Below are 56415 nucleotides of genomic sequence, written 5' to 3' on the forward strand. Positions count from 1 at the left end.
GATTTTTCAAGATATTTTTGATGAGATTGTGCTACAAGCCATCAATCACGATATGGTTGGAGGTCGTGTCCTTTTTACCGATTCAACCCATCTAAAAGCGAATGCCAATAAACATAAATATACGAGAAAAACGATCGAACAAGATACCCAGAACTATATGAAAGAATTAGATGAAGCCGTTCAAGAAGATCGAGAGGTACACGGAAAAAAGCCCTTAAAGGAAAAAGAGGAGGTGAAAACGAAAAAAGACATTCGCCAAAGTACGACTGATCCTGAAAGTGGCTATCTTTATCGTGAAAATAAGCCTGAAGGTTTTTTCTATCTAGACCACCGTACAACAGATATGAAATACAATATCATCACTGATGCCCATGTCACGCCCGGCAATGTCCACGATTCTGTACCATATCTTGAACGACTTGAAAACCAAATCGCACGATTTGGTTTTCAAGTAGAAGCTGTTGCCCTTGATTCTGGTTATTTAATAACGCCAATCTGTAAAGGTTTATCTGATCGACATATTTTTGGTGTTATTGCCCATAGACGTTTTCATCCAACAAGAGGATTATTTGAGAAGTGGAAATTTCAGTATGATTCTGAACATGATCATTACATATGTCCAAATGGTGAGAAGCTTTTATATACGACAACTGATCGAAAAGGTTATTGATAATGCTCCTGATTATGAAAGTTTTGTTAGAGAGTTAAATGAATGGGCGAGTAAACGCATGAAAAATGGAGTTCAGGATTTACCGAAAGGGCTAAGGAGGTAATACAATGAAAAATGATGTTTCTTTGTGGTTAGGAAACTTTAGTAATTTTGATGAGGTCGAAAATTACACAAAAATTATGTATAACGATGATGGTGATAGCATTCCATCTGTTTTTGAGAAAGAATTTAAACTGGGTTACTATGATAGGAGTTTAATTGAAAAGGATTGGATTCCAGAAGCTGAAGATGATGTAAAAGAACTTCTGGTTGATTTCTCATATGATGATCAATTGATAAAACAATTTAATGATATCAAATTAAACTCTAAATATAATACCATTATTTTAATTTATAATTATAATTATGAGAAAGACGGTTTGGCTGTTAATTCAGTAGATAAAGATGAATACACACTACAGTTTATTGGTACAGCAGAATATGTAGATTGATCAATTTAAAGCACTTACTTGCTCAGGGACTGACCCCCGTTTTTGAGACAGGGATCAAAACACCTTTATGAAACAGCCAGTTGTCGAAACTCTTTCGGTGACTGGCTGTTTCATTCTTATGGTTCATTTTCATTTCTTTTCGCAGTAGAGCCGTTATTTTTCGATAACCATACGTATATTGGTGTGCCTCACAAAGCGATGAAATGAGGTCGATTAACCCCTGCCGCTTCGGCTGATGACCTTGTTTTTTCCAACGATAAAATGTTGATTTTGCAAGCTCAAACATCTGACAGAATGCACGTATACTCACTTTGTCTTTTACCGTATCATAAATCGACACGAACGCTTCTTTTTTCACTTCCTTTCCCATTCTGTGTACTTTTTTAATATGTCGATTTGTTGTTTTAATTAGCGAATTTCCGTTTTCAATTTCTCATTCTCATCTTGATATTCAGGCCCTTTCCCGTACGAATACTGTTTGCCTACTGGCTGTCTTAAACGATGAATGTCTCCAGATTTATACCATTTCATCCATGTTTTAAGTTGAGTCACATTCCGAATATTTAATTCCTCCAACACTTTTTTAACTGGTACTCCCGCCAATCGCATTTCAATTGCTTTCATCTTCACTTCAATTGGATAACTAACTCTTGAGCCCATAGAAAAACACCTCCAAATTATTTTCAGGTATTCTATACCCGATTTTCAACTTAAAGGTGTTTTTTATTTGTCTCACTTTATGGGGTCAGTCCCCTTTATGATTAGCACCGCTTTATTGATAGGTGCCGTGCGTTCATACAAAGCACCATTCATTTATTCGCCTGGAATGGAGGAAGGCAAGCTGTATAATTCGATAACGGAACAACGCAGTCTCAAAAGTCCTCCGTGTCTCATTTTTCTTCAGTAAAACTCCACTATAAACTCATTCAAAAAATTTCGATAGGAATAGACTGTATGGAATAGAAGAAAAAATTAGAGAAGGAGGCATTATCGTGGGAAATATAACACAGGATTTATCGGCTCTTGGTTTAAACATCTCACAAAGTGTAGGTTTTGGTAATAACCAACCATCAAATCCTACCGCAAGTTCGAAATTTAATGGGCTTTTTGCGGGACTTACACCAGGTACTGATCTTAGCATCGTTGGTGATTCAGGTTTCTTTTATGGCCCAGGTAATTTTGTCACGTTTAATCAGGTGGCGGGCATTGTATTTTTTAATGACTCAGGGTTAGGAGGTACTGGACCTACTTTAATAGATGTGAACAAAATTGAAAGTGTGACGTTCCCTAGTTAAATATTGTCACATTCTTTGGTATGTGAATGAACCTATAGCTGGCATGCGTTCGTATTTAATCAAATAGGTTATTTCCAGGGGAATATTTGAGATCATGAATGAAGTTACTAAAGGATGCTATAGTGTGCTAGATGTTGACACCATCAATCATTTAAAGATGTACAGAAACATGAAAAAACATCATTCAGTCATTTTGCTGGATGGTGTTTTTTCTTATATGAAAGGATTCACGCTACATAATTGAATCAAGGTGCAATACTTACTCTACAGAAAAGTGAGTGAATACTAGGGATTTGTGTGGAAGAGGGGGAAGGAGAGAGGGACAAGAAGGTGACTTCTTCAAGTGTCGATATGAAAATCACTGAAGGGTATAAAATAGTTCGACAATTTCGTGCGACAGCAATGGCTAATCGTCATACTTATTTTAACTTTATGAAGGTTTAGGATCGTTCACTGGCTTATCTAAGCTCTCGATATATCATCTTTGAAGAGGAACAGACTCATACATTCGAGTCTTGAATGTTTTCATGCAACAAGGAATAAACATAATGAATGAGGAAAAATGGATGTATGAGATAAGCAGGGAGGTTATACGAGTGCAAAAGATTTGCAGGGAAGTCTGGATCGAAGTCAATCTTGATGCAATAAAGAGAAATATTCAAGCCATTCAAGCACATATTCCAAGGAAAAGTAAGATCATGGCCGTGGTGAAAGCGAATGCTTATGGACACGGCTCAGTGGAGGTAGCGCGACAGGCACTGGAAAGCGGTGCGACAGAGCTGGCGGTTGCCAGCTTGGAAGAAGGCATTGTATTGCGAAGAGCGAAAATTGAAGCGCCTATTCTAGTCCTTGGATTTACCCCGCTCGACTGTGTAAAAAAAGCTGCGACATGGAGAATTGACCTATCCGGTCTACGTGCAGACTGGATCAATCAAGCAAATGCCATTTTAGCGGAAGAAGAAAGTCAGCGTCGGCTTGGCATTCATGTCAATGTCGACACAGGCATGGGGCGACTAGGCGTTCGAACGAAGGAAGAGCTTTTGGAAGTCGTTGAGGCACTTGAAGAAAGTGAATACCTCAGATGGGATGGAATCTTTACGCATTTCTCAACTGCGGATGAGCCGGACCCTGATTTCACATTGCTTCAGCACAATATTTTTACTGATTTTCTTCGTTTTCTAAAAAAACAAGGAATTACGCTGCCTACCGTACATATGAACAATACGGCCGCTGCCATCGCATTTCCTGAATTTAGTGCCGATATGATTCGGCTTGGCATCGGACTTTATGGACTATATCCATCACAATATATTCAAAGTTTAGACGCTGTTCAGCTGGAACCCGCTCTGAGTTTAAAGGCGAGAATTGCTTTCGTGAAGGAAATGGAGACAGAGCCTAGGACCGTCAGCTATGGTACTACCTATGTGGCAAAGCCTGATGAAGTCATTGCGACTATACCGATTGGTTATGCGGATGGGTACTCGCGTGCCTTATCGAATCGAGGATTTATGCTTTTCAGAGGAAAACGAGTGCCGATTGCGGGGCGAGTCACAATGGATATGACCATGATCAGTTTAGGCGAAATGAAGGCAAAGCAAGGCGAGGAAGTCGTCATTTACGGCCGCCAAAAAGGCGAAGAAATTTCTGTCGATGAAATCGCCGAAATGCTCAATACGATTAACTATGAAGTCATCGCCACCTTAAGCCGCCGTGTTCCGAGGTTTTATCGTCGAGGTGGGAAGATTATTAAAATGTCGACACCGGTGATGTATGTGTGAGGATAAATAACAGGTGCACTTTGGTTATATTCATTCTGGTGTACAATGATAAAAGGTTTATTTTTAGTGCTTTTGAGCATTTTTATGATGGTAACAATTCATCCGTTAAAAGCTCATGCAGCTGAGACAAATGGCTGGACGAAGCGAGCAGACTTACCTGAAGAGAGACTTCATTCTAGTTCCGCAGTAGTAGATGGGAAGATTTTTGTTTTTGGGGGAAGTAGTGAAAAATCATATAGTAATAAAAATACCTACATGTATGATCCTCACAAAAATGAATGGAGCTCAAAAGCTGACATGTCTAGAGAAAGAACAGATAGTACGGCAGTGGCGATAGGTAAAAAAATATACGTCATTGGAGGGGCATATCAAGATAGCACAAATACGATTGATATTTTTGATGCAGAATTAGATACATGGGCAGAAACACCAATTAATATACCATACTTTGCTGTGACAAAAGGCGAGTTTTGTAAATGATAAGATTTATATTCTTGCAACGAATAAAAGTCCTTTTCAAGAACATAATTTTTATAGTTATGATATAAAAACGGATAAATGGCAACAATTAAGAATGTTTCCTCAGCAACTTACTGGTATGTCTATGTCAGAAGTCATTAACAATAAAATTTATGCCACAGGTGGGGAAAGAACAGTTAGTAATCTTCATAATGCCCACGTATATGAATATAACATTGAAACAAATCAATGGGTACAAACGAAATCACAGTTGAATTTTTATCAACTAGGGGCTGCATTTACAACATATCAGGGAAAATTGTTTATGGCTGGCGGTCAGTATGATGACAGATCCAGTCTATTATCATCCTATACACAGTTTTATGATGTTAAAACTAATTCTGTGAAAAGAAGTTCGGTCAATTTACCTGAAGCTAGAGTAGGTTCAAGTGCTGTAACGATTGAGGATACCATATATATTATAGGAGGACGAAATTTCAAACAAGATTATCATTCAAAATCGATTAAAAGTGATTACAAATCAGTGATCTCTATCTCATTAAAAGATTTGCAAATTGCTGAAGGTGAAACAAAGACAGATGATGGTTCAGCAGAAGAACCAAAAGATCAGGATGGAACAAAACCTGGTGATGGCACAACAGAAGAACCGAAAGGCCAAGATGGAACAAAGCCTGGAGAAGAAACTGCGAAAGGTATACTTTCAATTACCATGATAAACGGGCTACAAAAGGATTATTTGCTTTCAATGAAAGAAATCAACGATTTTCTAAACTGGTATAAAGAGAGAAGTTTTGGAATTGGTATGAACTTCTATGAAATCAATGATGAGCACAATAAAGGGCCTTTCACAAGTAAGAAAGATTACGTGGTGTATCCAAATATCTTAATGTTTGATATCAAGCAATATTGATAAACTGTAAAGCTGCTGATAATAGATCAGCAGTTTTTTTGCACAATTGTTAAATTAAGGATTAATGTCATGAAAAAACAAGATATTTTTTTTAAAATCTGCTAAACATCCTATAACCACGTCCGATAATAGAATTGTCAGGGTTGATAAGCCCTAGAATAAAGGACTTTTTTCAGACAAGGACGTCTGTCAGGTCCCACATACATGGAGGTAATAGGAAATGAGAATTAACCACAATATCGCAGCACTTAACACATTGAACCGTTTGTCTGCAAACAACGGTGCTAGCCAAAAGAACATGGAGAAACTTTCTTCTGGTCTTAAAATCAACCGTGCAGGAGATGACGCAGCAGGTCTTGCGATCTCTGAAAAAATGCGTGGACAAATCCGCGGATTAGAAATGGCGTCTAAAAACGCACAAGACGGTATTTCCCTTATTCAAACAGCTGAAGGTGCATTAACTGAAACTCACTCAATCCTTCAACGTGTTCGTGAACTCGTAGTTCAAGCTGGAAATACTGGTACACAGCAAGATGAAGACTTAACTGCAATTAAAGATGAAATGGATGCTTTAATTGAAGAGATTGATGGTGTTTCTGATCGTACAGAGTTCAACGGTAAAAAACTATTAAATGGTGATTATAAAGCTTCTACCCCACCAGCAGCCGCTGACCCATCTTTAGTTTTCCAGATTGGCGCTAATGGGACGCAGCAAATCAAAGTTAACATCCAAGATATGGGTGCAGATGCATTAGGCGTTGATGATGGGGCTGGTGGCATCACTGCAAACCAATCAATTAAAGATTTAGATGTAACAGCCTTTGCAACTAATGCAGCAGATGCAGCAGATGTTGGTTTTGACACTCAACTTAAGATTGTTGATTCAGCTATCAACCAAGTATCGTCACAACGTGCTAAACTTGGTGCGGTTCAAAACCGTCTAGAGCACACAATCAACAACCTTGGTGCTTCTTCTGAAAACTTAACAGCTGCTGAGTCTCGTATCCGTGACGTTGACATGGCGAAAGAAATGAGTGAGTTCACAAAGAACAACATTCTTTCTCAAGCGTCTCAAGCAATGCTTGCACAAGCGAACCAACAGCCACAAAACGTACTTCAATTACTACGTTAATGAAAGGCCCCTTTATGGGGCTTTTTTTTATGCAATTAAATAGTACCTCTATTGAATAATTAGTTCTTCTTATGTTCAACCAATCATTCTCCTATTAAAATAGAAAAATTCGCGTATGTCTCACAATATCCACATCATTTCATCTTATTTACAGAAGCTACTTCCAATTTTTACGAATCTAAATGACTCCTTCTAATCGGAGAATAAAGACTCTTAATTTTTCCACTCCCTAGCGAAATGACCATACATCATAAGTCTTATTTCTTATTTATTCCTTTTTTGTTAAACATATTCCAAGTCAGTTCGATAAATGGATTGTAAGCCTTACAAAAAAATTCTAATTTAGAACTTTTGGACAAGGATGTCTATTAGGTTCAAAACACATGGAGGTAATAAGAAATGAGAATTAACCACAATATCGCAGCACTTAACACATTGAATCGTCTTTCTACTAACAACGGTTCAAGCCAAAAGAACATGGAGAAACTTTCTTCTGGTCTTCGCATCAATCGTGCAGGGGATGACGCAGCAGGTCTTGCGATCTCTGAAAAAATGAGAAGTCAAATCCGTGGTTTAGAAATGGCTACTAAAAACTCTCAAGATGGTATCTCTCTTATTCAAACGGCTGAAGGTGCACTGACTGAATCTCATGCGATACTTCAACGTATTCGTGAGCTTGTTGTTCAAGCAGGGAACACAGGTACACAACAGGAAGAGGATTTAGCATCAATTCAAGATGAAATCTCAAACTTGCAAGATGAGATTACAAGCATTTCTACTCGTACAGAGTTTAACGGGAAGAAATTATTAGACGGGACTTATTCGTCTAAGGGTGCTGAAGAAGGTGGTGAGGCACAAAGCCTTGTATTCCAAATCGGTGCAAACGCAACACAACAAATTACACTTAACATTGAAAACATGGGTGCTTCAGTTTTAGGAACAGATGGGACTGCTGAAGGTGAAGATGGAGCTGGTTCTGTTGCTGGAATTGATGTGACAAAATTCATTAGTGCAAGTGATGAAGATGGCGAGGAATCTGCTGGATTTGATGCACAACTTGGTATTATTGAAACAGCCATTAAGCAAGTGTCTGCTCAGCGATCTAAGCTTGGTGCGGTCCAAAACCGTTTAGAGCACACAATCAACAACCTTAGCGCTTCTGCTGAAAACTTAACAGCTGCTGAGTCTCGTATTCGTGACGTTGACATGGCGAAAGAAATGAGTGAGTTCACAAAGAACAACATTCTTTCTCAAGCTTCTCAAGCGATGCTAGCACAAGCAAACCAGCAGCCGCAAAACGTACTTCAATTGCTACGTTAATCAAAAAGCCCCATTGAGGGGCTTTTTCAGACCGTAGACAAACCCCACCTTTACTTGAAGTAAAAGTGGGGTTTTCACTTATTTTGATAAAATATATCAGTTGGCTTACGCTGGACATGGTCCTTTCCATGTCCAGTTTGCTAGTTTTTGAGATTCATGGCAGCGAAAGTAAGCATCGCCTGCATCGAAACTTTTTTCAGTCCTCAAGGGATTTTCTCCAACATACAAACATACATTACTTGAGAGTAAGGAACATATGATAGGATCATCATTAGAACAAGCTTTACTTGTGACAGAGTTTAGTGAAATTGTGGAGCGATTGACTGTGGTAAGCAAAGAAAGGAAAGACTTTATGCAAAAGGTGATGTAAACGTAAAAAAAACGAATCTAAAGAGGATTCGTTTTTTGATGACTTGTTATTTTCTGTTTCTTTTTTCAAAGCGATAATCGTACGTTTCGCCTTTTACAACATTTAAAAACTCGTGTCCAATTTGAACAAGCTGTGTATTTTTCCATTTGATGAGAGGATCTTTATCAGGGTATTTCCAGTAAATCGTTTTCTTTCGATGGGTCAGTTTGTTTTCAATTTCTGCTCTGACTGCGTTCTCCTTTAGCTTTCCTCCACTATGACGATAGGTGTTGATGATATATGTTCCGTCGGGTGATGACATAGAGCGGATGAATGTTCCGTGAGACACGCCTTGAAGAGAGAAGCATTTCCAATAAATGATACCAGCAAAGCTAATGAATAAGATGACGAGGATGAGGGTGGTTTTCTTTTTTAACATGAATTCCTCCAGATTTAGATCACAATAATGCTAATTTATGAGAGAGAATACAAAAAGATTCATATAGTCTAAAAGTTCTACTTGTTTCAATTATCGGTCATTTTTTCTCAAAATTCAACAGAAAGCCTAAAGATAAGGAAAATTTAAGGATGTCTTCATGTGGATAGACGATTCGAACACACTTTACAAAAGAATTTGAGATCAGTAGACTTATGCTCATATAGAGGAATGGGGCAGATAGAATGACGCAAATCATCGATACGTATCAAAATTATGAAGAGCTTTCCGCTCATGAAAGAAAAGGGATTGACTATCAAATTCTACACAAGCGGGAAGGAGATCAGCTTCTGGTTTTGTCGCCTCATGCCGGAGGAATTGAATCAGGCGTGAGTGAGCTGATCCATGAATTAGCAAGCGATTATTCTATGTATTTATTTGAGGGCCTTAAAGTGAAAGGCAATCATGTTCTGCATATTACAAGCACACGTTTTGATGAGCCGATTTGTCTTTCTCAAGTGCATACACATCATTATACGTTTGCACTCCATGGCTACGGAGAAACAGAGGTGCTTCAAACGTTAGTGGGAGGTACGGACAGAGAAAGAGCGGCAGAAACAGTGAAACGTTTAACGCTCAATGGTTTTCAAGCATTGCTGCTATCTGAATCTGATCGTTTTTCTGGAACACATCCTCATAATATAAATAATCAATGTTTGACAGGAAAAAGTGTACAACTTGAAATTAGTCAGGCGCAAAGAAGAGCATTTTTTCAAGACTTTAGGCGGCGCTACCGGCGTGCTACACAAAATGAACAATTTTATAGATACACAAATGTACTGAAACAAGTACTAAGCCTTTATGAATAAACCTCTTTTGTTATGCGTGCAGGCGTTTACGTTTGATAAGCAGCTTCTTTTTCTGCAACCCTTTCCGCTTTCATTAAATAGGAAGTAAACTCCTTTTGAAAGCGAATGCCTACTCTTCGCTGTTCGAATAAGGCAAGCCGTTTTTCAGCAAAAGCCCAGGTTACGTGAAATGTTTGAGTAATTTGCAAAATCGCTTGCTGCCGTAGATTTGGAAGCTTCATTTGCAGGAGTAAAAAGGTCGGAACACAAAAGTGATACATGAATTGTTTTGCCTGAAACTCTTGCAGTTCTCGAAAGAGCTTGTGCATCTTGAAATGATTGCCTGCGTGTTTCAGCACATGACAGAGCTCGTGGGCAAAATCCTGCCACTGTTCTTCTGGTGATAGGGATCTGTTTAAAATAATACTGTAAAGACCTTGATGTTTGATCATCATGCTGCCGGTATCCTCGTAATGGACCCATACATTAAATTCAGAAGCGATCCTTTGCATGTCTACATATGCAGGACCGCTTATTTGTAGTTGAGCGTATAACCGTTTAATATCTTCTTCTAAATGGGTTAAAAAATAAGTCATTTAAAAACCTCCATGCAAACGTATGTTCTATTTTTGGCGTAAAAGAAAAGTCCGTATAGGACTAAATGGCTAATAAAGCTATCGCTTACTTTTTATATCGGCTTGTTTTCAACAATTTTAACATAAAATCAAAGAAAAATGGAATTATTTCCTGTTTTTTTCTTCATTTTTTCATTCTCCACTATTAAAAAAGGAAGATTGAATTCAAATTTTACCATAGTCTAATCACTAAAACAAACAAAATTTGTCTTACGAATGCCATTGATTGATGAGAAAGAACAAATCAATCTAGCAAAAGGGAGTGCAGAACATGGTACAAATTTATCAAGATTTTATTCCAGTTGGAAATGGAAACCGGCCAGGATACGCCATGACACCGATGTATGTGACTGTTCATAACACTGCAAATACATCTAAGGGAGCTGACGCGAAAAGTCATGCGGCATACGTCAAACGCCCAGCGACAGAGGTGAGCTGGCACTTTACAGTGGATGATCATGAAATCTTTCAGCACCTGCCGTTAAATGAAAATGGCTGGCATGCAGGGGATGGACATGGGAATGGTAACCGGAAGTCGATCGGAATTGAAATTTGTGAGAATGAAGATGGACATTTTCAGCAAGCGGTCAAACATGCACAATGGCTTATTCAAAAGCTATTAAAAGAACATCATATACCGCTAGCAAATGTGGTCACACATCAGCACTGGTCTGGAAAAGCATGTCCACGCCAGCTTCTTTCTACATGGGATCAATTTAAAAAAGGAATTGAAACGGCAGGAGATCCAGAGCCGGTCATCACGTATGTCGTCAAAAGCGGGGATACGTTAACGAGTATTGCTAAAGCTCACGGGGTCACAGTTCAAGATTTACAGAAGTGGAATGATATTAGCGATCCGAATAAGATCAAAATTGGACAGGTTCTCAAAATTTATCGTAACGATGCAAAGAGTATGGATGAGCTGCCAGATGGGGTTTTAAAGGTGACTTCTCCATTGACAAAGGGAGAGCACGTACGCCTCGTCCAAAAAGCGCTTGCTGCTGTTTATTTTTATCCTGATAAAGCAGCTGCAAATAAAGGGATCGACGGAGTTTACGGAGAAAAAACGGCGAACGCCGTAGCGCGTTTTCAGCTGATAAATGGTTTGACAAGTGATGGGGTATACGGCCCTAAAACGAAGGAAAAGCTTCTGGAGCTGTTAAATAAGTGAGTGTTTCTGTTTGTATGATTGGATGACTGCTTCACTTTTTTCGTTTATTCGACGGACATAAGGAGAAGGCTGAAATTCAGCAAACTGAACATATCTCAATTGTTTGATTTTCTTTTTCATTTTTGGCACCTCAATCGCTGCAACGTATAGATTATTGTATGCAATTCTATGTGAAAATGGAATCAGGACGCAGGTTTAGTTCCGCGTCCTTTAGTGTGATCAAGCTTTTTTATTTTTATACTCATCCAGAAGCTGTTCATTCTTTTTGAAAATACGCTCTGTATGGGGGCTTACTTTGTAATCGGCCATACTGATATGGCGCTTTTTCTTTAAAATCTTAAAAGGGTTTTTCTTGCGATTGTTGTTATCCCCTTGAAGTGCGTGGTCCATCTTCATCACCTTCCTCTTCGTCAGGCAAGATTAGATCATAGATTGTTGTAAGTGACGTCATTAATAAATAGTCGAATTCAGTGACAATCTCATCAGAGGTCAGCTTAATGACAAAGTGTGCATCTGCTACCGAAAACGGAATGAGCACCAATTTGCCGAAATCATCGTAATATACTTCCTGCCTGTCAAGCTTTGCCTGAATGAGAGCTCGCTGGTCAAGTGTTCGCAGCAGGTCATCTTTTTGTTCCTGCGTATCATATGGACACAGAACCGCTTGAATATTCATTTTTTCTGCAAAAGAATAAATCAGCCGTTCAATTCCCTCTATATATGCCTCTATACTTCCATAATATACATGGATCGGTTCGTTTTTCAATAGGTATTGGTACGTTTTTAGTTTATTGAGGTAAGAATGAAGTAGATCGTTGTTTTGTTCAAGGAGTTGATGGGTGTCGGTTTCCAGCTCATGATTCCCAAGCTTTTTAATATAGGAGCTGAGAAAAATGAAAGCATCGGTTAATGCGAAAAAAACAGCAATGATTAAGTAGTGCATCCAATCGGTGAAGATTGAAGAGGGGTCATTTGTCCAGTACACAACAGCACCAGCTACATAAATCCAATACCATGTTTTGCGAATGGCAAACATTTTTTCTTTTACTTTTTGTTCAAAGCGCCATACAGCAAATACATACACAGCAAGGGCACCTAGCAATAACCATACGGTCAATTGAAAAAATAATAGCATGTCGTTCTCTCCCATAGACAATTGAATATTGATTTACTTCTATGGGTATGATTGGAAAACCTTCTTCATGAAAAAAACTGCCTGCAAGAACAGGCAGTTTGCATTATTAGAGAATTGCGTTTAACACAAAGTATATGAGAGCACCTAGAGTCCCTGAAATCGGTAATGTGATGACCCAAGTGACAAGCATACGTTTTGCCGTACCCCAGTTCACACCTTTGACTCTGTGCGCAGAACCTACGCCTAGAATAGAAGATGAAATAACGTGTGTGGTACTAACAGGTAAGTGGATAAACGTTGCACCGAAAATAATGGCTGCACCAGTTAAATCGGCAGATACTCCGTTTACTGGACGGATTTTCATGATTTTACCACCGACTGTTTTAATAATCTTCCAGCCGCCAACAGAAGTACCAAGTCCCATTGCAAGTGCACAAGAGAATTGTACCCAGAATGGAATGTCATCAGTTGTATGAAGATTACCTGCAATTAAAGCCATCGTAATAATTCCCATCGCTTTTTGCGCATCGTTCGTTCCATGGGTATACGATTGAAGTGCAGCAGTTAAAATCTGAACACGTCGGAATTGTTTATTTGTTTTTGCTAGATTGTTGTCTCTGAATATAAATTTAATAATGGTATACACGATATATCCCAATATGAAAGCTAGGATAGGTGAAAGCAAAAGTGCTTGAATGATTTTAATGAATCCCGAATAGTTTAAAGCGCCAAAACCGGCAGAGGCAATAACAGCCCCTGCAATTGATCCAATCAGTGCATGTGAAGAACTACTCGGAATCCCGTAATACCAAGTAAGCAAGTTCCAAGTAATGGCCGCAATTAAAGCAGCTAAAATGACAACAGAACCGTTTTGAAGTGTAAATGGATCTGCGATGTCTTTTGTAATGGATTTTGCCACACCTGTAAATGTCATTGCTCCTAAGAAGTTCATGAACGCTGCCATAATAATAGCATGTCTTGGTTTTAACGCTTTTGTTGAAACTGAAGTAGCAATGGCATTTGCTGTATCGTGGAATCCGTTAATGAAATCAAAAGCAAGTGCACAAATGACAATGAATATGGTAAGGATGAGTAATATGTCCATGTTTAACTAACCCCGTTACGCATTCTTCATAATGATTGTTTCTAGATTGTTGGCAACACTTTGACAGGAATCAGCAATTTCTTCAAGTGTTTCGTAAATTTCTTTGTATTGTATCACCTTAATTGGATCTGTTTCTTTTCCAAACAAATTCTTTAGTGATTTTCGATAAAGATTGTCACAATTATGCTCAATCTCTTTGATCTTGATTGCGTGCGGTTGAATATCTTTCAAGCGATTTTCAGCCAGTAAATCAATCGTGATTAAAATTTCTTTCGCACATTCTCTGATGTAGTGACTGAATTTGTCGATATGTTCGTCTGAGCTTGTCATTGAATAAATTTCCATTGTCGCTGAAAAATGCTCAATTCCATCTAAAACATCGTCGAGGCTATTCGTCAATTGAAGAATGTCTTCACGCTCAATCGGTGTAATAAAGGCTTTGTTCAGCTCTTTAATCATGGTATGAACATGATGATCACCTTTTGTCTCATATTCCTTCAATGTGTCAGAAAATTCTTTCAGAGTGGTTTGATTTGTTACTTTATAGCTAACAAAATACTCAGCAGTTTCATCTAAATTTTTAGCAATTTCCGTTAACAAGACGGAAAACTTGTCTTTTTTCCTTTTTAACATGTAAAAACCCTCCATTGTATAAATGAGACAATGCACACATCAAATAATTATATATTCTTTTGTCGAAAAAAAACAGGTGTAGTCGAAAATTTCTTCAGTTTTTCTATTTGATCTTATTCTGACCTAAAGATGAAATCTCAACACACCTTTTTCAGAAAGGGAAAAAGAAACGGAAAAAGCGGCCCGTTTTTGGCGCCGCTTAAAGGTTAAGAAGCTGAATGAATCAGTTTAAAACGTTCACAAACAAGAAGCATGTCTTCTTTAAAGTCTAATCCGTATGGCTTGAGTGCTTCTGTGAAGAATTCTTTATGGACTCTATACCAATAGTCATATGATAGATCGCCTTCACCTTCTGCTTGTGCAAATGATTCAGGGACTTCATTCATTGGCATCACATCTACATGCATAATCTCGATGATGGCTTTAGGTTCATCCTGGCTGTCCAAAATGATCGCATATTGCCCAGCCTTCGGAAGCGGCTCCTGTTCCTTTTCATAAAAAATATGTCCAGAACAAGTGGCTGTTTTTTTCCCTTGCTGTACAAGGTCAAGTAAGTGATCTGGATCTGCACCAAATGCCCAAGCTGAAACAAACGTGTTAGCTGGTGCTTTTTCTGATTTATCTTCCCAATACGTTTCCCAAAAAATGTTGCTTTTGTGGTTCACCATTTTTCCCCCTTTGTCATGTGTTTATTATACCGTTAAAGCAAATACGTGAAAACATTATGTCTTTATCCCTACTTTTTGTGCATGTCATATGTTTTGAAAAAGCGTGTTTTATTTGAATTATGTAGGAGTATAGAATGAAAATTTTTGAAATTTTAGAATAATCTATTGTATTCTGGTCAAGAAGTAGGTAATGTCAAAGTAAGAATATGGAAGGGGTGTTGTTTATGAAACGCATTTCTCTAACTGTTTTGTCCATATGTCTGTTTGTTTTCTCGTTTTTTCTTCCTGTCAGCCAAGTCACTGCAAACGAAACTCATGGGAATAAAGTAGCTGTTGGCAAAGATGGCATGGTGGCTACAGCTCATCCGCTCGCATCAAAAGTTGGTGCTGATGTATTGAAAAAAGGTGGAAACGCAGTTGATGCTGCTGTTGCCATCCAGTACGCACTGAATGTGACAGAGCCGATGATGTCTGGAATTGGCGGCGGAGGATTTATGATGGTTTATGATGGAAAGACAAAAGAAACATCCATCATCAATAGTAGAGAGCGGGCACCACAGGGCGCAACACCTGACATGTTTTTAACTGATGAGGGAAAAGTCATCCCATTCGCTGAGCGATCCACACATGGTAATGCAGTTGGTGTTCCCGGGACAGTAAAAGGTCTTGAGGCGGCATTAGATAAGTGGGGGACTCGTTCTATGAAGGAATTGATTAAACCTTCTATTCAGCTGGCAGAGGATGGATTTGAAATTGATTCGGTCCTTGCAAAAGCCATTGATGATCATCAAGGGAAATTGAAAAAAACGGCTGCAGCGTCAATCTTTCTTCCAGATGACCAGCCGCTCAAAGAAGGAGATCTGCTTGTTCAGCCAGGTCTTGCAAAAACATTTAAACTGATTGCGAAAAAAGGAAGCAAGGCGTTTTATGAAGGTAAAGTAGCAAAGGCACTCGCAAATACGGTCCAAGATTTTGGTGGTACGATGACAACAGATGACATTGATCATTATGAAGTCAAGACTGACAAGCCAATCTGGGGAGACTATAAAGGGTACCAGCTTGCAAGTATGCCTCCGCCAAGCTCGGGCGGGGTGTTTATGCTACAAATCCTAAAAATACTTGACCACTTTAACCTATCTCAATATGACCCCAAATCGTTCGAAAAATATCAGCTGCTTGCTGAAACAATGCATCTCTCCTATGCTGACCGAGCCGCATATGCCGGCGACCCCGAATTCGTAGATGTTCCACTAAAAGGACTATTAGACGATGATTACATTTCAGAAAGAGCCTCTCTTATTCAATTAGATCAAATGATTCAAAACCCGACAGAAGGAGATCCGTGGGTGTATGAGGATGAAAAAAATCCATCTCCAATTGTCCCGCAGCCAGAAGATAAAACCATTGGTGAAACCACCCATTTTACTGTTGCAGATCAGTGGGGAAATGTTGTGTCTTTTACAACAACCATTGAACAGTTATTTGGTACAGGGATCCTTGTCCCGGAGTATGGTTTTTTCTTAAATAATGAACTCACGGATTTTGATGCAAGGCCTGGCGGCGCCAATGAAGTGCAGCCAAATAAACGTCCATTATCAAGTATGACGCCAACGATTATATTTAAAGATGGAGAGCCTGTCATGACCGTTGGATCACCTGGAGGAACAACGATTATTGCTTCTGTTTCACAGACGATCCTGAATTTGCTTGAATATGATATGGAGCTTCAGGATGCGGTGGAAGAACCAAGGATTTATACAAACAGTTTAACTTCTTACCGCTATGAAGTAGGTGTCCCTCTCGATGTGAGGACAAAGTTAAACGATATTGGACACCGTTTTGGCAGTTCGCCTATTGATATAGGAAACGTGCAAGCTCTACTAATTGATCGAAAAGCAGGGACATTTACTGGAGTAGCTGATTCAACCAGAAATGGAACCGCTGTTGGTGTCAATTTAAAGCTATCTGCAAATCAATAACATTTCCCGGGAAAAGAAGCGTCTCTTGAAGATGGCGTTTCTTTTCTGTCTAAACAAAAAGAAAAAGACACTGTTGACTCCTGTGAATAGTTTGAATATATAGACTAACATCAATCATACATAGCTGATCGGACAACCGAAGGCTCTTGGCATTTGAAGTACAGGACTGTGATGTATTTCAAATGCTAAGGGTCTTTTTTGCGTAGAAAAGGCAAGGGTGGTGTCAACATTATGTGATAACAGGGGAGCGGGATAACATGAAAAAGTGGAAATGGGTCTCGATCGTGACCACCTTATTAATCATCACGAGTACTCCATGTTCAAATGCGAATGAAGCCTCAAATGAAAAGGGGAAGATTGAGCTGTTAAGTAGTGCGAAAGCACAGATCGGTTTTGTGTTCCAGCAATATGCTCTTTTTCGAAATATGATGATAATGTTGCGTATGGTCTTAAGATGAAACCAAGAGGAGAAAGGCTGCCCAAAAAAGACATCAAAGAGCGGGTGCATGAGCTATTAGAGGTCGTTCAGTTAACGCAGAATGAGCACCGCTATTCAGAGCAGCTGTCAGGCGGACAAAAGCAGCGTGTAGCGCTGGCACACACGCACTTGCTGTCAACAATCTGGGATGCAGCACTCGCTGCATCTTTTTTTATAAAAATTTCCCTAGGAACATTGACTTATAATTTCGAATATTATAATATCTTTACAAAGGTAACAAAGATGAACATTTTTAAAAACAAGTGGTTGAGATCGCTTTATAAAAGATTCTATTCCAAAATGTTCTTTCTTTTTGTTACATTTGTTCATATTTATATCAAATGAAAGAGGTGATTGTTTGAATAACTTGTTTGAATTAGATAAGGAACTAATTGAGCTGCAGTACGATGCATCTTCGAGAGAGGAGGTGACCGCATATTTAGCAGAACGGTTAGAAGCTGGGGGTTATATTAAATCGAGCTTTCTACCAGCAGTGCTTGAAAGAGAAAAAACATATCCTACAGGCTTGCCTCTTGCGACCTTTGGAGTGGCTATTCCGCATACAGATCCTGAACATGTGAACAAACCGGCGATCAGTGTAGCGACTTTAAAGGAACCTGTCATTTTTCATAAGATGGGAAGCCGTGATGAAACAGTGCAAGCCAAAATTGTATTCGTCCTTGCAATCTCTGAACCTAGTAAGCAGCTTGTGATGTTAGAAAAGCTCATGGCGCTTTTTAGAAAAGAAGAAGTGATGAATAAACTATCTCTCATGACATCGAATGAAGAAGCTGTTGATGTCCTTCAACAAGAATTAAACCAATAGTCTTTCGCGAAAAAAATGTAAGCGCTTTATCTGAAAAATTCAGGAGGTGGATGTATGATCAAGCAAGCCGTCGATTTTATATTAGACCTTGGGCCAACTATTATGCTCCCGATTATTATGACGATTTTCGGTATGATTTTAAGGCAAGGCTTTAAGAAATCTTTCCGAGCCGGTATCACAATCGGAATTGGATTTGTCGGTGTCAACCTTGTCATTAATTTGCTCGTGAGCGGTCTTGGACCAGCAGCAAAAGCCATGGTCAATTCCCTTGGATTAAAGCTCGATATTTTGGATGTCGGCTGGCCGATTGGAGCTGCCATTTCATTTGGTACACCTGTTGCCCCTTTGATGATTCCTCTTGTGCTTTTGTTAAATGTCATCTTGTTGTCCGTTAATTTTACGAAAACACTGAATGTGGATATTTGGAATTTCTGGCATTTGATTTTCGCAGCCTCTGTTACTTACTACGCTTATCATAATATGTTCTTGGCCCTTGCCGTTGGCTTGATCGTCTCTGCAATTACGCTTAAATTAGCCGATTGGACGGCGCCAACAATTGAACACCATTTCGGATTAAAAGGCGTATCGATGGCTCATGCTGAAACGGTCAACTTCGCGCCGCTTATGTATGCGTCAAACCGCGTCATTGATAAAATCCCTGGTTTAAACAAAATTCATGCTGATCCAGAAACATTGAAGAAACGTTTTGGCATTTTTGGCGAGCCGCTTGTGATGGGTCTCATACTTGGTATCATTATTGGTCTTCTTGGCGGCTATGATGCGAAAGGCGTCATGACTCTTGGTATTCAAATGGCAGCAGTTCTTGTGTTAATGCCAAGAATGGTTGCCTTGTTAATGGAAGGACTTATTCCAATCTCTGAGGGCGCTCGTTCTTATATTCAAAAGCGTTTCCCTGGAAAAAATGTCTATATTGGCTTAGATACAGCGATTGTGATCGGTCATCCGGCGAATATGGCCGTAGCCCTTTTGATGGTGCCGATTACGATTTTGCTCGCTGTTGTTCTTCCTTACAATGGCATGCTGCCATTTGCGGATTTATCGGTTCTGCCATTTACGGTTGTATGGGCAGTAGCAGCCGCTCGTGGAAATATTATTCGCGGCCTCATTAACAGTATTTTTACATTAATGATTGTCTTCTTCATCGCAACGAATCTCGCACCACTTGCGACAACAATGGGTAAAGCAGTAGGCTTTGATTTCCCAGAAGGGGCAAACATGATTTCAGGTATTGATTTAGGTTCTCACGTCATTCCTTGGATCATGGTGAGACTTCTTGATCCGAGCAACCCTTACTTTATTGCAGCGATTGTGTGTGCACTGGCTTATGCGCTTCTATGGTACTGGGTGCGAAATGATATTAAAAAGCAGTATGCAAAAGAAATGGGCTTAGATCAGAAAGACCAATAAACAAGCTGGAGGGATTCTTATGGCAAAGAAAATATTGGTATCGTGCGGAACAGCAGTTGCAACATCAACGGTTGTTGCAAAAAAGGTAGAAGAGACGCTAAAGGAAAAAGGATACGATGTCGTGGTTGAACAGTGTAAGGCATCTGAAGTACCGCAAAAAGCGGAGGGCGCCGATTTAATTGTAACGACAACGCCTGTAAGTGATACAAAAGGAACTCCTGTGATTCAAACATTATCTTTTTTAACCGGATTTGGCATTGAAGATGATATTGAGAAAATCATTGATCATATTAAGTAAACTTTGCATGGAGGAGCTTTTGTAGCTCCTTCCATGTCACCTGAAAGGAGGGAGTCTTATGCAGCAGCATGCTTATAGCCGAACGTCTGCGGTGTTTTCTATTTTTCTTCCGGCCCTGCTCATCTGTCTGTTTTTTCTCTGGTCTCTTTATACCTTAATGTCGGCAGGACCTGAACCGTTAGCTGTGTTAGGTGTTTATACGCTACCTATTCTGATGCTTTCTAGCATCACGGGACTGAATCAGCCGACGAACGTCATCATTAGTGGAGATGAGCTGAAGATAGGTGCTTTTGGCAGATGGCACACATATGCTGTTTCCGATATCAAAGGAAAACTGTTTTTAAAGCCATATCCCCATATCGGGAAAGTATATGTCAGAGTGGGGCAGGCGCGAATATTCGGAGGACGTTACTGGATATCAAGTGAGATAAGTGAATACAAGCAGCTTGTTCAAACTTTACACGGTCTTGCGAAGTGTGATGAAAAGGAGGATGCAGCTACATGAAGTCAGCTGTCTTTTATTCTTCAGAGGACATTCGTTATGAGGAGAGGGAGCGGCCTGCGATTGGTGATGATGAAGTTCTATTAAGGATGCGTGCCTGCGGCTTATGCGGGACGGATATTTACAAAGCAACACATGAGACGGTACCTCCTGGGACGGTGCTAGGACATGAAATTGCTGGTGATATTGTCGAAACGGGCAGTCACGTGACAAATGTCCATACGGGAGACAGGGTGTACGTGGCACATCATGTCCCTTGTTTCACCTGTGACTTTTGTCAAAGAGGATTTTATACAATGTGTGCCCAGTTTTCAGCTACAAATGTAGAGCCAGGCGGTTTTTCAGAATATATCCGTGTTCCTGCTTTACATGTAAAGCACACAATGGGCAAGCTCCCGCATGGCGTCTCATATGAGCAAGGAGCCATGGTCGAACCAGTTGCCTGCTGCCTGCATGGGTTTGAACGAGCGCCTGTTCATCCTGGAGATTCTGTACTGATCCTTGGAGCGGGTCAAATTGGCTGCATTCAATTACAGCTCACCAAATATTATTTAGCTGAGAAAGTGATGATAACGGATGTGAATGAGAACCGGTTGCTTCAAGCGAGAAATTTAGGTGCAGACGTCGCTTTTCATCCAGCATCTGAGCCAGTGGAAAAACGGGTCATGAAAGAAACAGATGGAAAAGGGGCAGATCTCGTCATCATTTCTGTTGGGAGCAGTGCGCTTTTAAAAGAGGCGTTTCAAGCTGTAGCTAGAGGCGGGACGATTTTGGTATTTGCGCACTTTCCTAAAGGAGATGTCTCCATTCCGGCTGAGCGATTTTTCCATGATGAAGTCAAGGTAGTGGGGGCCTATTCTTCGCATCCGTATCATTATGATGAAGCGCTTCAGCTTCTGAAGGCGAAGGTGGTTCACACAGAGAAGATGGTGACGCATCGCTATCCTTTAAGTCAGCTGCTTCAGGCGATAGAATGCGCGAGGCACCCTGAAGGTGAGAGCGTCAAAATCATGATGTATCCAGATGAATGAGAACGTATGAGATTGAAAGAGAAAGAGAAGTTCTTTGGAAAAGGGCTTTGCCTTTCTCTTTTTTTCTGATAAAAAATGAAAACGCTTAAAAATGAAACGGAAATGCTTGACTTCAATGACACTTAAACGTATGATAATTACAAATGTAACACATAAGAACAAATGTAAAGGGGAGAGAAGAAATGCAAAAACAAATCACTTTGCCTGAACAGATTAGTCATGAGAAATTAGCAGATTTATATAAACAAATGTGGTTAGTCCGATATTTTGATGAAAAGGTCGATCAATTCTTTGCAAAAGGACTCATTCATGGAACGACTCATTTATGTGTTGGACAGGAAGCGTCAGCTGTTGGCTCTATTGCCGTGTTAAAAGATGAAGATAAGATCGTCAGCACACACCGTGGACATGGACATTGTATTGCAAAAGGTGCAGAGGTCAATAAAATGATGGCTGAACTGTTTGGACGTGAAACCGGCTATTGCAAAGGAAAAGGCGGCTCGATGCATATTGCCGACTTAGAAAAAGGGAATCTTGGAGCAAATGGCATCGTTGGCGGCGGTATCCCGCTTGCAACAGGCGCAGCGCTGACATCTAAAATGAAGCAGGAAGGCTATGTTGTCCTTTGTTTCTTCGGAGATGGTGCGACAAATGAAGGCAGCTTCCATGAAGCGTTAAACCTTGCATCTATTTGGGATTTACCTGTTGTGTTTATTTGTGAAAACAACCAATACGGCATGTCTGGACCTGTGAAAGAAATGATCAACATTGAAGACATTTCAACAAGAGCAAAGAGCTACGGGATGCCAGGAAAAACCGTCGATGGAAATGACATGGTCGAAATCATGAACACAGTAGATGAAGCGGTGAGCCGTGCAAGAGCTGGAGAAGGTCCATCACTCATTGAAATGAAAACGTATCGCTGGAAGGGCCACTCAAAGAGTGATGCGAAAAAATACCGTACACGTGAAGAAGAAACGGAATGGAGACAAAAAGACGGAATCAAACGCTTTAAGTCACTCTTAATTGATCTAAATGTTTTGACAGAGGAGCAGGCAGCAAACTTACAGGAAGAAGCGAAGAAGGAGATCGAAGCATCTGTTGAATTTGCTAAAAACAGTAAAGAACCGTCAATTGACACACTATTAGAGGATGTATACGCCTAATTAGGAGGGGAATCACGTGACAAAAACAACAGTGAGAGAGATTTCATATTTAGAAGCCGTTCGAGAGGCTATGAGTCAGGAAATGAGAGAAAACCAAGATGTCTTCATTTTAGGTGAGGATATCGGCGTATATGGAGGCGCTTTTGGGGTTACGCGCGGCATGATTGAAGAATTCGGTCCAGAGCGCGTACGCAATACGCCAATTTCAGAGGCTGCCATCGCAGGGGGCGCAGTCGGGGCTGCTTTGACAGGCATGCGTCCGATCTTAGAACTTCAATTCTCTGACTTTATCACCATCGCTATGGATCAGCTTGTCAACCAAGCGGCCAAAACACGCTACATGTTTGGCGGAAAAGGAAAGGTGCCGCTTGTTGTGAGAACACCAGCAGGCTCTGGAACAGGTGCTGCGGCTCAGCACTCACAAAGTTTAGAAGCGTGGATGGCTCATATCCCGGGATTAAAGGTGGTCCAGCCTTCAACGGCTTATGATGCAAAGGGACTTTTAAAGGCAGCAATGGATGATGACAATCCTGTTATTTTCTACGAGCATAAGCTTTTATATAAAACAATCGGTGAAGTGCCAGAAGAGCAGTATTCGATTCCTTTAGGGAAAGCGGATGTGAAAAAAAGCGGGAAGGACGTCACGATTGTAGCAACAGCTATTATGGTGCATAAAGCATTAGAAGCGGCGAAGGAATTAGAAGCAGAAGGAATCGATGTTGAAATCATTGATCCAAGAACACTCGTACCTTTAGATGAAGAAACCATTATCGAATCTGTGAAGAAAACGGGTAAATGTATCGTTGTTCATGAGGCGGTGAAACGAGGCGGATACGGCGGAGAGATTGCGAGTATGATAGCGGAAAGTGAAGCCTTCGACTACCTAGATGCTCCTATTAAACGACTTGGCGGTCTTGCGGTACCAATACCTTATAACCCAACGCTTGAAAAAGCGGTCATTCCACAAGTGCCAGATATTATTGAAGCAGCAAAAGAGCTTGTGCGCTCTTAAATAAAGGGGAGAAGATCATGCCAAAAGAGATATTTATGCCGAAGCTAAGCAGTACGATGGAGATCGGCACCTTGCTTCAATGGTTGAAAGAAGAAGGAGATTCGGTTGAAATCGGTGAGCCTCTTTTTGAAATTATGACAGACAAGATCAATATCGAGGTGGAAGCCTATGATGATGGCATTTTTCTGAAGAAATACTATGAAGCCGATGATCAAATTCCTGTTAATGCTGTCATTGGCTATATCGGAGAAGCAAATGAACAGGTGCCAAGCGAGCCGCCTGCACAAGCAGATGAAGAATCCTCGGGCAGCGGCGAATCATCAGTAGAATCTGCTTCATCCGGTTCTACTGAAGCCGAAAAGATCTCTGCTGAAAAAGTCCGTGCCACGCCTGCGGCGAGAAAAACGGCGAAAGATCACCATGTGCCGATTCACGAGGTATCTGGCACAGGACCAAAAGGGAGAATTCAAAAGCGGGATGTCGAAGCAGTCGTCCATACTGATGAGAAAGATCAGCGTGTGTCACCGCTTGCAGGAAAAGTGGCTGCTCGTGAAGGAATCGATTTAGCGGCAATTGCTGGATCTGGCGCTCACGGAAAAATCATGAAGAGTGATGTGAAAGCAGCAGCTGTACAAAATGCAGACTCTGCTCCAGTGAAAACACAAAAACTAGCTGGCATGAGAAAAGTGATCGCTGATCGCATGTCACAAAGTGCCTTTACAGCACCGCACGTTACATTAACAAGTGAAATCGATATGACAAAAGCGAAAGAAGTGCGCAAGCAGCTATTGCCGGCGATTGAAAAAGAGACAGGCTACAGATTGTCGTTTACTGAAATCATCATTCATGCAGTCAGCAATGTCCTTACGCGCCACCCGCAAATCAATATGACGTTTGAACAAAATGAGCTCCATTTCCATGAGGATGTGCACATTGGTCTAGCTGTTGCTGTGAAAGACGGCTTAATGGTTCCAGTCATTTCTCATTCGAATCAAAAAGGATTAAAACAGCTGACAAAAGAGGCAAAAGAAATTGGCCGAAACGCACGTGATCAAAAACTGCTGCCAGATCAGCTGAAAGGGTCGACATTTACCATTAGTAACTTAGGCATGTATGCCATTGATACCTTTACCCCGATTATTAATCAGCCAGAAGTGGCGATCTTAGGTGTTGGACGCATTCAAGAAAAACCTGTTGTCATAGACGGAGAAATTCAGGTGCGGTCAATGATGGGAGTCAGTTTATCGTTTGATCACCGAGTGGTAGATGGTACACCAGCGGCTGCCTTTTTAACAGATCTCAAAAAAGTGCTTGAACAACCATTTGAATTGCTAATGTAGGAGATGAATCGGATGACGAAAACGTATGATCTAACAGTCATTGGCGGAGGGCCTGGCGGGTATACTGCTGCCCTTCAAGCAGCGGAGCGCGGACGAAAGGTCGCTTTAATTGAAGAGGATTTTCTAGGTGGTACTTGTTTAAATCGAGGCTGTATCCCTTCAAAGACACTTCTCAAACATGCAGAAGTCATTGAATCAATTGAGAAGGCGAAAAGCTGGGGAATCGAAACAGGAGACTTGGTCCTTTCCTTCGATAAAATGAGAAAGCGTAAAGATGATGTCATTGAAAAGCTCAGAGGCGGAATCGCCTTTTTATTAAAGAAAGGAAAGATTGATGTATATAACGGCAGAGGCACAGCTGTTACAAAGCATCGGATTGAGATTGAAAAACAAGACGGATCAGAATCAATTGAAACGAAAGAGCTCATTATTGCGACCGGATCTTCACCTGCCATACCGCCAATTCCGGGGCTCAAAGAGATTCAATTTGATACAAGTGATACGATCTTTGACATCCCGGATATTCCTGCTTCTGTCGTCATTATTGGCGGAGGTGTCATTGGTCTTGAGCTCGCATGCATCTTCCAGAGTCTACAATCAAAAGTCACGATTATTGAAGCGGCTCCGTCCATTATTCCGCAAGAGGATGAAGAAGCATCTAAACTGCTAGAAAGAGAATTGAAGAAAAAAGGGATTCATATCGCAAAGAAAACCACTGTGGCAGAGGTGACAGAAAGCGAAGGAGTCAAAGCGATTCATGCAACAGATGATAAAGGAGAAACTCACATCTTTACGGCTGAAAGAATGCTCGTTTGTGTAGGGAGAAGACCTAATATATCAGCTGTAAGCCAGCTTGATCTTCAGCTGGATGGTCCTTTTATCAAAGTAAACGGTCAGATGCAGACAAGTGCTGAAGGTGTATATGCGGTTGGTGATGTTGCCGGCGGCTATCAGCTAGCCCATGCGGCGATGGCAGAGGCAGCCGTTGCGGTCAGCAATATATGTGGTGAGCCTGAAAAAATGAATTCCGATATCGTACCTAGATGTATTTATACATTACCAGAGGTGGCGAGTGTTGGGCTTACAGAGAAAGAGGCGAAAGCCAAAGGGCTTAACGTGCGGGCAGAACGATTCGATTTAGCCGCAAGCGGAAAAGCATTGGCGGCAGGTGTTCAAACAGGCTTTATTAAACTGGTGTACGATACAGCATATGGGGAAGTCATTGGCGCCACTATGGTTGGTCCGCACGTTACAGAGATGATATCAGAAGCTTCCTCATTTATATATTTAGAAGGGACAGCAGAAGAGATGGCTAAAATGAGTCATCCGCATCCAACCATCTCAGAAGGCTTTTATGAAGCAGCCCTTCATATCGTGAGTAAGCTGAAAAAATAAATGCCAAACAAGTGATAGGGAGGAGATGCATGTGCACGTCCAGCTTTATCAGAAAGCGGCACTTGTGACAGGTAGCACAGATGGATTTGGAGAAGCCATCTGCCTGGCTTTAGCCCGGGCAGGTGCACATGTTTTTATACACACTTTTCATGATGAATCAAAGGCAAAAACCATTAGTAAAGACATTCAAAAAATAGGCGGTCAAGCCAGTATCATCATGAATCCACTTGAGACACCGCGTGATGCGACAAACATGATGAGGCAAGTAATTGATACATGCGGCAAGCTTGATATTTTGGTCAATCAAGCAGAGCAAAAAGCGGGCACGGATCTTGCCGGCGTAAGCCCTGATAGATGGGTGGATGAAGTGGAATCGACCGTAAATACAGCTTTTCTTTCCAGTCAAGCCGCTGTATGGCACATGGTTGACCATAAGCAAGGCTGCATCATTAATATATCGTCATCAGGCAGTATAACAGGTGATGGCGGGATGTCACATGCTACATCGAATAGTATGCTGAATGCCATGACAAAAGGGTTAGCGCGAGAATTTAAAGACAAAGGCATTCGGGTGCTGGCACTATTGCCGCCTCCTCTCCATTTGCTTCCTGACACAGAGCAAATCAAGGAGACTGTGGCTCATATGACGGTGTTCTTAAGTACCTCGTATGGGGCATTTACAGATGGAGCAGCGATTATGCTTGATGGGGGTGAGAGCGCTGGCTAATCATCAAAAATCAGTTCTTATCGTTGGTGGAGCCCAAGGGATCGGGAAAGAAATTGCCGAGCGTTTTTTAAAAGAAGGGCATCGTGTTGCTGTGTCAGATATAGATGAACAGGGGCTTTCACTCTTAAAAAAACAGCATCCTCAGCTGCTGACGCTTCAAGCTGACGTTTCATCGTGGGAAAGTGTTCAGCAGTTGATGTCAGCAGCTGAAAGGGAGCTAGGCGGCATTGATCATCTTGTGTATTCAGCAGGGATGACGAAATCACTTCCTTTTTTAGAAGTTGATTTTTCGCTTTGGAAAAAGACGCTGGCTGTGAATTTATATGGTCTTTTTTATTGCATTAAAGCCTCGGCACCCTATTTATGTGAGCGGCAAGAAGGCAGTATGGTCATTATTGGATCAGGATCTGCGATGACAGGATCTGGCGGCGGTATTCAGTATTACGCGTCAAAAGCAGGTGCTTTTGGCCTGATGCGTTCGCTCGTAAAGGAATTAGGCACACATCATGTGCGCATCAATGTGATTGCACCCCGCGTCATTGAATCTCAGATGCTTGATATCCTTTATCCTACTGAGGAGGAGAAAAGGCAGCTCCAATCGCTCATTCCTATCGGGAGATTAGGAAAACCTGAGGATATCGCAGGACTCACTTTATTTCTCGCAAGTGACGAGGGAAGCTATTTGCACGGACAGATTATCCTATTAGACGGCGGGAGAACGTATCAGCCGAAATATGCCGAGGGAAAAAGAGCGGAGAGTTGATCGCTCTTTTTGTCATTTTCATAACAATTGTTCCAATTGGAAACGAATGTTTGATATACTGGTAATCATAGTATATTAAAAGGATGATGTCACATGCTGAATTGGGAAGAAAGACGACAGCTCGTCAAGGTTGCTCATCTTTATTATACAGACGGGTGGACGCAGCAGGAAATTGCAAAAAAGCTAAATGTCTCAAGGCCAGTCATTTCAAAACTTCTACAAAAAGCAAAAGATGTGGGAATCGTTGAAGTGTACATTAAAGACGAAAGCATTCATACGGTGGAACTGGAAAAGCAGCTAGAAACGACCTTTCAATTAACAGATGCTGTCGTTGTCCCAAGTGTCGGGACAATGCCTGAGATGGTCAAGCGGGCAGTCGGTCAGGCAGGAGCTTATTATCTTTCTAAAAACATGAAAGATGCTGAGAAAATCGGCATTTCTTGGGGGACCACGCTTGCTGAGCTTGTGAAAGAATATCCGTTTGAACGAAGAAACGAAGTCAAAGTCATCCCTTTAGAGGGCGGGATGGGCAGGCAGGCAGTCGACATTCATGCCAATCAGCTGGCGTATGAGCTGGCAAAGAAGATGAATGGCACGTGTTCCTATTTATATGCACCTGCGATTTTAGAAACAGAAGAATTAAAGGAACGGCTCATGGCGATGCAGGACATAGAAGCTGTGCTTGAAGAAGGCCGAAACGTGGATATTGCCCTCATCGGTATTGGAAACCCGCATAAAGGCTCTACTTTAAAAACAGTCGGTTATTTAAAAGAAGAGGATTTATCTGGTTTAAGACAATCAGGAGCTGTCGGTGATATTGGTTTTCGCTTCTTTGATGGTGAAGGTAAACCTGTCCAAGATGAACTGAACCAGAAGGTCATTGGATTATCGTTAGAACAATTAAAGAGCGTCGAAAAAGTCATTGCTGTAGTGGAAGGAACCCATAAAGCTGAAAGTATTTTAGGGGCTTTAAATGGCGGCTTCATCCAAGTGCTGGTGACAGACGAACAGACTGCGGCAGCCATTTTAAAGGAATCATCAGTCCAATAAACGGCTGGCAGTGATCGTATTGTATAAAAAGAGCAACATCAAACGAGAAAGGAGCTGTGTATCTTGAAGCAAACCGAAATGGAAGCAAACCTACATTGTACTCGGTGCCAAGAAGAGACCCTCCACAGCATCGTTTATGTGAATGATCAGATGAAAAGCGTAGAGTGTACAGAGTGTCATCAGAAGATCAGTGTGAAAGTCGACATCATGAAGGAATTTTACAAAGAAGTATACGAAAAAATTGCCACAAAGCCGAAGCGGATGACACAGGAATATAAGGCGAATCTGAATGGCTTTATCTCAAGGCTCCCAATTCGTGTTCTAAGTAAGCCATACCGGCTCATGAGATATTTAAACGAATCATACAAAGTGATCAAGCAATATAAAAAATAAAGCAGAGGCTGTTTAGCGCTCTGCTTTAGCGTGTAGTCAAACCCTCGCATTCTTTGTCAGGTCTGCGCTTCGGTGCTCACGAATGTTAAATTCGCTCCGCTCCGGTACTCGTCCTTCCTAGACTGCAAAGGTTTTCTATCACGCTAAAAAGAAGACAAAATAAAGCAGAGGCTATTTAGCGCTCTGCTTTATTTTTTGTCTTTTTCATATAATAATAAATAGGCAGTCCAGCCATTCCGATCAGCATGGAGAAAAGGCAGCTTTTCCAATCCGTGATCATCGTGCTGATTAAGACGAATAAAGAGCCAATAATCGCAATGATCGGTGTCAGCGGATAAAGTGGTACGCTATAAGCGCGCTTCATTCCGCTGTTTTGTTTTCTTAGCTTAAATACAGCGAAAAAGGCCATCACATAAAAGATATAAATCATGAAAATCGAAACCTCTGACAGCTTCTCAGGATTACTGACGATCATAAATACAATGGCGATCAAAATTTGCACAAATACAGCGACCCAAGGTGTTTGGAAGGTAGGATGTATACGTGAAATGGCTTTGGCGAAAGGAATTTGTTTTCGTTCTGCCATCGCAAAAATCACACGAGGGAATGAAAGAACCTTTCCGTTCAAACAGCCAAAGATACTAATGATGATACCAATACTAATGATTTTACCGCCAATTGGACCAAAGAGCATCGTAGCAGCAGTACTTGTCGCATTTTCACCCAGCTGGACGATTTCATTAGCTGGTAACACATGCAAAAGTGCCACATTAATAAAGAGATAACAAGCTGTGACTATTAAAATCCCGCCTGCCATCGCTCGAGGAAGCAGTTTTTCTGGATTTTTCATTTCACCGCCAAGCGCTGCAAGCAAAATCCAGCCATCATAGGCAAACAACGTAGCCAAAACCGCTGCACCGAAGTTCATCTGTGCGATACTGTCGTTGACAGCCGTGAAAATGTTTTCATTTCCTTTCCATAAGCCAAACACAATAATAGCGGCAATCGGGACAAGCTTTCCGATCGTGGTCAGTCCTTGTACAAATCCGCCGTATTTCGTTCCCATCATGTTGATCACACATAAAAATAGAACCGTAATAATGCCAATGGCTGTAGACCATAAAGTAGAAAGAGAAAATAAATTGGCTAATAATGAACCAAAATAAAGACCAAGAGCACCAATGATGGCAGGTCCGTAAATGATAATTTGCACCCAGCCGCATAAATAGCCCCAAAATTCACCGTACACTTCTTCAAGATAAGCGTACAAACCGCCGGTTCGCGGGATTTGTGTGCCAATTTCAGCGACAGTCAGTCCGCCTGCAAGGGTTAATATCCCGCCTAACAGCCAAGCAAATAATGCGATGTCAGAGCTTCCTGAATAGGAAAGGACGTTGCCTGGCTTCATAAAGACGCCGGACCCGATAATGGTCCCGATGACAAGAGATAGGGCAAAAAATAAGCCGATGTCTTGTTTTAACGCTGGTTGTTCTTTGTTCATTACACACGACCTCCTGCATCACTTTCGTACGTTACTGTGACATGTATTTTGTTCATTGTAATACGATTTTAGGAAAACAAGAATTAAAAAAATTTTCTGATTTTCGTATTTGTATTTGAAAGTGTTTGTTTATTGGAGATATTAGGGTGAATATTGTGTTAAAAGCGAACGATATAAGACTTTTTTCGTTTTTAATGTTAATTTAAATGGCGAAAACCGAACATCCAGTAAACGTGCAGCCAATGGTTGACTTTTCTTGAAAAATGACCTATTTTATTCATAAGGATATTGTCTTGAATTCGAGATATTTAGAAAAAGGAGTGAGAATCATGAAAATAAATGGGATTCACCATGTATCAGCATTAACAGCAAACGCTCAGAAAAACGTTGATTTCTACCGCCAAATCCTTGGCTTGAAACTTGTGAAGAAAACAGTCAATCAGGATGACCCTTCTATGTATCACTTGTTTTATGGAGATGAGGTCGCCTCACCAGGAACGGAGCTCACATTTTTTGAAATTCCAATGCTGGCCCGCCGTTTGGAAGGAACAAATGCCATCACACGAACAGGCCTTCTCGTTTCTTCTGAAGAAGCACTTTCATTTTGGGAAAAGCGGTTTGAAGAAAAAGGCGTGCAGCAAGAAACAGCTTCCTTAAGAGGCGGCAGACCTGCCTTGCGATTGACAGATCCAGAAGGGCAGCAACTATTTTTGACAGTAGAACCGAACGGACATGAGGCAGGTTCACCGCCAGTACATGACGATATTCCTGCAGATTTTGCGATTAGAGGTTTAGGCCCAGTAGAATTAACAGTTGCAAAAGCAGAAAAAACGATCAGCGTCTTAACGGGCATTCTTGGTTTCACAGAAAGAGCACGTGAACAATCAAGTGATGGTGAAATCGTGACCATTTTTGAGTCAGGAAATGGCGGAGCTGGAACAGAAATTCATGTGATTGAAAAAGTAGAAGGGCCATCTGAGCGTTCTGGCAGAGGAAGTGTTCATCACGTTGCCTTTCGCGCGGAGGATGCAGAGGAGCTAGAAAAATGGCATGACAAAATATCAAAAGCTGGCTTCACGAATTCTGGTGTTGTGGAACGCTTCTACTTCAAAGCTCTTTACTTTAGAGAGCCGAATGGTATTTTGTTTGAAATTTCAACAGATGGCCCTGGGTTTACAGTAGATGAAGGAGTGGATGAGCTTGGTGATCAGCTAGCACTTCCGCCATTTCTAGAGCACAAACGAGCAGAAATTGAACAACGATTAACCCCAATCCAGTCATGATCAAAAAGCAGCTCAAATTAATGGGCTGCTTTTTCGTTAGGAGCTTACTTCCTTTGATTCCGATTGCGTTAATGTGACCTGTTTTGTTTCTTCTTTTCCGTTTCGAATGAGTGTGATCTTCACCGTGTCTCCTACTTTTGCATTCGTATAAAGCTCGTGTCGTAATTCACTGCCGGTTTTTACTTTTTTGCCATTGATGGCGGTAATGACATCCTCTGATTTTAAGCCAGCTTTTGCAGCAGGTGAGCCGGCGGCGATTTCTTTGACGTACACGCCTTTATCCAGCTGACTGCTTTTGAGTCCTAGTGTTTCTTTCTGATAAACATTCGGGACTTGTTCAAGATCCAGCATGCTAATGCCGATATATGGACGCTCAATTTTTCCTTTTGCGAGAAGCTGTTCGGCGATTGGTTTGACATCATTCATTGGGAGCGCGAATCCAATTCCTTCAACACCTGTTTCAGAGATTTTCATACTCGTGATTCCCACAACCTTTCCGTCTGTTGTTAAAAGCGGTCCGCCGCTGTTGCCGGGGTTAATGGCTGTATCTGTTTGAATGACATTAATGCTGCTCTCGCCAGCTGATGTATTCATAGAGACTGTTCGATCGACACCGCTGACAATTCCTTGCGTCACGGTTCTTGATAAATCTTCACCAAGCGGGTTTCCGATCGCGATGACGGTTTCTCCAGCTCGAAGTGAAGAAGAATCGCCTAATGTCGCAACCTTCGTAACATTGCTGCTGCTAATTTCTACAACCGCTAGGTCAGTCAGCGGGTCTGCCCCGACCAGTTTTCCTTCAACGGTTTTGCCATCGTGCAAGGAGACCGTCAGTTTGTTTGCCCCTTCAATGACATGGTTGTTTGTTAATACATAGGCTTTACTGCCGGATTTTTTAAAAATAACCCCAGAGCCTGTACCGGTCTCTTTCTCTTGACTGCTTTTGTTTTGATTTTGCTGTGATTCATCAAAAGGCGTATTGAAATCGCCGAAGCCCGCTGCCGTTTGACTTTGCGTTTGGTAGTTTGTTATGCCGACAATGGCTGGTGATACATTTTCGACCATATTGGAAATGCTGCTTGATGAATTCGATGTTTGTACGGCTGTGGTTTTTGACGTATTGGCGCTTGTATCATTTGTTGATACAGCTTCTGTTTTTGTTGACGATTCATTTGCTGTACTGCTCTCTGAGTGCTGAGCGTATGGCGTGAGGACGTAGACACCTAATGCTAACGTACCGCCTACAATGCCGCTTACGAACGGCTTAAACCAGCCACTCGGCTTCTTCTTCGGTTTTTGTGGTTGTTCGATTGTTTGTAATTCATAAGAAGGTTGTTTTTCATCTTTGTGATTTGTCATTCGGATCACTCTCTTTCATCAATTTTTACATGTATGTGTTCAAGGTGTTTTACGGTATGTGGTGGATACTGACTTTATCGTAAGAAAAAAATGTGGGATAAAAATGAAAACATTGTGGGAAATTGTTAAAATAAGTAGTGAATCTAAGCAAAATAGAGGAGATTAAACTGTGGAGACAATCGGAATCATTGGATATGGAAGCATGGCTGATATGATGGTGCAAAAATGGCTGGAAAAAGGAGTGCTAGATGCCCGTCAGTTCATGATCCATACAAGAAGTGAAACGGAGCGGCTGCATCAGCTCAAAGAGAAGCACCATGATGTAAACATCTGCTCATTAGATGAACTTTCTGCGTCATGTGATGTTCTGTTTGTCTGTGTGCCGCCGCTTGCTGTACTTGACGTTCTGGATCAGCTGCACCCGGCAAAGAAAGCGATACATATTGTGTCAGTGGCAGCGGCTGTGACGTTAGATAAATTAACGCAGCATACGAATCAACCAGTATCCAGATACATCCCAACTTTGACTTCAGCCGTTGGGACGGGCGTATCGCTTGTTGCGCATGGTGTAACCGTAGGGGATGAAGAGAAAGAACGTTTGAACCGTCTGCTTTCAGCTTTTAGCATCGTCCGGGAAGTGGAGGAAGACCGGTTTGATGCGGCGAGTAATTTGACAAGCTCTTCTCCTGGTTTTATCGCTGCTATTTTTGAAGAAATGGCGAAAGCCGCTGTGAGAAATAGTGAGCTTTCCTTAGAGGAAGCATATGAATTTTTAACTTATGCGCTTTTAGGCACAGGCCAGGTGCTTGTAGAACACGGCCTCACATTCGCTGAAACGGTCAATAGGGTGGCGACAAAAGGCGGGATTACCGGAGAAGGCGCTGCGGTCATTCAAAAGCAGGCACCCCAGATGTTTGATGACTTATTTACACAAACCATGAAGAAATACGATCAGCTGAAATCGCAGGTCGACGAAGCAAACAAACACCACTAAAGACATAGTTAGTGGTGTCAGCGTGTAGACAAACCCTCGCATTCGGTGTCAGTCCTGCGTGCCGGTGCTCACGAATGTCAAATTCGCTCCGCTCCGGTACTCGTCCTTCCTAGACTTCAAGGGTTTTCTATCACGCTGAAAAGAAGACAAAGGGCTAAAATAAAGATCATTTTAGCCCTTTGTCAACAATCTGACACCACTAAAGACATAGTTAGTGGTGTTTTATTTGTTAAAAAAATCCTTAACTTGCTATTCTTTTGACCTGTAGTAGATGAGTCTAAACTCCTTATTTTTAGAAAATGTATTGAAAAATCAATCAAGTTCTCATATAATTTTTTAGAAAATTTAGAAAAATATACACAAATTTTAAGTTTAATTAAAGGAGGATGAGGATGAAGCTCTATGTATCTGTCGATATGGAGGGTATTACTGGTCTAGCTGATCATACATTTGTCGATGCCCGTCAGCACAATTATGAGCGGGGCAGAAAAATCATGACAGGTGAAGTGAATGCCTGTGTAGAGGCTCTTCTTGGGCATGGTGCAATCGATATTTTGGTCAACGACAGTCATTCTAAAATGAATAATCTCTTGATCGAAGAACTGCATGAAGAGGCAGCCCTCATATCAGGCGATGTAAAACCTTATTCAATGGTTCAAGGATTAGATCAAACCTATGATGCAGCTGTTTTTTTAGGCTACCATGCGAGGGCATCAATGAAAGGTGTGATGTCCCACAGTATGATTTTTGGTGTTAGACATTTTTACATAAATGATCATCCAATTGGTGAAATGGGCTTTAATGCGTATGTCGCAGGCTATTATGGTGTTCCGGTGATCCTTGTATGCGGAGACGATCAAGCGGCATTTGAAGCAGAAAAGCTGATGCCTGGCGTGAAAACAGTTGCAGTGAAAGAAACCATTTCAAGATCTGCTGTGAAATGCTTAACCCCAGCCAAAGTAAATAAACAAATCTCGCAGCAAGTGGAAGCTGCAATGAAACAGATTCATCAAATAAAGCCGCTGACGCCTCCTGATCAGCCACTGCTCAAGATCGAGTTTGCCAATTATGGACAAGCCGAATGGGCGAATTTAATGCCGGGTACTGCCATCATAGAAGGGACGACGACGGTGACGTATCAAGCAAAAAATATATTAGAAGCCTACCAAGCGATGCTTGTCATGACAGAGCTTGCCGCACGTACAACATTTTGTTAAGCGAGGGGGAGACAGCAGATGGCCAGCTTTTTGCTCAGGCGTTTTATTGCAATGATTGCCACGATCTTAACCATTACGACTTTAACGTTTATTTTGATGAAGGTCATTCCAGGATCGCCCTTCAATGAAGAACGAAATACAAACGAAACCGTCCAACGAAACCTCGAAAGCTACTATCACTTAGACGAACCACTTTATGTTCAATATGTCATCTATTTAAAATCCATCGTTACCTTTGATTTTGGTCCTTCCATTAAAAAGCCTTCTGAAAGCGTCAATGATCTATTGGCGAGAGGCTTCCCAGTCTCATTAGAACTTGGTCTTATCTCAATTTTGATTGCTGTCATCTCCGGCATCCTGCTAGGGGTCATGGCTGCCCTCCGGCATAATGGCTTGATTGATTATATTGCCATGACCATTGCTGTTTTCGGTATATCCATTCCAAACTTTATCTTTGCTACCTTATTAATTCAGCAGCTTGCTGTGAATTTGAAGCTCTTCCCCACAGCGATGTGGACAAGTCCGATGCATATGGTGCTTCCTACAATTGCACTGGCTGTCGGTCCAATGGCTATTATTGCCCGTTTAACGAGATCGAGCATGATTGAAGTGCTGACGCAGGACTATATTCGCACTGCCAAAGCGAAAGGACTTTCTCCTTTTAAAATTGTGTTTAAACATGCGCTTCGGAATGCACTTTTACCCGTTATCACTATTCTTGGGACACTTGTTGCAAGTATTTTAACAGGAAGTTTTGTCATTGAAAAAATATTTGCCATCCCTGGAATGGGAAAATACTTTGTCGAGAGTATTAACAACCGTGATTATCCTGTGATCATGGGCACCACTGTTTTTTACAGCATCATCTTAATCACACTTCTTTTCATTGTAGATGTGGCGTATCGTCTGCTTGATCCAAGGATTCAGCTGCATCAGAAGGGAGGAAAGGCATGAGCGTACACCTTCAGCACGATCAACCGAATCGAAACCATGAAGTGCCGGATGAGTGGTTTTCTCCTAGAGAGCAAAAGAAGACCGAAGCCCATGCCATTAAAAGACCCTCTCTTTCGTACTGGGCAGATACATGGAGACGGCTAAAGCAAAATAAGCTCGCGATGTTTAGTCTATCTGTGCTGATTTTTCTTTTTATGATGGCGGTCTTAGGTCCGCTGCTTGCCCCAAATAGTGTGACAGAGCAGCGTCTTTCGATGCAAAATCTACCGCCCTCGGCTGCTCACTGGTTTGGAACGGATGAGCTTGGACGAGATGTGTTCACGCGTACATGGTACGGAGCACGCATTTCGTTACTTGTGGGTGTGATGGCAGCACTCATTGATTTTGCCATCGGCGTCATTTATGGCGGTATTGCTGGCTATAAGGGCGGGAGATATGACCATGTCATGATGCGAATCGTCGAGGTACTCTATGGTCTTCCTTATTTACTCGTCGTCATTTTATTGATGGTGCTCATGGGGCCCGGGCTTGTCACCATTATTGTAGCGCTCACCGTCACAGGGTGGATTGGAATGGCGAGAATCGTGAGAGGTCAGGTTCTTCAGCTGAAAAGCCAGGAATATGTCCTTGCCTCGAAAACCTTTGGTGCAAAAAGCCTGCGAATCATCCGCCGGAACTTACTGCCGAATACGATGGGGCCGATTATCGTCCAGATGACTTTGACTGTGCCGACAGCGATATTTGCTGAAGCGTTCTTAAGCTTTCTCGGTTTAGGAATCCAAGCGCCGTTTGCAAGCTGGGGCGTGATGGCCAATGATGCTCTGCCGACTGTGCTGTCAGACAATGGTCACTGGTGGCGTTTGTTCTTCCCTGCATTTTTTATTTCACTGACGATGTTTTGTTTTAACAATTTAGGTGATGGCTTGCAAGATGCGCTTGATCCAAAGATGAAGAGGTGATGGCGCTTTGAAAAAAGTTCTTCAAATGATCGATCTGCATGTCAGCTTTCGGACATATGGTGGCTCGGTTCAAGCGGTACGCGGGGTGAATGTGGATGTGTATGAAAAAGAAACCCTTGCTATTGTTGGAGAATCAGGCTGCGGAAAAAGTGTAACGTCACAAAGTATCATGCGGCTTCTTCCGGCATACAGCGCTCATGTAGATCAGGGGGAAATTTGGTTTCGTGACCGTAACTTGCTTTCTTTATCTGAAAAAGAAATGCGCGCCATCCGTGGTGTCGATATCTCTATGATCTTCCAAGATCCGATGACCGCATTGAACCCGACTTTGACAATCGGTGATCAGCTGATGGAAGCAGCGAAGGAGCATCAGAAGCTGACAAAAAAAGAAGTGAAAGAAGCGGCTGTTCGTATGCTTGATTTGGTTGGCATTCCGCAGCCGAAGGAGAGACTAAAGCAATATCCACATCAGTTCAGCGGCGGAATGAGGCAACGGCTCATGATTGCAATGGCGCTGATTTGCGAGCCGAAGGTGCTGATCGCAGATGAACCGACAACCGCCCTAGATGTCACCATACAAGCGCAAATTTTAGAGCTATTTAAAGAGATTCAGAAGAAAACAGGTGTCACCATTATCTTAATCACACACGACTTAGGGGTTGTAGCTCAAGTCGCAGACCGAGTGGCTGTGATGTACGGAGGGAAAATGGTTGAGGTCGGCACAAGACGGGATATCTTTTACAGTCCGCAGCACCCGTACACAAAAGGGCTGCTGCAATCCGTTCCAAGACTTGATATGAAAGATGAACTCATTCCAATTGAAGGAAGCCCACCGGATTTATTTGCTCCACCGAAAGGCTGTCCGTATACAGAACGCTGCCCGGCAGCCATGAAAGTGTGTGATCATATCATGCCGCACGAAACGCAGCATTCACCTACACATACAGTGCATTGCTGGCTCCAGGATGAACGAGCGAAACAAACGATTTTATCTGCAACACAAAGGGGGAGTTTCTCATGAGAAAAAAAGGTTGGATCGTCAGTGTATGTTTGTTAACGATCATGCTGCTCGCAGCATGTACAGCCAATGAGCAAGCAGGCAAAGGATCGTCAAGCAATAAGGGTGAAAATAAAGTGTTAACATTAAATAATGAAAACGAACCAACATCGTTCGATCCGCCGATTGGTTTTAATAATGTATCTTGGCAAGGGCTGAATAACTTAATGGAGGGGTTAACGAGACTGAATGAAAAGCACGAACCATCTCCTGCAATGGCGGAAAAATGGGAAATTTCAGAGGACGGGAAAACGTACACATTCCATTTAAGGGATGGCGTCAAGTGGTCGAATGGTGATCCAGTCAAAGCGAGCGACTTTGAATATGCTTGGAAGCGGCTGTTAGATCCGAAAACAGGATCTTCTGCATCGTTCTTAGCATACATGATTGAAGGAGGCGAGGCATTTAACAGCGGCAAAGGAAAGAAAGAAGACGTGAAAGTCAGCGCTGTAAATGACAAAACGCTTAAAGTCCAACTTGCGTACCCGCAGAAATCTTTCTTAAATATGACAGCAAATCCTGCCTTTTTCCCTGTGAATGAGAAGGTGGCAGGGAAAGATCCAAACTGGGCAAAGGATGCCAAAACCTTTGTCGGTAATGGTCCGTTTAAGCTGACAGAGTGGAAGCATGATGAGAGTTTCACAATGGAAAAAAGTGAAACGTATTGGGACAAAAAAACGGTCAAGCTGGATCAAGTGAAATGGCTGATGATCAGTGATCGAAACACGGATTATCAAATGTATCAATCAGGAGATTTAGATACTGCTTTTGTACCAGCAGAACAAAGTGAAGACCTGCTAAAAAGTAAAGATGTACAAATTGAAGATCAGGCCGGGTTGTTTTTTTATCGTCTGAATGTGAATATGGAACCTTTTCAAAATAAGAACATTCGCAAAGCCTTTCAAATGGCGATCAACCCGCAAGATATTGTGGATTATGTGACGAAAAATGAAGAGAAGCCAGCACGCGCCTTCGTCTCGCCGGGGATTCTAGATTCAAAGGGTGAGGATTTCAGAGAAGCTGGCGGCGATCTTGTGAAAAATGATAAGAGTGAAGCCGCGAAGCTGTTAGAAAAAGGGGTGAAGGAAGAAAACTATTCGAAGCTGCCGCCCGTCACATTAACATATAGTACAAAGCCTGAGAACAAGAAAAAGGCGGAAGCCATTCAGCAGCAATTAAAAGAAGCGCTAGGTGTAGACGTGAAGCTTGCGAACATGGAAGCGAATGTGTTTGCAGAAGATCAAAAGGCGCTGAAATTCCAATTCTCGCAAAGTTCATTTTTAGCAGACTATGCAGATCCGATCAATTTTCTAGAGAGCTTTCAAACAGGGAATGCGATGAACCGGACAGGGTGGTCAAACGACACCTATGATCAGCTGATCAAAAAGGCGAGCCAAGAAGCAGATGAACAAAAGAGAAACAGCATTCTGCATGATGCGGAGGCACTTCTCATTGAAGAAGCACCGATCATTCCGATACATTTTTATAACCAAGTACATCTACAAAAAGAAGGCGTGAAGGGCATTGTCCGTCACCCTGTTGGTTATATCGATTTGAAATGGGCGCAAGTAGATGGAGAGTAAATGAAGTAAATGTGGTAAAGGGACGCTTTGAAAAAAGCGTCTCAGCGTGTAGACAAACCCTCGCATTCGGTGTCAGTCCTGCGTGCCGGTGCTCACGAATGTCAAATTCGCTCCGCTCCGGTACTCGTCCTTCCTAGACTTCAAGGGCTTTCTATCACGCTGAAAAGAAGACAAAGGGCTAAAATTAAGATCATTTTAGCCCTTTGTCAACAATCTGGGACGCTTTGAAAAAAGCGTCTGTTCCTTTATTCGTTCATGTTATGAAGAAGATGCCCATAGATTGAAAGAAAAAGAGAAAGAGGGGATATGGCATGAACCAGCTGCCAGCGGCACTTCAAACAGGGGATACGGTGGGGATTATTGCACCAGCAAGCCCGCCTGATGAGCTGAAATTAGCAAAAGGGATTGCCTTTTTAGAAAGCCTTGGGCTGAAGGTGAAAAAAGGGAAGTATATTGACTGCCGGTATGGGTATTTAGCAGGCCGCGATCATAAGCGAGTAGAAGATCTTCATCGCATGTTTCAAGATCCAGAAGTGAAGGCCGTTATTTGTGCTTGCGGAGGATATGGGACTGCAAGAATCGCGGAAGCCATTGATTATGACCTCATTCGCCGGAACCCAAAAATCTTTTGGGGCTATAGTGATATTACGTTTTTACATACGGCCATCCAGCAGCAGACGGGTCTTGTGACCTTTCATGGCCCGATGCTTTCCTCTGATGTGGGATGTGAGGAGGTCCATCCGTATACGAAGGATACTTTTTTGCAGCTGTTCACTCCGAAGACCTTTACGTATGCGCATCACCTGTCACCTCTTCAAACCTTCTATCACGGCACTGCCTCAGGCGGAATCACAGGAGGGAACCTTGCCCTGATCGTGACAACACTTGGTACACCGTTTGAGATCGATACGAAGGGGAAGCTTTTGTTCATTGAAGATATTGACGAAGAACCATATAAAATCGATCGAATGATGCAGCACCTTACATCTGCTGGCAAATTGGAGGATGCGGCTGGATTCATCATAGGGGATTTTCATCAATGTGAGCCAAAAAAGAAAGAGCAGTCCTTAACGCTGGAAGAGCTATGGGAGACCTATATTGTGCCGCAAAAGAAACCTGCACTTGGCGGCTTTCGGATCGGTCATTCATCTCCGAACTTTGCCATCCCAATAGGCGTGCAGGCTGCACTAGATGCGACGGGGAAAAAACTGCATATTTCTCCAGGTGTCGCAGCGAAAGAGGCGATCAAATGAAAATCGCAGATGTTCGTACATGCAGAACGAGTGTACCGCTAAAGAAGCCGTTCAAAACCGCTTTAAGAACGGTGTATGACGCAGCATCTCTCATCGTGATCATCACATATGATCAAGGTGACATCAGCTACGGAGAGGCGGTCCCAACATCGGTGATTACAGGTGAAACGCTGGAAAGCATCGACTATGCCATCTGTGAAGTGATCAGGCCGATCTTGCTCGGGGCTTCATTGTCGCAATATGAACAAATCTTTTCAGCTATAGACCGTGTGCTCGCTTGCAACACAAGTGCAAAGGCTGCAATTGATATGGCGATTTATGATGGCTTAGCGAAACAGGCAGGGCTTCCACTTTATCAATACCTTGGCGGATATCGCGATCAGCTTGAAACCGATTATACGGTCAGTGTAAACCGGCCGCTAGAGATGGCGGAAGATGCGAAGCAATACGTAGCTGAAGGCTTTCCTACTTTAAAGATAAAAGTAGGAAAAGATGACATAGACACGGATATTCAGCGCATCAAGCGGATTCGAGAAAAAGTCGGGCCGGATATTCAGATCAGGCTCGATGCAAACCAGGGCTGGACGTGGAAGGAAGCGATCGTGGCCATTCGAAAAATGGAGGCGCTGAATATCGAACTAGTTGAGCAGCCAGTGCCTAAAGAAGATATCGAAGGCCTGCGCCGGGTGACGGAAGCAACGGACACGTTGATTATGGCGGATGAAAGCATTTTCGGGTTCCATGATGCGATCAAGGTGCTTGAAACGCGAAGCTGTGATCTGATGAATTTAAAATTAATGAAATCAGGCGGTATAAAAGAAGCACTGAAAATCAATGGTTTAGCAGAAGCTTACGGCGTAAAGTGCATGGTTGGCAGTATGATTGAGACCAAACTTGGCATTACAGCAGCTGCTCATCTCGCCGCAAGCCAGCCGAATATTACCCGCTACGACTTTGATGCCCCGCTTATGCTAAAAGAGGACTTAATAGACGGAGGAATCGTGTACAAAGGAAAAAATATATTCTTTCCACCACATCATGGGTTAGGCATTCAAGGAGTGAAAGGAGTCTCGTGATGATATATGAATCAAAGGTTCCAGTCGCGAATGTATGGACAGCACCGCAGTCGCCAAGAGAAATTGATCGAAAGATTCTTCAGGGTTCCGTCAAAATCAAAGAGTGGATTGACCAGCAAACGTATGAAGAAAAATTGGCTTTATGTGAAGAAAATCTGATTCAATCGCAAGTGCTGCTCGGCGAACGAGTCATTGGATTAAAAGAGACAGACGGATGGATGAAAGTCGTCATCCCGCAGCAGGCAAGCCGGAAACATCCGCAAGGCTATCCTGGCTATATCCCTATTCAGCAATTAAAGCAAGTAACGGAGGAAGGTGCGCCAGCTACAACCCATGTCGTAGGTCAGAAAAAAGCCGTGTTATATCAAAAAGGGAAAGCGGATATGGAGGTTAGTTTTTTAACAGAGCTGGCAGCGGTTGAAGAAGCCAGTGATCACTTTCATGTTCTTACCCCAGTAGGAAGGAGAGAAATCAAAAAAGAGGATGTGCGTCCGGTTTCATTACCTTTCACTATGACGGGTAAGGATGCCTTAGACATTGGAAAACAATTTATCGGACTTTCGTATTTATGGGGCGGCATGAGCAGCTTTGGCTACGACTGTTCCGGTTTTGTTTACAGCATGTACAAATCGTGCGGATATCTTCTGCCAAGAGACGCAAGTGATCAAGCAGTTCAAGGAACCCCGGTCACATCAAGCCATTTAGAACCAGGTGATCTGATGTTTTTTGCAAATGAAAATGGCAAGGGAGCTGTCCGCCATGTTGGGATATATGCGGGGGATGGCCTCATGCTTCACTCGCCTAAAACCGGCAGACAAATAGAGCTTCTTTCCCTTTCTGGCACTTCATATGAGAGAGAATGGGCAGGTGCAAGGCGGTATTTGCCAAGCGAAAGGGGGAAGGTGTGATGGCAGTTGAACCACTTTTACAAGTCAACAATCTAAAAAAACATTTTCATCTATCCAAAGGAAGAACCTTAAAAGCGTTAGACGGGGTCTCTTTTCAGCTGAAACAAGGCGAAACCTTTGGTCTCGTTGGCGAGTCGGGCTGCGGTAAATCCACACTTGGGAAAGTGATCATGCGGCTTTACGACCCGACAGATGGTGAAGCCTTGTATGAAGGGAAAAGTCTTCACCACCTGTCTAAAAGAGAAGCATTTGATTTTAATAGACAAATCCAAATGGTGTTTCAAGATCCGTATTCATCTTTAAACCCAAGGCTGTCAGTAAAAGATATTATGCTGGAACCGATGGAGATCCATAACCTTTATGGGAGTCAAAAGAAGAGAATCGCCCGCGTGAAAGAACTGCTTGAAGCGGTAGGGCTAAGCTATGATTTCGCCACCCGCTATCCGCATGAATTTAGCGGAGGTCAGAGGCAGAGAATAGGAATTGCAAGAGCACTTGCCTTAGCGCCAAAATTTATTGTCGCAGATGAGCCGATTTCTGCACTAGATGTATCCGTTCAAGCGCAGGTCGTGAATTTGCTGAAAAAGCTGCAAAAAGAGGAAGGATTAACGTTTTTATTCATTGCACATGATTTGTCTATGGTCAAATATATCAGCGATCGAATTGGTGTGATGTATTTAGGACATCTCGTGGAAATGACGAGCAGTGATGCTTTATATAAGACGCCGCTGCATCCGTATACACAGGCTCTGCTATCTGCTATCCCCATTCCAGATCCTGACGTGGAAGACAAGCGCAAAAGATTCATGTTAAAAGGAGAAATTCCAAGTCCAGTGAACCCGCCAAGCGGCTGTGTATTTAGAACAAGATGTCCTGCCGCCATGGACGTCTGTGCTGAAAAAAAGCCAACATTACAAGCAGCGGAAGAAGGACATGAAGTCGCCTGTCATTTATACGATAGGAAATAACGCCATGACATAGGACAAGCCGCATAAAAGCCAGCAAGTAGACAAGCTGTTCTACAAGCTGGCTTTTTTGTATTTATGAACGCCGAATAGGCAGTGTGCAGCATCTAAAAGAGCCGCCAGATTTAATGATTTCTGAAAAATCCACTTCAATGACAGTGTACCCGCGAGCGGTTAATGCAGCATTTGTTTCTGGATTGATCGGTAAGCTGATCACTTTTTTCTGCCCAATGGATAAAACATTTGGTCCAAGTGTGAATTGCTCTTGTTCACTTATTTTAATCAGATCATAATGCTTGTTGAGCAAGTGAAGATCCTTTTTGGTGAAGGCTTCAGGATATATCAATATCTCCTCATGAGAAAGAATATTCATCACACAATCGAGATGCAAAATGTGAGGAGGAAGATGAATGGGAATGATGTCGTGATCCGGCAGCTCTTTTTTTAGCTGATGGATAGCGGCTAAATTTGTTCTTTTGCTCGTTCCAACAAATACACGGGTCTGATCCACAAGCACATCGCCGCCTTCAATCGTTCCATCTGTCACGGTGACGGTTGTCCAGCCTTTTGCCTGTGCCCACTCTTTTAACGATTGTTCTTCTCCTTGTCGAACCTGAGCGGCCATGTTTGACACAAATAAGGTATGTCCAATCGTAAACCCAATATCCCGAGTGAAGACTTGTTCAGGAAAGCGGTCATTTGCAGGAAGCAGGGTAGGCCGTACATGATGGTGTTTTAACGTTTGAATCAGCTGCTTATGCTGAGCCACTGCTTTGATTTGAGAAATATTTTCTCTAGCAAAATGCTTTTGGGTTTCGTTGATGATTTGTTTGATTTCCATATAAATAGGGCTGCACAAGAGGACTTCTTGTAAATCATCATATTCACTCATACATTGCGGCGTTTTGTACACTTTCTCTGATTTCATAGAATCCATCAAATGGCCTCCTTGTTCGTAGATAGTTCTATTATTCCTCCTTCTAGTAAATGTTGAAACATTTCCGAAAGAAAATCTCTCATGTGAGACTAAAGCAAAAAGTTTAGACAAACCTAAAAGAATAGTGTTTAATAAAAGTCGTTCCGCATCAACGAAAACTGCAAGAAGGAGCTATAATGATGAGTGAAGAAAATTTCAAGTACTGCAAGGAATCGAAAGTTGTAAAAACAAGCAGGGTATTCCCTCTCGATACGAATAACCACCAAACCTTATTTGGCGGGAAATTAATGAGTTATATAGATGATATTGCCTCCATCTCGGCAGCAAGACACAGCCGCAGTGAAACGGTGACAGCATCAATGGATTCTGTTGACTTTTTAGAGCCTATTGGACAGAAAGAGTCTGTATGCTTAGAGTCCTATGTCACATGGGTCGGCACGTCTTCTATGGAAGTGTTCGTCAAAGTCATGAAAGAAAACTTGATGTCTGGAGAGCGCAGACTCGCAGCGACTTCATTCCTTACATTTGTCTCGTTAGATGAAAACGGAAAGCCAAAACGAGTTCCGCAAGTCATGCCAGAAACAGAGGAAGAAATCATGCTGCATCAAACAGCGAAGCAGCGGGCAGAGGAAAGAAAAAGCCGCCGAAAGCATAGTAAAGCTTTGGCTGACGCACTTGGGACAGATAAACCATGGGCGTAAAAATCACCCTTTAAGCGGTGATTTTTTTCTATCATGGTATATTGCATGGCAAGATAGTGTATGGTAAGATATGGATATCTTGTGATGCAAGGTACTGAAAACGGAGGAATAATGATGACAACATCAACACAAATGCTAAAAGGAATTTTAGAAGGCTGCATGCTGTCGATTATTTCTGAGGGTGACATTTATGGGTATGAAATGACGAAGAAGCTCGCGCATTATGGATTTGATCAAATTAGTGAAGGAAGTATTTATCCGATTCTGCTGCGTATGCAAAAAGAACAGCTGGTCAGCACGGTCACAAAAGCATCAGCAAGCGGACCGAAAAGAAAATACTATACGCTCACTCAAGCGGGAGAACAAGCGCTAACCGATTTTATTGCACGCTGGAATGAGCTGTCAGAAAATGTAGAGCGCTTATTACATAAAGGGAAGTGAGAATATGGTAACTAAAGAAACAAGACACATATTACTAGAGATGAAATTCTATCTCATATCAAAGGGGAAAAATGAGGACGAAATTGACGAGCTGATGGATGAATTAACGACACACGCTGTCGAAGCGGAGAAAGATGGGAAAACAGGTGAGGATGTGTTTGGCAAAGATCCGCGGGCCTTTGCTGATGAACTGGCAAAAGAGCTTTCGAGACATTATAAAGATTGGGTGCCATTTGTCAGTGCCTTTTTGATTGGGTCGCTCTTTTACATGATTTTATCAGACGCAATCAGTCAAAGCTTATCGTATTCTTGGTACGCACTGATTGGTTACCCGCTCATTTTAGTGGCCAATGTCATCATAACGATTGTGATGTTTAGAGCGTCTGCCTTTCAAACAAGCCGCCGGGCATTTTTCTATTTTTGGATCTTAGGAATCTTTCAGCTGACGGCCATGATCACAGTGAATTTATTGGATCAAAAGCTCGGTACACCATTACTTGTGCTTACTTCAAGCCAAAGATGGGGCGTCATCCTTCTGATGTTGCTTTGTATCGTCGTATTTAATGCAATCTTAAAGGCGAATGTCGTTTCACTGATTCCGATTATTTTTTTCGGACCGCAGCTCATATTCGAATGGATTGGCTGGACGTCACCAAGTGTGCTTCTGCTCACAAGCCTGCTGTCTGTTGTCATCTTAATATTGCTCACGCTAGTTGTCTTGCGGAGAACAAACAAGAAAAATGAAAATACCATGTAAAACAGAGCACATCCTATACGATGTACTTTTCTTTTTCTAAAAAAATGTAGAAATGGAATCGTGTTTTTCTTTACAATGGGAAGAGGACAAAAATGAAAAGGGGTTCTGTTTTTGGATATTGTATGGGGGTATATACTCGTTTTTGTATTGGCTGCTTTGCCTTTTTTTGAAGTGGTTGGTGTCGTTCCGCTGGCAATCTTAAGTGGACTGCATCCTGTGACATCAGCGGTGATTGGGTTCATCGGCAACTTTCTTACAGTCTTTCTTCTCATTGTCTTCGTTGACCGGTTTAAAGCATGGCGGTTGAAGAGAAAAGAGGATAAAAGTGATGAAAAAGGGGAGAAAAAGCAGCAGCGGGCCAGAAAAATTTGGGAACGATATGGTCTTCCTGGTCTTGCACTCGTCGGTCCTTTTATCATCGGCAGTCATTTAGCGGCTTTTATGTGTATGAGCTTCGGTACGAAAAGAAAACAAGTGGCGGTGTGGATGACGGTCAGCTTAATGATGTGGACAGCACTAGCAGCTAGTTTAACCGGTGCGGGCTTTCATTACTTTGCCCCGGATTCAAATGGATTGTTCGGAGATATCTTTAGCAAGTAAGCGAGGGGAGGAGAATAGGTGAAAAATCAGACACGGACAGTGCTCGAAACAGAACGCCTTAGACTTAGAACAATGAATGAGCACGATGCACCATTCTTATATGAAATGTTGTTCCAAGATGAAGAAGTCATGAAGTATTATCCTTCTTTAAAGGATGAAAAACAGACGAAAGAGTGGATTGTCTGGAATCAAAAGAATGACCGCATGTACCATACCTCCCTGTGGGTCATTGAAGATAAAGAAACGAAGGAACCGCTTGGACAAAGCGGAATTGTGCTGCAAAACATCGAAGGACAAACTGAGCTTGAAATCGGCTATATGCTAAAAAGAGCGGCGTGGGGAAATGGGTACGGTGCTGAGGCCGCAAAAGGCTGTCTGACTTATGGGTTTGAAGAAATGAAGGTCAGACGAATGGTAAGCTTAATTCGTCCTGAGAATGAAGCGTCGGTGAAGGTCGCTTTAAAAATGGGCATGAAAAAAGAAAAAACCATTTCAAAATGGGATCAAATCATTGATGTATACAGCATCACCCGTGACGGAGAAATCGGCTCACTTAACCAATAAAGAGAGCCGATTTTTTCTTTTATACACGCTGTTCTAACTGAAGTAAATATTTCTTGCGTTCGACTCCGCCGCCGTATCCCCCGAGCTCACCATTTGTTTGAATGACGCGGTGGCAGGGAACGATAATGGCCATTTGATTGGCACCATTTGCATTGCCAACCGCCCGAACCAAGTGCGGATCGCCAAGCATATTGGCAATGTCTCTATATGATCTTGTTTCACCTGCCGGAATGCGCGAAAGCATGTCCCACACCTTCATTTGAAAAGGGGTGCCATGTAAGGAAAGTGGCACAGTAAACTGCGTGCGTTTCTTTTCAAAATATAAGGTCAACTCCTCTGCTAGCTGCTGATGAACTTTTGTTTCGCCAACTAGAATGCGGGCATGATGTTTTTTTCTTATGGCTTCAATTTCTCTTTCTAATCCTCGTCTGTCCATAAATTCAAGTAAATACACATGTGTTGCATCTGATAGGCTGATCATCCGCCCGATCGGTGTAGAAATAAAATTGGCATGCAGGATGTTGACCTGTGCTTTTTTAGGTGGATTCCCCATAATTTTCGTAAATGCATCATTGAAGGCACTAGAAGATTCATAGCCGAAGGTGACTTGCTGATCAATGACTTTTTTTCCGTTCAGAATTTCTTTAAAGGCAAGTCCCATACGGCGTGACCTAGCATATTGAACAAAGGTCATTCCGTAAATTTCTTTAAATTTTCTTTGCGCGGTTGCAGAGTGAATCCCTAATTGGCGAAAGTCTTCTTCTTTCCATCGTTTCTCAGGACTTTTTTCAACTGCTGAAACGAGTGTTTCGACTTCTTCCGGAATGCTGTTAGGGAATGTTAATGGTGTGCAGCGTTTGCACGGACGATACCCTGCTAGCAGTGCTTCTTCTGCTGTAAAGAAAAACTCACAGTTTTCATATTTCGGTTTTCTGGCGGTACATGTGGCATGGCAGAAGATGCCGGTTGTTTTGATGCCAGCAAAAAATGTGCCGTCATATTGCGGATTTTTTTCAACAAGTGCTTGATAAAATGCATGTTTTTGTTCGTCGGTCATCATCATATGATCCACCCCTTGTTTTCCTATAAAATGATTGATTTTGTTATTCATGATTTCTTCGGTCTGACACAGAACGAATCATTTGTACACACAAAGGCATGACCTTAATCGTTCATAAAATGGATCTTGTTTCATTATATCAGCCAAGTACTAAAAGCGGTTTTCGATATCATGACATCCGTTTTGGTTCGAAGCTCACAGCACGGTTTCTTGATTTCCTCTTGCTATTATTTAGTATACTTCGGCTCACATCACTTTCTTTCGAAAAATGAACAAGTATATTTGAATGAGAAGGTAAAGCAGTAGACCGGCATACCGGGGTGTGATACAATTTTTCCATACAGAATCTGCTCTATGGCAGGTCTGCTTATGATGAATTGGTTTTCTAGGGTTCCGTGCGGCGATGCAGTCTGGTCCGAGAGAAAACACATAGGGTCTTTAGAATAGACCATATGGACACGGAGGGATAAAAGCCCGGGAGATTTGATCAAACGATCGATTTCCGGGCTTTTTTTGTTGCATGGAATCGGTAAGAAAGGAAGAGATCGGATGAAATGGGGAAATGTATTCATTGCGGCCATATTTGAAGTCGGCTGGGTGATGGGACTGAAATATGCCCACTCCCTCCTGGAATGGAGCGCAACCATCGTTTGTATTATCGTAAGCTTTTATTTACTCATGAAAGCAACGAATGTGCTGCCAGTTGGTACACTTTATGCCGTCTTTACCGGGCTTGGAACAGCAGGTACCGTCATCTTAGGCATGGTACTTGGTGAACCGGTTCAGCTTGCTAAATTACTGCTGATCATGATGCTTTTGTGCGGTGTATTAGGACTGAAACTGACAACAGGTGAAGAGAAAGGAGAGGCTGAATCGTGAGCTGGCTTTTACTCATTGGGGCAGGCATCTTAGAAATGCTTTGTGTCACCATGATGAATCAATTCCAGAAAGATCGACATCTGAAATGGATTTTATTCATTGCAGCTGGATTTTCGCTGTCCTTTCTGATGCTGTCTCTTGCGATGAATACAATTCCGATGGGAACAGCGTATGCCATTTGGACTGGAATTGGAGCTGCAGGAGGCGCCATTGTCGGCATGCTGTTTTACGGCGAGTCGAAAGAGGCGAAACGCATTTTCTTTATCGCACTGATATTGTCTGCGGCGGTAGGGCTAAAAATCATTGAATAAAAAAAGGCTGGCATCTGTTTGCCAGCCTCAGCGTGTAGACAAACCATCGCATTCGGTGTCAGTCCTGCGTGCCGGTGCTCACGAATGTCAAATTCGCTCCGCTCCAGTACTCGTCCTTCCTAGACTTCAAAGGTTTTCTATCACGCTGAAAAGAAGACAAAGGGCTAAAATAAAGTTCATTTTAGCCCTTTGTGTCACATCGAATGATGATTGGAATCGTTTTCATTTTTGCGGTAAAGCTGACTCACAAGCAGAAAACATACACCAAACGTGAGTAAAGGAATGAGTCTTTCTCCGGTCATAAAAAGATAAATGCCCGTAATTAGACATACGATGCCGAGCCAAAAGCTCACTTTACCAAATAAAGTCATGCTTTTCATCTCCATCACTCCTTTTGTGATAAAAGGTCTATTCATATTATATCACGCCTGATGCAGAATTGAATGAATATTCAATAAAAAATGCGGCTCTCAATTGCTTTTTCTCTTTCCAGTCCAGTATAATATTTCATTAGAATGAAAACGTAAAAGAGGTCATGATACATGAGAACATTGATTACAGAGAAACTTGAATTACACAGACAAAAGCACGAGCAAAAAGGAAGATTGCTTGTCAGCTGCCCGGATCAGCCCGGTATTGTGTCAGCTGTATCTACCTTTTTATTTGAGCGCGGAGCAAACATCATTGAATCCAGTCAATACACAACAGATCATGAAAGTGGCCGGTTCTTTTTAAGAATTGAATTTGATTGGAAAGACATCTCGGCTAATATTGATCAGCTGAAAAACGGCTTTGAGCCAATTGCTGAATCATTTCAAATGACGTGGAGCATGTCACGCGCAAGTGAGCTCAAAAAGCTGGCGATCTTCGTGTCAAAAGAACTTCATTGTTTACATGAGCTTCTATGGGAATGGCAGAGCGGAAATTTAATGGCTGAAATTGCGGTTGTCATCAGCAATCATGAAACGGCAAAAGATACAGTAGAAGCGCTCGGGATTCCATTCCATCATGTGAAGGCGAATAAAGACATTCGCAAAGAAGCAGAAAAACAGCAGCTCGCATTATTAGAAGAGTACGATATTGATGTGGTTGTGCTTGCTAGATACATGCAAATTTTAACACCTGCCTTTATTGAACAGCATCCGAACAAAATCATTAATATTCACCATTCCTTCCTGCCAGCGTTTATCGGTGCGAACCCATACAAACGGGCATATGAGCGGGGTGTCAAATTAATCGGTGCGACTTCTCACTATGTAACAAATGATTTAGACGAAGGGCCGATCATTGAACAGGATATTGAGCGGGTAGATCACCGGGATGATACAGAGGCACTAAAGAATATGGGTCGTACGATTGAACGAAGTGTGCTTGCACGTGCTGTCAAATGGCATCTAGAAGATCGGATTATTGTTCATGAGAATAAAACGATCGTGTTTAATTGACCGCTTGACTTTTCTGAAGCAATTGGTGATAATATAAAAAAATTAACGAGCGTTGAAAAGGAATAGTAAGCAGGAACTGCTGTGTAAAGAGAGCAAATGACAGGCTGAAACATTTGCCGCAGACAGCTGCTGAACCTACCCTTTGAGCCTTAGAGGAAAAATCTAAGCGCAGGCCTGGCGTTACAGGAGTTGAGTGGAATAAGCACGCGCATGCTTATTCAATGAAGGTGGTACCACGGAAAATCCCTTTTCGTCCTTTAATTAAGGAGAAAAAGGGATTTTTTTTGTGCCTAAAGGTATAGCGGAGGGAATCAATGATGAAAAAGCAAAGGATCGTCATAAAAATTGGCAGCAGTTCATTAACAGAGCAAAAGGGAGCCATTGATGAACAAAAAATATGGGATCATGTGAGAGCCATTGCAAAGCTTAAAGAGGCAGGACATGAAATCATTTTAATTTCGTCAGGAGCTGTTGCGGCGGGATTTGGCAGTTTAGGATATCCATCAAGACCTGTGACCTTAAAAGGAAAACAGGCTGCTGCTGCCGTTGGTCAAGGCTTATTAATGCAGAAATATACAGAGCTATTTTCACAGTTTCACATGACGCCTGCACAAATGCTTTTAACACGTAATGACTTTTCAGATCGCACAAGATATCGAAATGCTTACGCAACGATGATGGAACTATTGGAAAGAAAAATTTTACCGATTATTAATGAAAATGATTCGGTTTCGATCGAGGAGCTTACCTTTGGTGATAATGACATGCTGTCGGCTCTTGTCAGTGGATTAATCCATGCAGATCAATTGATCATCTTAACTGATATTAACGGAATTTATGATGCAAACCCAAATGAGCATCCTGACGCGAAGCGGTTTGATGCACTGACACACATTTCAGATGAATTGTTTTCATATGCGAAGAGCACTGGTTCGAAGGTTGGAACAGGCGGGATGAAATCAAAGCTGTCTGCTGCACAAACCGCACTTTCACTTGGCGTCAAAGTCTTCATTGGCATGGGTACAGGGGAAGACAAACTGCTACATATTCTCGCAGGTCAAGGTGATGGAACGTATATCGGTGAACAAGACTTATCATCGGTCAATAACCGCCGTCAATGGATTCAATTCCACTCACCTGTCTCTGGGAAGATCATGATTGATGCGGGAGCGGAAGCGGCGATTTTGCACAACGGCAGAAGCCTTCTTCCGGCGGGTGTCATTGATGTCGCTGGTGATTTTTCTAAAGGAGAGGTCGTTGAAGTCGTCGGTCCGAACGGATTAGTTGGTAAGGGACAAACATTGTACGCATCTGATGAGCTTCTCGGCATTAAAGGGATGCGAAGTGATGAGCTTTCTCATGAGAAGCCTGAGGTCATACACCGAGATCACTGGGTACAGCATGTACAAAACTGAGGAGGGAATACGATGAATGAAGTTCTTGAAAAAGCAAAAAAGGCAAGTGCGGCCAAAGATCAGCTGCTATTAAAAACGACTGAACAAAAGAATGCTGCTTTACACGCAATCGCAAAAGCTCTAAAAGCATCTTCAGCTTTTTTAATTGAGGAGAACGAAAAGGATGTTCAGGCAGCCGAGGAAAAGCAGTTCACCCCATCTGTCATCGACCGGATCACACTCACGGAAGAGAGAATTGAAGCAATCGCAGACGCTACGCTTCAACTGATTCAGCTAAAAGACCCAATTGGTGAAACGTTAGAAACCATTCAAAAAGAAAATGGTCTTTTGATTGAAAAAGTACGTGTGCCTCTCGGAACGGTTGGGATGATTTATGAAGCAAGGCCGAACGTGACAGTAGATGCTGCGACCCTTTGCTTGAAAACTGGAAATGCTGTGATCCTTCGAGGAAGCTCATCGGCCATCCATAGTAATAAAGCGATTGTGAAGGTCATTCATGAAGCGCTTCATGAAACGGATATTCCAGTAGACAGTGTGCAATTGATTGAAGATACAGGCCGTGAAACGGCTAAAACGCTGTTCACCTTAAATGACTACCTGGATGTCCTCATTCCGCGCGGCGGGAAAAATTTAATCGATCTCGTTGTGAGAGAGTCTACCGTGCCAGTGCTTGAGACAGGCGCAGGGAACTGTCATATTTACATTGATGAAACGGCCAAAAAAGAGATGGCTGAACAGATTGTTCTGAATGCCAAAACCCAAAGACCATCTGTTTGTAATGCCATTGAGAGCATTGTCATTCATGAAACATGGGCAAAGGCACACGGCGCTTCGTTATTTGAAGCACTTCATACAAACGGGGTAGAGATACGAGGCGATGAAGCTGTATGCGCGCTTGCTCAGGGCGCAACACTTGCGACAACTGCTGACTTTGAAACGGAATTCTTAGCACCAATTGTCAGTATCAAAATCGTTCAGAACATAGAAGAAGCGATTCAACACATTCAAACATACAGCTCCAAGCACTCTGAAGCCATCATTACGGAAAATGATCAGCATGCGGCATTTTTCTTAACAGCTGTCGACGCTGCCGCTGTTTATCATAATGCCTCCACTCGATTTACAGATGGCTTTGAATTTGGCTATGGCGCAGAAATAGGCATTAGTACACAAAAATTGCACGCAAGAGGGCCGATGGGTCTGCCAGCCTTAACCTCTGAAAAATTTGTCATTCGTGGTCAAGGGCAAATAAGAGAATAACGATGTCAAAAGAGAGTCTAGTCACCAACAGGCTCTCTTTTTCCTTTCATTTTTGTATTTCTCAGGTCAAGTATGATAAAATATGGTAATGTTTTATATTTTGAGAAGATTGGAGAAGGCAACGTATGGCGAAAATCATTCCCTCTTCGGATATTGGAGTGAAAATCAACAAGTGGTATGAATTAATCCGCAGATTTGATTCAGAACAAGCAGAACAGTTAAAGCAGGAAATTCGCACCTCTCTTGATTCAATGGAAGAAGATCAGAATTTGCTTCTCTATTTTTCTTTAATGGAATTTAGGCATGAGGTCATGCTCGATTATTTAAAGCCATTAAAGGAAGGAAAGCTTCGCGCCAACTTTTCCGAGCTTTCGAAAGAAATAGATGAGCATCAAACGCATGTCACAGGCATGCTTGAATACTACTATCATTTCTTCAGAGGCATGTATGAATTCGGCCGGAGGCAATACATTGCTGCCATATCGTCTTATCAAAAGGCGGAGCACAAGCTTTCTTTTGTATCCGACGATATTGAACGTGCGGAATATCATTTTAAAATGTCAGAAATATATTATCACATGAAACAAACACATATTTCGATGCACCATGCCAAACTAGCGCTGGATGTCTATATTCAGCACGAACTATATGCGCTTCGCACCATTCAGTGTGAATTTATTGTAGCTGGTAATTATGATGATATGAGAAGGCATGAAAAGGCATTACCACATCTCGAAAGAGCACTTGCGAGATCAAGAGACTTTCAGAATGTGCGTTTTATTGCTTCCTCTTTGTTTAATATGGGCAACAGCTATTACAGAATGGGAGAATTGAACCGCGCACTCGACTTAATGAAAGAATCCATCTCATTATTTGATCAAAATCAATCCGATCATCTTCGTCGATCGATAGATCCTCTTTATACAGCCGCTCAGATATTATACAAACAAGGTAAAAACGAAGAAGCATTATACTACAGAGAAGAATGTATGAAACGAGCAGAAGCTCTGCAGGATGACATTCATATTCAAAAGACAATATTTCTAGAGGCGTTGTACTTAAGACAAGACGCCGAGCATATTAAACGAATTTTCCATTTTTTAGAGTCTGCTTATGCATATCCCGATATAGAGGAGCTAGCATTAGACACCGCAAAGTATTATAATGAAATAGAGGATTATGAAAAATCTTCCATGTTCTATGGGGAAGCGGAACATGCTCGAATCTATATTCAGAGAGGGGATTGTTTATATGAATTTTAAAAAATGGGCAGTCGTCTGTACAAGCATCACAATCATGGCATTATGGGTGGCATCAGCTAGTGCCGCACCGGATAACAGAAACCACACGTTAGAACAACCGAATCCGCAGCATGTCACCTTTTAAAAGCCCTATGTAAAGGGCTTTTTTTTTATTGATTGACTGCCTTACAATGAACCAGCGTGATATGTTCATAAAAATGAAACTTGTAGGAAAGCTTAATAAGAGTGTT

At 42.1% G+C, this 56415-nt stretch carries 61 protein-coding genes, 2 pseudogenes, 1 riboswitch and 1 other annotated feature; of the genes and pseudogenes, 49 read left to right on the forward strand and 14 right to left on the reverse strand.

The genetic code is table 11. The features are described from left to right. Positions 1–667 (forward strand): annotated as a pseudogene (locus tag ACSLGF_RS07975) (IS5/IS1182 family transposase); the annotation flags it as partial. Between the two features lie 110 nt (positions 668–777). Next, positions 778–1161 (forward strand): immunity 22 family protein, encoded by a 384-nt coding sequence (locus ACSLGF_RS07980; protein WP_456004125.1) that lies wholly within the window; start codon positions 778–780, stop codon positions 1159–1161. A gap of 22 nt (positions 1162–1183) precedes the next feature. Here ACSLGF_RS07980 and ACSLGF_RS07985 read toward each other — a convergent pair whose 3' ends face one another. Both ACSLGF_RS07985 and ACSLGF_RS07990 read right to left on the reverse strand, forming a co-directional pair. After that, the gene (locus ACSLGF_RS07985; RefSeq protein ID WP_456004128.1) at positions 1184–1531 is read right to left on the reverse strand and encodes an IS3 family transposase; all 348 of its coding nucleotides are present in this window, start codon (positions 1529–1531) and stop codon (positions 1184–1186) included. A 38-nt stretch (positions 1532–1569) separates the two neighbouring features. Then, positions 1570–1821, reverse strand: coding sequence for a hypothetical protein (locus tag ACSLGF_RS07990; protein ID WP_456004131.1), 252 nt, complete (start codon positions 1819–1821; stop codon positions 1570–1572). 332 nt (positions 1822–2153) lie between these two features. Here ACSLGF_RS07990 and ACSLGF_RS07995 point away from each other — a divergent pair, with 332 nt between their 5' ends. The 6 genes from ACSLGF_RS07995 to hag (ACSLGF_RS08020) all read left to right on the forward strand — a co-directional run bounded on the left by ACSLGF_RS07995 (position 2154) and on the right by hag (ACSLGF_RS08020) (position 8076). Next, positions 2154–2456: a protein CgeA gene (locus ACSLGF_RS07995; RefSeq protein ID WP_456004134.1), complete on the forward strand. Its 303-nt coding sequence runs from the start codon at positions 2154–2156 to the stop codon at positions 2454–2456. A 596-nt stretch (positions 2457–3052) separates the two neighbouring features. Continuing rightward, positions 3053–4234, forward strand: coding sequence for an alanine racemase (alr, locus tag ACSLGF_RS08000; protein WP_456004137.1), 1182 nt, complete (start codon positions 3053–3055; stop codon positions 4232–4234). 45 nt (positions 4235–4279) lie between these two features. Further along, complete coding sequence (locus ACSLGF_RS08005) at positions 4280–4714, forward strand: Kelch repeat-containing protein (RefSeq protein WP_456004140.1); 435 nt, start codon at positions 4280–4282, stop codon at positions 4712–4714. Positions 4715–4838: 124 nt separating this feature from the next. Further along, entirely contained in the window at positions 4839–5624 is a 786-nt protein-coding gene (locus tag ACSLGF_RS08010) for a hypothetical protein (RefSeq protein WP_456004143.1), read from the forward strand. Between the two features lie 220 nt (positions 5625–5844). Then, positions 5845–6756, forward strand: coding sequence for a flagellin Hag (hag, locus tag ACSLGF_RS08015; RefSeq protein WP_066031010.1), 912 nt, complete (start codon positions 5845–5847; stop codon positions 6754–6756). 399 nt (positions 6757–7155) lie between these two features. After that, a complete protein-coding gene (gene hag / locus ACSLGF_RS08020; protein ID WP_099727518.1) occupies positions 7156–8076 on the forward strand; it encodes a flagellin Hag in 921 nt (306 codons plus the stop codon). A 416-nt stretch (positions 8077–8492) separates the two neighbouring features. Here hag (ACSLGF_RS08020) and ACSLGF_RS08025 read toward each other — a convergent pair whose 3' ends face one another. Further along, entirely contained in the window at positions 8493–8864 is a 372-nt protein-coding gene (locus tag ACSLGF_RS08025; RefSeq protein WP_456004146.1) for a DUF5412 domain-containing protein, read from the reverse strand. 242 nt (positions 8865–9106) lie between these two features. Between ACSLGF_RS08025 and ACSLGF_RS08030 the strand changes: the two genes are divergently transcribed. Further along, positions 9107–9730, forward strand: a complete 624-nt coding sequence (locus ACSLGF_RS08030) for a poly-gamma-glutamate hydrolase family protein (RefSeq protein ID WP_456004149.1) — start codon at positions 9107–9109, stop codon at positions 9728–9730. A gap of 26 nt (positions 9731–9756) precedes the next feature. Here the strand turns inward: ACSLGF_RS08030 and ACSLGF_RS08035 are convergent, their stop codons facing one another. Beyond that, positions 9757–10305: an ImmA/IrrE family metallo-endopeptidase gene (locus ACSLGF_RS08035; protein WP_456004152.1), complete on the reverse strand. Its 549-nt coding sequence runs from the start codon at positions 10303–10305 to the stop codon at positions 9757–9759. Between the two features lie 310 nt (positions 10306–10615). Between ACSLGF_RS08035 and ACSLGF_RS08040 the strand changes: the two genes are divergently transcribed. Then, entirely contained in the window at positions 10616–11515 is a 900-nt protein-coding gene (locus tag ACSLGF_RS08040; protein ID WP_456004155.1) for an N-acetylmuramoyl-L-alanine amidase, read from the forward strand. Between the two features lie 219 nt (positions 11516–11734). On the opposite strand, the gene ACSLGF_RS08045 is transcribed toward ACSLGF_RS08040, so the two are convergent. The 5 genes from ACSLGF_RS08045 to ACSLGF_RS08065 form a co-directional block, all read right to left on the reverse strand. After that, positions 11735–11911: a type II toxin-antitoxin system SpoIISB family antitoxin gene (locus ACSLGF_RS08045; RefSeq protein ID WP_078061713.1), complete on the reverse strand. Its 177-nt coding sequence runs from the start codon at positions 11909–11911 to the stop codon at positions 11735–11737. Continuing rightward, positions 11880–12650 carry a type II toxin-antitoxin system SpoIISA family toxin gene (locus ACSLGF_RS08050; RefSeq protein WP_099727512.1) on the reverse strand — a complete coding sequence of 257 codons (771 nt, stop codon included), beginning with the start codon at positions 12648–12650 and terminating at the stop codon, positions 11880–11882. The genes ACSLGF_RS08045 and ACSLGF_RS08050 overlap by 32 nt, the downstream gene beginning before the upstream one ends. A gap of 106 nt (positions 12651–12756) precedes the next feature. Continuing rightward, the gene (locus ACSLGF_RS08055) at positions 12757–13755 is read right to left on the reverse strand and encodes an anion permease (protein ID WP_456004158.1); all 999 of its coding nucleotides are present in this window, start codon (positions 13753–13755) and stop codon (positions 12757–12759) included. Between the two features lie 15 nt (positions 13756–13770). Further along, positions 13771–14388 (reverse strand): DUF47 domain-containing protein, encoded by a 618-nt coding sequence (locus ACSLGF_RS08060; RefSeq protein WP_099680243.1) that lies wholly within the window; start codon positions 14386–14388, stop codon positions 13771–13773. A gap of 206 nt (positions 14389–14594) precedes the next feature. Further along, complete coding sequence (locus ACSLGF_RS08065) at positions 14595–15053, reverse strand: ASCH domain-containing protein (RefSeq protein WP_099727522.1); 459 nt, start codon at positions 15051–15053, stop codon at positions 14595–14597. Positions 15054–15280: 227 nt separating this feature from the next. Between ACSLGF_RS08065 and ggt the strand changes: the two genes are divergently transcribed. From ggt to ACSLGF_RS08145, 16 genes and pseudogenes are all read left to right on the forward strand, one after another. After that, positions 15281–17035, forward strand: a complete 1755-nt coding sequence (ggt, locus tag ACSLGF_RS08070; RefSeq protein WP_099727510.1) for a gamma-glutamyltransferase — start codon at positions 15281–15283, stop codon at positions 17033–17035. A gap of 257 nt (positions 17036–17292) precedes the next feature. Next, positions 17293–17445: pseudogene (locus ACSLGF_RS08075) on the forward strand (sulfate transporter subunit); the annotation flags it as partial. Positions 17446–17489: 44 nt separating this feature from the next. After that, positions 17490–17858, forward strand: a complete 369-nt coding sequence (locus ACSLGF_RS08080) for a P-loop NTPase family protein (protein WP_371930226.1) — start codon at positions 17490–17492, stop codon at positions 17856–17858. A 13-nt stretch (positions 17859–17871) separates the two neighbouring features. Next, positions 17872–18339, forward strand: a complete 468-nt coding sequence (locus tag ACSLGF_RS08085) for a PTS sugar transporter subunit IIA (RefSeq protein ID WP_099727509.1) — start codon at positions 17872–17874, stop codon at positions 18337–18339. Between the two features lie 54 nt (positions 18340–18393). Then, positions 18394–19767, forward strand: coding sequence for a PTS galactitol transporter subunit IIC (locus tag ACSLGF_RS08090; protein WP_099727508.1), 1374 nt, complete (start codon positions 18394–18396; stop codon positions 19765–19767). 19 nt (positions 19768–19786) lie between these two features. Then, complete coding sequence (locus ACSLGF_RS08095; protein WP_003212259.1) at positions 19787–20065, forward strand: PTS sugar transporter subunit IIB; 279 nt, start codon at positions 19787–19789, stop codon at positions 20063–20065. A gap of 58 nt (positions 20066–20123) precedes the next feature. Further along, a complete protein-coding gene (locus ACSLGF_RS08100; protein ID WP_099727507.1) occupies positions 20124–20570 on the forward strand; it encodes a hypothetical protein in 447 nt (148 codons plus the stop codon). Beyond that, complete coding sequence (locus ACSLGF_RS08105; RefSeq protein ID WP_099727506.1) at positions 20567–21598, forward strand: alcohol dehydrogenase catalytic domain-containing protein; 1032 nt, start codon at positions 20567–20569, stop codon at positions 21596–21598. The genes ACSLGF_RS08100 and ACSLGF_RS08105 overlap by 4 nt, the downstream gene beginning before the upstream one ends. Positions 21599–21780: 182 nt before the next feature. Beyond that, entirely contained in the window at positions 21781–22764 is a 984-nt protein-coding gene (gene pdhA / locus ACSLGF_RS08110; protein WP_099727505.1) for a pyruvate dehydrogenase (acetyl-transferring) E1 component subunit alpha, read from the forward strand. A gap of 31 nt (positions 22765–22795) precedes the next feature. Next, complete coding sequence (locus tag ACSLGF_RS08115) at positions 22796–23776, forward strand: alpha-ketoacid dehydrogenase subunit beta (protein WP_099727521.1); 981 nt, start codon at positions 22796–22798, stop codon at positions 23774–23776. Positions 23777–23793: 17 nt separating this feature from the next. Next, the gene (locus tag ACSLGF_RS08120; RefSeq protein WP_256499490.1) at positions 23794–25116 is read left to right on the forward strand and encodes a dihydrolipoamide acetyltransferase family protein; all 1323 of its coding nucleotides are present in this window, start codon (positions 23794–23796) and stop codon (positions 25114–25116) included. 12 nt (positions 25117–25128) lie between these two features. Next, positions 25129–26511 (forward strand): dihydrolipoyl dehydrogenase, encoded by a 1383-nt coding sequence (gene lpdA / locus ACSLGF_RS08125; protein ID WP_456004163.1) that lies wholly within the window; start codon positions 25129–25131, stop codon positions 26509–26511. A 25-nt stretch (positions 26512–26536) separates the two neighbouring features. Next, entirely contained in the window at positions 26537–27238 is a 702-nt protein-coding gene (locus ACSLGF_RS08130; protein ID WP_456004166.1) for an SDR family NAD(P)-dependent oxidoreductase, read from the forward strand. Beyond that, on the forward strand, positions 27216–28001 hold the full coding sequence (locus ACSLGF_RS08135) for an SDR family NAD(P)-dependent oxidoreductase (RefSeq protein ID WP_456004476.1): 786 nt from the start codon (positions 27216–27218) through the stop codon (positions 27999–28001). The genes ACSLGF_RS08130 and ACSLGF_RS08135 overlap by 23 nt, the downstream gene beginning before the upstream one ends. Before the next feature lie 93 nt (positions 28002–28094). Further along, a complete protein-coding gene (locus tag ACSLGF_RS08140; protein ID WP_456004168.1) occupies positions 28095–29051 on the forward strand; it encodes a sugar-binding transcriptional regulator in 957 nt (318 codons plus the stop codon). Positions 29052–29114: 63 nt separating this feature from the next. Then, positions 29115–29444 carry a bh protein gene (locus ACSLGF_RS08145; RefSeq protein ID WP_456004171.1) on the forward strand — a complete coding sequence of 110 codons (330 nt, stop codon included), beginning with the start codon at positions 29115–29117 and terminating at the stop codon, positions 29442–29444. A gap of 175 nt (positions 29445–29619) precedes the next feature. On the opposite strand, the gene ACSLGF_RS08150 is transcribed toward ACSLGF_RS08145, so the two are convergent. Further along, on the reverse strand, positions 29620–30945 hold the full coding sequence (locus tag ACSLGF_RS08150) for an APC family permease (RefSeq protein WP_456004174.1): 1326 nt from the start codon (positions 30943–30945) through the stop codon (positions 29620–29622). Between the two features lie 329 nt (positions 30946–31274). On the opposite strand from ACSLGF_RS08150, the gene ACSLGF_RS08155 reads away from it, so the two are divergent. After that, positions 31275–32228 (forward strand): ring-cleaving dioxygenase, encoded by a 954-nt coding sequence (locus tag ACSLGF_RS08155; protein ID WP_456004177.1) that lies wholly within the window; start codon positions 31275–31277, stop codon positions 32226–32228. Positions 32229–32264: 36 nt separating this feature from the next. Here ACSLGF_RS08155 and ACSLGF_RS08160 read toward each other — a convergent pair whose 3' ends face one another. Beyond that, on the reverse strand, positions 32265–33587 hold the full coding sequence (locus ACSLGF_RS08160; RefSeq protein WP_456004180.1) for a S1C family serine protease: 1323 nt from the start codon (positions 33585–33587) through the stop codon (positions 32265–32267). A 169-nt stretch (positions 33588–33756) separates the two neighbouring features. On the opposite strand from ACSLGF_RS08160, the gene proG reads away from it, so the two are divergent. The 10 genes from proG (at position 33757) to ACSLGF_RS08210 (ending at position 44556) form a co-directional block, all read left to right on the forward strand. Next, entirely contained in the window at positions 33757–34581 is an 825-nt protein-coding gene (proG, locus tag ACSLGF_RS08165) for a pyrroline-5-carboxylate reductase ProG (RefSeq protein ID WP_456004183.1), read from the forward strand. Between the two features lie 392 nt (positions 34582–34973). Then, positions 34974–35798 carry a M55 family metallopeptidase gene (locus ACSLGF_RS08170; RefSeq protein WP_456004186.1) on the forward strand — a complete coding sequence of 275 codons (825 nt, stop codon included), beginning with the start codon at positions 34974–34976 and terminating at the stop codon, positions 35796–35798. Positions 35799–35816: 18 nt separating this feature from the next. Then, on the forward strand, positions 35817–36752 hold the full coding sequence (locus ACSLGF_RS08175; RefSeq protein ID WP_456004189.1) for an ABC transporter permease: 936 nt from the start codon (positions 35817–35819) through the stop codon (positions 36750–36752). Further along, on the forward strand, positions 36749–37711 hold the full coding sequence (locus tag ACSLGF_RS08180) for an ABC transporter permease (RefSeq protein WP_456004192.1): 963 nt from the start codon (positions 36749–36751) through the stop codon (positions 37709–37711). Before ACSLGF_RS08175 ends, ACSLGF_RS08180 begins: the two co-directional genes overlap by 4 nt. Before the next feature lie 7 nt (positions 37712–37718). Continuing rightward, positions 37719–38732: an ABC transporter ATP-binding protein gene (locus tag ACSLGF_RS08185; protein WP_456004195.1), complete on the forward strand. Its 1014-nt coding sequence runs from the start codon at positions 37719–37721 to the stop codon at positions 38730–38732. Further along, positions 38729–40351 carry a peptide ABC transporter substrate-binding protein gene (locus ACSLGF_RS08190; RefSeq protein ID WP_456004198.1) on the forward strand — a complete coding sequence of 541 codons (1623 nt, stop codon included), beginning with the start codon at positions 38729–38731 and terminating at the stop codon, positions 40349–40351. Before ACSLGF_RS08185 ends, ACSLGF_RS08190 begins: the two co-directional genes overlap by 4 nt. Before the next feature lie 311 nt (positions 40352–40662). After that, a complete protein-coding gene (locus ACSLGF_RS08195) occupies positions 40663–41604 on the forward strand; it encodes a S66 peptidase family protein (RefSeq protein ID WP_456004201.1) in 942 nt (313 codons plus the stop codon). Next, positions 41601–42680 (forward strand): mandelate racemase/muconate lactonizing enzyme family protein, encoded by a 1080-nt coding sequence (locus ACSLGF_RS08200; protein WP_456004204.1) that lies wholly within the window; start codon positions 41601–41603, stop codon positions 42678–42680. Before ACSLGF_RS08195 ends, ACSLGF_RS08200 begins: the two co-directional genes overlap by 4 nt. After that, the gene (locus tag ACSLGF_RS08205; RefSeq protein ID WP_456004207.1) at positions 42680–43588 is read left to right on the forward strand and encodes a C40 family peptidase; all 909 of its coding nucleotides are present in this window, start codon (positions 42680–42682) and stop codon (positions 43586–43588) included. The genes ACSLGF_RS08200 and ACSLGF_RS08205 overlap by 1 nt, the downstream gene beginning before the upstream one ends. Further along, entirely contained in the window at positions 43588–44556 is a 969-nt protein-coding gene (locus tag ACSLGF_RS08210) for an ABC transporter ATP-binding protein (RefSeq protein ID WP_456004210.1), read from the forward strand. The genes ACSLGF_RS08205 and ACSLGF_RS08210 overlap by 1 nt, the downstream gene beginning before the upstream one ends. Before the next feature lie 73 nt (positions 44557–44629). On the opposite strand, the gene ACSLGF_RS08215 is transcribed toward ACSLGF_RS08210, so the two are convergent. Then, positions 44630–45490 (reverse strand): dimethylarginine dimethylaminohydrolase family protein, encoded by an 861-nt coding sequence (locus ACSLGF_RS08215; protein WP_456004213.1) that lies wholly within the window; start codon positions 45488–45490, stop codon positions 44630–44632. Between the two features lie 179 nt (positions 45491–45669). On the opposite strand from ACSLGF_RS08215, the gene ACSLGF_RS08220 reads away from it, so the two are divergent. The 5 genes from ACSLGF_RS08220 to ACSLGF_RS08240 all read left to right on the forward strand — a co-directional run bounded on the left by ACSLGF_RS08220 (position 45670) and on the right by ACSLGF_RS08240 (position 48553). Beyond that, entirely contained in the window at positions 45670–46191 is a 522-nt protein-coding gene (locus ACSLGF_RS08220) for an acyl-CoA thioesterase (RefSeq protein WP_268508050.1), read from the forward strand. Between the two features lie 114 nt (positions 46192–46305). Beyond that, positions 46306–46632, forward strand: a complete 327-nt coding sequence (locus ACSLGF_RS08225; RefSeq protein ID WP_456004216.1) for a PadR family transcriptional regulator — start codon at positions 46306–46308, stop codon at positions 46630–46632. Positions 46633–46636: 4 nt separating this feature from the next. After that, entirely contained in the window at positions 46637–47389 is a 753-nt protein-coding gene (locus ACSLGF_RS08230) for an HAAS domain-containing protein (protein ID WP_456004218.1), read from the forward strand. A gap of 111 nt (positions 47390–47500) precedes the next feature. Beyond that, complete coding sequence (locus tag ACSLGF_RS08235; RefSeq protein ID WP_456004221.1) at positions 47501–47989, forward strand: small multi-drug export protein; 489 nt, start codon at positions 47501–47503, stop codon at positions 47987–47989. Between the two features lie 18 nt (positions 47990–48007). Next, a complete protein-coding gene (locus ACSLGF_RS08240) occupies positions 48008–48553 on the forward strand; it encodes a GNAT family N-acetyltransferase (protein ID WP_456004224.1) in 546 nt (181 codons plus the stop codon). Between the two features lie 19 nt (positions 48554–48572). On the opposite strand, the gene ACSLGF_RS08245 is transcribed toward ACSLGF_RS08240, so the two are convergent. Further along, a complete protein-coding gene (locus ACSLGF_RS08245; RefSeq protein ID WP_456004227.1) occupies positions 48573–49616 on the reverse strand; it encodes a bifunctional transcriptional activator/DNA repair enzyme AdaA in 1044 nt (347 codons plus the stop codon). Between the two features lie 371 nt (positions 49617–49987). Continuing rightward, positions 49988–50096, forward strand: a riboswitch (guanidine-I (ykkC/yxkD leader). Positions 50097–50162: 66 nt separating this feature from the next. Between ACSLGF_RS08245 and ACSLGF_RS08250 the strand changes: the two genes are divergently transcribed. Together ACSLGF_RS08250 and ACSLGF_RS08255 are read left to right on the forward strand one after the other, a co-directional pair. Then, a complete protein-coding gene (locus tag ACSLGF_RS08250; protein ID WP_456004229.1) occupies positions 50163–50492 on the forward strand; it encodes a DMT family transporter in 330 nt (109 codons plus the stop codon). Further along, complete coding sequence (locus tag ACSLGF_RS08255; protein ID WP_099727478.1) at positions 50489–50803, forward strand: DMT family transporter; 315 nt, start codon at positions 50489–50491, stop codon at positions 50801–50803. The genes ACSLGF_RS08250 and ACSLGF_RS08255 overlap by 4 nt, the downstream gene beginning before the upstream one ends. Before the next feature lie 194 nt (positions 50804–50997). Here the strand turns inward: ACSLGF_RS08255 and ACSLGF_RS08260 are convergent, their stop codons facing one another. Continuing rightward, positions 50998–51183 (reverse strand): hypothetical protein, encoded by a 186-nt coding sequence (locus ACSLGF_RS08260; protein ID WP_024719622.1) that lies wholly within the window; start codon positions 51181–51183, stop codon positions 50998–51000. Positions 51184–51345: 162 nt separating this feature from the next. On the opposite strand from ACSLGF_RS08260, the gene purU reads away from it, so the two are divergent. The 5 genes from purU (at position 51346) to ACSLGF_RS08285 (ending at position 56309) form a co-directional block, all read left to right on the forward strand. Further along, entirely contained in the window at positions 51346–52248 is a 903-nt protein-coding gene (purU, locus tag ACSLGF_RS08265) for a formyltetrahydrofolate deformylase (RefSeq protein WP_456004232.1), read from the forward strand. 43 nt (positions 52249–52291) lie between these two features. Then, positions 52292–52509, forward strand: a binding site (T-box leader). Between the two features lie 56 nt (positions 52510–52565). Continuing rightward, entirely contained in the window at positions 52566–53663 is a 1098-nt protein-coding gene (proB, locus tag ACSLGF_RS08270) for a glutamate 5-kinase (protein ID WP_456004235.1), read from the forward strand. A 12-nt stretch (positions 53664–53675) separates the two neighbouring features. Continuing rightward, positions 53676–54923, forward strand: a complete 1248-nt coding sequence (locus tag ACSLGF_RS08275; protein ID WP_456004238.1) for a glutamate-5-semialdehyde dehydrogenase — start codon at positions 53676–53678, stop codon at positions 54921–54923. Between the two features lie 125 nt (positions 54924–55048). Then, entirely contained in the window at positions 55049–56185 is a 1137-nt protein-coding gene (locus ACSLGF_RS08280; RefSeq protein ID WP_099727474.1) for a Rap family tetratricopeptide repeat protein, read from the forward strand. After that, a complete protein-coding gene (locus ACSLGF_RS08285; protein WP_456004241.1) occupies positions 56175–56309 on the forward strand; it encodes a phosphatase in 135 nt (44 codons plus the stop codon). The genes ACSLGF_RS08280 and ACSLGF_RS08285 overlap by 11 nt, the downstream gene beginning before the upstream one ends. Positions 56310–56415 lie beyond the last annotated feature (106 nt).

Source organism: Bacillus sp. A015 (assembly GCF_053851875.1).

Bases quoted from the DNA above. Each gene is read 5' to 3' on its own strand.
- ACSLGF_RS07980 (WP_456004125.1), top strand. From the start codon at position 778: ATGAAAAATGATGTTTCTTTGTGGTTAGGAAACTTTAGTAATTTTGAT.
- ACSLGF_RS07985 (WP_456004128.1), bottom strand. From the start codon at position 1,531: ATGGGAAAGGAAGTGAAAAAAGAAGCGTTCGTGTCGATTTATGATACG.
- ACSLGF_RS07990 (WP_456004131.1), bottom strand. From the start codon at position 1,821: ATGGGCTCAAGAGTTAGTTATCCAATTGAAGTGAAGATGAAAGCAATT.
- ACSLGF_RS08005 (WP_456004140.1), top strand. From the start codon at position 4,280: ATGATAAAAGGTTTATTTTTAGTGCTTTTGAGCATTTTTATGATGGTA.
- ACSLGF_RS08010 (WP_456004143.1), top strand. From the start codon at position 4,839: ATGTCAGAAGTCATTAACAATAAAATTTATGCCACAGGTGGGGAAAGA.
- hag (WP_066031010.1), top strand. From the start codon at position 5,845: ATGAGAATTAACCACAATATCGCAGCACTTAACACATTGAACCGTTTG.
- hag (WP_099727518.1), top strand. From the start codon at position 7,156: ATGAGAATTAACCACAATATCGCAGCACTTAACACATTGAATCGTCTT.
- ACSLGF_RS08025 (WP_456004146.1), bottom strand. From the start codon at position 8,864: ATGTTAAAAAAGAAAACCACCCTCATCCTCGTCATCTTATTCATTAGC.
- ACSLGF_RS08030 (WP_456004149.1), top strand. From the start codon at position 9,107: ATGACGCAAATCATCGATACGTATCAAAATTATGAAGAGCTTTCCGCT.
- ACSLGF_RS08035 (WP_456004152.1), bottom strand. From the start codon at position 10,305: ATGACTTATTTTTTAACCCATTTAGAAGAAGATATTAAACGGTTATAC.
- ACSLGF_RS08040 (WP_456004155.1), top strand. From the start codon at position 10,616: ATGGTACAAATTTATCAAGATTTTATTCCAGTTGGAAATGGAAACCGG.
- ACSLGF_RS08045 (WP_078061713.1), bottom strand. From the start codon at position 11,911: ATGAAGATGGACCACGCACTTCAAGGGGATAACAACAATCGCAAGAAA.
- ACSLGF_RS08050 (WP_099727512.1), bottom strand. From the start codon at position 12,650: ATGCTATTATTTTTTCAATTGACCGTATGGTTATTGCTAGGTGCCCTT.
- ACSLGF_RS08055 (WP_456004158.1), bottom strand. From the start codon at position 13,755: ATGGACATATTACTCATCCTTACCATATTCATTGTCATTTGTGCACTT.
- ACSLGF_RS08060 (WP_099680243.1), bottom strand. From the start codon at position 14,388: ATGTTAAAAAGGAAAAAAGACAAGTTTTCCGTCTTGTTAACGGAAATT.
- ggt (WP_099727510.1), top strand. From the start codon at position 15,281: ATGAAACGCATTTCTCTAACTGTTTTGTCCATATGTCTGTTTGTTTTC.
- ACSLGF_RS08080 (WP_371930226.1), top strand. From the start codon at position 17,490: ATGAAACCAAGAGGAGAAAGGCTGCCCAAAAAAGACATCAAAGAGCGG.
- ACSLGF_RS08090 (WP_099727508.1), top strand. From the start codon at position 18,394: ATGATCAAGCAAGCCGTCGATTTTATATTAGACCTTGGGCCAACTATT.
- ACSLGF_RS08095 (WP_003212259.1), top strand. From the start codon at position 19,787: ATGGCAAAGAAAATATTGGTATCGTGCGGAACAGCAGTTGCAACATCA.
- ACSLGF_RS08100 (WP_099727507.1), top strand. From the start codon at position 20,124: ATGCAGCAGCATGCTTATAGCCGAACGTCTGCGGTGTTTTCTATTTTT.
- ACSLGF_RS08105 (WP_099727506.1), top strand. From the start codon at position 20,567: ATGAAGTCAGCTGTCTTTTATTCTTCAGAGGACATTCGTTATGAGGAG.
- pdhA (WP_099727505.1), top strand. From the start codon at position 21,781: ATGCAAAAACAAATCACTTTGCCTGAACAGATTAGTCATGAGAAATTA.
- ACSLGF_RS08120 (WP_256499490.1), top strand. From the start codon at position 23,794: ATGCCAAAAGAGATATTTATGCCGAAGCTAAGCAGTACGATGGAGATC.
- lpdA (WP_456004163.1), top strand. From the start codon at position 25,129: ATGACGAAAACGTATGATCTAACAGTCATTGGCGGAGGGCCTGGCGGG.
- ACSLGF_RS08130 (WP_456004166.1), top strand. From the start codon at position 26,537: ATGCATGTGCACGTCCAGCTTTATCAGAAAGCGGCACTTGTGACAGGT.
- ACSLGF_RS08135 (WP_456004476.1), top strand. From the start codon at position 27,216: ATGGGGGTGAGAGCGCTGGCTAATCATCAAAAATCAGTTCTTATCGTT.
- ACSLGF_RS08140 (WP_456004168.1), top strand. From the start codon at position 28,095: ATGCTGAATTGGGAAGAAAGACGACAGCTCGTCAAGGTTGCTCATCTT.
- ACSLGF_RS08150 (WP_456004174.1), bottom strand. From the start codon at position 30,945: ATGAACAAAGAACAACCAGCGTTAAAACAAGACATCGGCTTATTTTTT.
- ACSLGF_RS08155 (WP_456004177.1), top strand. From the start codon at position 31,275: ATGAAAATAAATGGGATTCACCATGTATCAGCATTAACAGCAAACGCT.
- ACSLGF_RS08160 (WP_456004180.1), bottom strand. From the start codon at position 33,587: ATGACAAATCACAAAGATGAAAAACAACCTTCTTATGAATTACAAACA.
- ACSLGF_RS08170 (WP_456004186.1), top strand. From the start codon at position 34,974: ATGAAGCTCTATGTATCTGTCGATATGGAGGGTATTACTGGTCTAGCT.
- ACSLGF_RS08175 (WP_456004189.1), top strand. From the start codon at position 35,817: ATGGCCAGCTTTTTGCTCAGGCGTTTTATTGCAATGATTGCCACGATC.
- ACSLGF_RS08180 (WP_456004192.1), top strand. From the start codon at position 36,749: ATGAGCGTACACCTTCAGCACGATCAACCGAATCGAAACCATGAAGTG.
- ACSLGF_RS08190 (WP_456004198.1), top strand. From the start codon at position 38,729: ATGAGAAAAAAAGGTTGGATCGTCAGTGTATGTTTGTTAACGATCATG.
- ACSLGF_RS08195 (WP_456004201.1), top strand. From the start codon at position 40,663: ATGAACCAGCTGCCAGCGGCACTTCAAACAGGGGATACGGTGGGGATT.
- ACSLGF_RS08200 (WP_456004204.1), top strand. From the start codon at position 41,601: ATGAAAATCGCAGATGTTCGTACATGCAGAACGAGTGTACCGCTAAAG.
- ACSLGF_RS08205 (WP_456004207.1), top strand. From the start codon at position 42,680: ATGATATATGAATCAAAGGTTCCAGTCGCGAATGTATGGACAGCACCG.
- ACSLGF_RS08210 (WP_456004210.1), top strand. From the start codon at position 43,588: ATGGCAGTTGAACCACTTTTACAAGTCAACAATCTAAAAAAACATTTT.
- ACSLGF_RS08215 (WP_456004213.1), bottom strand. From the start codon at position 45,490: ATGGATTCTATGAAATCAGAGAAAGTGTACAAAACGCCGCAATGTATG.
- ACSLGF_RS08220 (WP_268508050.1), top strand. From the start codon at position 45,670: ATGAGTGAAGAAAATTTCAAGTACTGCAAGGAATCGAAAGTTGTAAAA.
- ACSLGF_RS08225 (WP_456004216.1), top strand. From the start codon at position 46,306: ATGACAACATCAACACAAATGCTAAAAGGAATTTTAGAAGGCTGCATG.
- ACSLGF_RS08230 (WP_456004218.1), top strand. From the start codon at position 46,637: ATGGTAACTAAAGAAACAAGACACATATTACTAGAGATGAAATTCTAT.
- ACSLGF_RS08245 (WP_456004227.1), bottom strand. From the start codon at position 49,616: ATGATGATGACCGACGAACAAAAACATGCATTTTATCAAGCACTTGTT.
- ACSLGF_RS08250 (WP_456004229.1), top strand. From the start codon at position 50,163: ATGAAATGGGGAAATGTATTCATTGCGGCCATATTTGAAGTCGGCTGG.
- ACSLGF_RS08260 (WP_024719622.1), bottom strand. From the start codon at position 51,183: ATGAAAAGCATGACTTTATTTGGTAAAGTGAGCTTTTGGCTCGGCATC.
- purU (WP_456004232.1), top strand. From the start codon at position 51,346: ATGAGAACATTGATTACAGAGAAACTTGAATTACACAGACAAAAGCAC.
- proB (WP_456004235.1), top strand. From the start codon at position 52,566: ATGAAAAAGCAAAGGATCGTCATAAAAATTGGCAGCAGTTCATTAACA.
- ACSLGF_RS08275 (WP_456004238.1), top strand. From the start codon at position 53,676: ATGAATGAAGTTCTTGAAAAAGCAAAAAAGGCAAGTGCGGCCAAAGAT.
- ACSLGF_RS08280 (WP_099727474.1), top strand. From the start codon at position 55,049: ATGGCGAAAATCATTCCCTCTTCGGATATTGGAGTGAAAATCAACAAG.
- ACSLGF_RS08285 (WP_456004241.1), top strand. From the start codon at position 56,175: ATGAATTTTAAAAAATGGGCAGTCGTCTGTACAAGCATCACAATCATG.